This window comes from Stenotrophomonas sp. STEN008 (assembly GCF_056760435.1).
Genome location: NZ_JBRRET010000009.1, coordinates 56,897 through 114,567, shown reverse-complemented (window position 1 = coordinate 114,567; position 57,671 = coordinate 56,897). Strand labels below are relative to the sequence as shown.

Annotated in this window: 49 protein-coding genes and 1 tRNA gene (2 of these 50 running past the window's edge); 12 read left to right on the top strand and 38 right to left on the bottom strand. The window is 66.8% G+C overall.

The features are described 5' to 3' along the window. The 5 genes from ACVOME_RS07115 to ACVOME_RS07095 form a co-directional block, all read right to left on the bottom strand. Window positions 1–1,170, bottom strand: the 5' portion of a protein-coding gene (locus tag ACVOME_RS07115) for an AGE family epimerase/isomerase (protein WP_481504893.1). The gene continues 57 nt to the left of window position 1, outside the view; 1,170 of the gene's 1,227 nt are visible here — the first part of the coding sequence; the start codon lies at window positions 1,168–1,170; its stop codon lies off the left edge, out of view. After that, entirely contained in the window at window positions 1,167–2,162 is a 996-nt protein-coding gene (locus tag ACVOME_RS07110) for a carbohydrate kinase family protein (protein WP_481504892.1), read from the bottom strand. The genes ACVOME_RS07115 and ACVOME_RS07110 overlap by 4 nt, the downstream gene beginning before the upstream one ends. A gap of 7 nt (window positions 2,163–2,169) precedes the next feature. Next, the gene (gene fucP, locus ACVOME_RS07105) at window positions 2,170–3,483 is read right to left on the bottom strand and encodes an L-fucose:H+ symporter permease (protein WP_053516708.1); all 1,314 of its coding nucleotides are present in this window, start codon (window positions 3,481–3,483) and stop codon (window positions 2,170–2,172) included. 59 nt (window positions 3,484–3,542) lie between these two features. After that, a complete protein-coding gene (locus ACVOME_RS07100) occupies window positions 3,543–4,595 on the bottom strand; it encodes a LacI family DNA-binding transcriptional regulator (RefSeq protein ID WP_053516709.1) in 1,053 nt (350 codons plus the stop codon). Window positions 4,596–4,691: 96 nt separating this feature from the next. Then, window positions 4,692–7,157 carry a GH92 family glycosyl hydrolase gene (locus tag ACVOME_RS07095; protein ID WP_481504891.1) on the bottom strand — a complete coding sequence of 822 codons (2,466 nt, stop codon included), beginning with the start codon at window positions 7,155–7,157 and terminating at the stop codon, window positions 4,692–4,694. 530 nt (window positions 7,158–7,687) lie between these two features. On the opposite strand from ACVOME_RS07095, the gene ACVOME_RS07090 reads away from it, so the two are divergent. Together ACVOME_RS07090 and ACVOME_RS07085 are read left to right on the top strand one after the other, a co-directional pair. After that, window positions 7,688–10,762 (top strand): TonB-dependent receptor, encoded by a 3,075-nt coding sequence (locus ACVOME_RS07090; RefSeq protein WP_481504890.1) that lies wholly within the window; start codon window positions 7,688–7,690, stop codon window positions 10,760–10,762. 157 nt (window positions 10,763–10,919) lie between these two features. After that, entirely contained in the window at window positions 10,920–11,114 is a 195-nt protein-coding gene (locus ACVOME_RS07085) for a heavy-metal-associated domain-containing protein (protein WP_053516712.1), read from the top strand. Between the two features lie 88 nt (window positions 11,115–11,202). Here ACVOME_RS07085 and cueR read toward each other — a convergent pair whose 3' ends face one another. From cueR to hisS, 17 genes are all read right to left on the bottom strand, one after another. Then, on the bottom strand, window positions 11,203–11,640 hold the full coding sequence (cueR, locus tag ACVOME_RS07080; RefSeq protein WP_065182695.1) for a Cu(I)-responsive transcriptional regulator: 438 nt from the start codon (window positions 11,638–11,640) through the stop codon (window positions 11,203–11,205). A 13-nt stretch (window positions 11,641–11,653) separates the two neighbouring features. Next, on the bottom strand, window positions 11,654–14,146 hold the full coding sequence (locus ACVOME_RS07075; protein WP_065182696.1) for a heavy metal translocating P-type ATPase: 2,493 nt from the start codon (window positions 14,144–14,146) through the stop codon (window positions 11,654–11,656). A gap of 151 nt (window positions 14,147–14,297) precedes the next feature. Beyond that, window positions 14,298–17,255 carry a TonB-dependent receptor plug domain-containing protein gene (locus ACVOME_RS07070; RefSeq protein WP_478452684.1) on the bottom strand — a complete coding sequence of 986 codons (2,958 nt, stop codon included), beginning with the start codon at window positions 17,253–17,255 and terminating at the stop codon, window positions 14,298–14,300. A gap of 296 nt (window positions 17,256–17,551) precedes the next feature. Then, a complete protein-coding gene (locus ACVOME_RS07065; RefSeq protein WP_481504889.1) occupies window positions 17,552–18,292 on the bottom strand; it encodes a copper homeostasis protein CutC in 741 nt (246 codons plus the stop codon). Then, window positions 18,289–19,287 (bottom strand): glycosylasparaginase, encoded by a 999-nt coding sequence (locus ACVOME_RS07060; protein ID WP_053516718.1) that lies wholly within the window; start codon window positions 19,285–19,287, stop codon window positions 18,289–18,291. The genes ACVOME_RS07065 and ACVOME_RS07060 overlap by 4 nt, the downstream gene beginning before the upstream one ends. 50 nt (window positions 19,288–19,337) lie before the next feature. Beyond that, complete coding sequence (locus ACVOME_RS07055; RefSeq protein WP_197600508.1) at window positions 19,338–20,360, bottom strand: glucokinase; 1,023 nt, start codon at window positions 20,358–20,360, stop codon at window positions 19,338–19,340. A gap of 157 nt (window positions 20,361–20,517) precedes the next feature. Continuing rightward, the gene (locus ACVOME_RS07050) at window positions 20,518–22,107 is read right to left on the bottom strand and encodes a calcineurin-like phosphoesterase C-terminal domain-containing protein (RefSeq protein ID WP_481504888.1); all 1,590 of its coding nucleotides are present in this window, start codon (window positions 22,105–22,107) and stop codon (window positions 20,518–20,520) included. 124 nt (window positions 22,108–22,231) lie between these two features. Next, complete coding sequence (hisIE, locus tag ACVOME_RS07045; RefSeq protein WP_461289056.1) at window positions 22,232–22,852, bottom strand: bifunctional phosphoribosyl-AMP cyclohydrolase/phosphoribosyl-ATP diphosphatase HisIE; 621 nt, start codon at window positions 22,850–22,852, stop codon at window positions 22,232–22,234. Continuing rightward, window positions 22,842–23,618, bottom strand: coding sequence for an imidazole glycerol phosphate synthase subunit HisF (gene hisF, locus ACVOME_RS07040; protein WP_481504887.1), 777 nt, complete (start codon window positions 23,616–23,618; stop codon window positions 22,842–22,844). The genes hisIE and hisF overlap by 11 nt, the downstream gene beginning before the upstream one ends. Beyond that, window positions 23,612–24,346, bottom strand: coding sequence for a 1-(5-phosphoribosyl)-5-[(5-phosphoribosylamino)methylideneamino]imidazole-4-carboxamide isomerase (gene hisA / locus ACVOME_RS07035; protein WP_053516723.1), 735 nt, complete (start codon window positions 24,344–24,346; stop codon window positions 23,612–23,614). The genes hisF and hisA overlap by 7 nt, the downstream gene beginning before the upstream one ends. After that, complete coding sequence (hisH, locus tag ACVOME_RS07030; RefSeq protein ID WP_053516724.1) at window positions 24,343–24,945, bottom strand: imidazole glycerol phosphate synthase subunit HisH; 603 nt, start codon at window positions 24,943–24,945, stop codon at window positions 24,343–24,345. Before hisH ends, hisA begins: the two co-directional genes overlap by 4 nt. Further along, window positions 24,942–26,015, bottom strand: a complete 1,074-nt coding sequence (gene hisB / locus ACVOME_RS07025; RefSeq protein ID WP_053516725.1) for a bifunctional histidinol-phosphatase/imidazoleglycerol-phosphate dehydratase HisB — start codon at window positions 26,013–26,015, stop codon at window positions 24,942–24,944. The genes hisH and hisB overlap by 4 nt, the downstream gene beginning before the upstream one ends. Next, window positions 26,012–27,106 (bottom strand): histidinol-phosphate transaminase, encoded by a 1,095-nt coding sequence (hisC, locus tag ACVOME_RS07020; protein WP_481504886.1) that lies wholly within the window; start codon window positions 27,104–27,106, stop codon window positions 26,012–26,014. The genes hisB and hisC overlap by 4 nt, the downstream gene beginning before the upstream one ends. After that, window positions 27,103–28,398: a histidinol dehydrogenase gene (hisD, locus tag ACVOME_RS07015; protein ID WP_065175580.1), complete on the bottom strand. Its 1,296-nt coding sequence runs from the start codon at window positions 28,396–28,398 to the stop codon at window positions 27,103–27,105. Before hisD ends, hisC begins: the two co-directional genes overlap by 4 nt. Beyond that, on the bottom strand, window positions 28,395–29,306 hold the full coding sequence (hisG, locus tag ACVOME_RS07010) for an ATP phosphoribosyltransferase (protein ID WP_053516728.1): 912 nt from the start codon (window positions 29,304–29,306) through the stop codon (window positions 28,395–28,397). The genes hisD and hisG overlap by 4 nt, the downstream gene beginning before the upstream one ends. Before the next feature lie 33 nt (window positions 29,307–29,339). Then, entirely contained in the window at window positions 29,340–29,648 is a 309-nt protein-coding gene (locus tag ACVOME_RS07005; RefSeq protein WP_074901503.1) for a YerC/YecD family TrpR-related protein, read from the bottom strand. A gap of 188 nt (window positions 29,649–29,836) precedes the next feature. Continuing rightward, entirely contained in the window at window positions 29,837–31,234 is a 1,398-nt protein-coding gene (hisS, locus tag ACVOME_RS07000; RefSeq protein WP_053516730.1) for a histidine--tRNA ligase, read from the bottom strand. Window positions 31,235–31,372: 138 nt separating this feature from the next. Between hisS and ACVOME_RS06995 the strand changes: the two genes are divergently transcribed. Further along, window positions 31,373–32,125 carry a Crp/Fnr family transcriptional regulator gene (locus ACVOME_RS06995; RefSeq protein ID WP_053516731.1) on the top strand — a complete coding sequence of 251 codons (753 nt, stop codon included), beginning with the start codon at window positions 31,373–31,375 and terminating at the stop codon, window positions 32,123–32,125. Between the two features lie 91 nt (window positions 32,126–32,216). Here the strand turns inward: ACVOME_RS06995 and thrC are convergent, their stop codons facing one another. The 5 genes from thrC to ACVOME_RS06970 form a co-directional block, all read right to left on the bottom strand. Continuing rightward, a complete protein-coding gene (gene thrC / locus ACVOME_RS06990; RefSeq protein WP_065182706.1) occupies window positions 32,217–33,503 on the bottom strand; it encodes a threonine synthase in 1,287 nt (428 codons plus the stop codon). Between the two features lie 29 nt (window positions 33,504–33,532). Next, the gene (locus tag ACVOME_RS06985) at window positions 33,533–34,447 is read right to left on the bottom strand and encodes a homoserine kinase (RefSeq protein ID WP_065175578.1); all 915 of its coding nucleotides are present in this window, start codon (window positions 34,445–34,447) and stop codon (window positions 33,533–33,535) included. After that, window positions 34,444–36,948, bottom strand: a complete 2,505-nt coding sequence (gene thrA / locus ACVOME_RS06980) for a bifunctional aspartate kinase/homoserine dehydrogenase I (protein WP_481504885.1) — start codon at window positions 36,946–36,948, stop codon at window positions 34,444–34,446. Before thrA ends, ACVOME_RS06985 begins: the two co-directional genes overlap by 4 nt. A gap of 357 nt (window positions 36,949–37,305) precedes the next feature. After that, window positions 37,306–38,256, bottom strand: coding sequence for a DMT family transporter (locus tag ACVOME_RS06975; protein WP_481504884.1), 951 nt, complete (start codon window positions 38,254–38,256; stop codon window positions 37,306–37,308). A gap of 126 nt (window positions 38,257–38,382) precedes the next feature. Beyond that, complete coding sequence (locus ACVOME_RS06970; protein WP_053516737.1) at window positions 38,383–39,078, bottom strand: helix-turn-helix transcriptional regulator; 696 nt, start codon at window positions 39,076–39,078, stop codon at window positions 38,383–38,385. Window positions 39,079–39,158: 80 nt separating this feature from the next. Here ACVOME_RS06970 and ACVOME_RS06965 point away from each other — a divergent pair, with 80 nt between their 5' ends. Continuing rightward, entirely contained in the window at window positions 39,159–39,932 is a 774-nt protein-coding gene (locus ACVOME_RS06965; protein WP_065175574.1) for a DUF6491 family protein, read from the top strand. Here the strand turns inward: ACVOME_RS06965 and ACVOME_RS06960 are convergent. From ACVOME_RS06960 to ACVOME_RS06935, 6 genes are all read right to left on the bottom strand, one after another. Continuing rightward, window positions 39,929–40,981: a linear amide C-N hydrolase gene (locus ACVOME_RS06960; protein WP_481504883.1), complete on the bottom strand. Its 1,053-nt coding sequence runs from the start codon at window positions 40,979–40,981 to the stop codon at window positions 39,929–39,931. The two genes, ACVOME_RS06965 and ACVOME_RS06960, sit on opposite strands and share 4 nt — an antisense overlap. An 83-nt stretch (window positions 40,982–41,064) precedes the next feature. After that, the gene (locus ACVOME_RS06955) at window positions 41,065–41,493 is read right to left on the bottom strand and encodes a BLUF domain-containing protein (protein WP_065182710.1); all 429 of its coding nucleotides are present in this window, start codon (window positions 41,491–41,493) and stop codon (window positions 41,065–41,067) included. Window positions 41,494–41,582: 89 nt separating this feature from the next. Beyond that, entirely contained in the window at window positions 41,583–42,710 is a 1,128-nt protein-coding gene (locus ACVOME_RS06950; protein ID WP_053516742.1) for a hybrid sensor histidine kinase/response regulator, read from the bottom strand. After that, entirely contained in the window at window positions 42,707–43,282 is a 576-nt protein-coding gene (locus ACVOME_RS06945) for a chemotaxis protein CheB (RefSeq protein ID WP_053516743.1), read from the bottom strand. Before ACVOME_RS06945 ends, ACVOME_RS06950 begins: the two co-directional genes overlap by 4 nt. Continuing rightward, window positions 43,282–44,106, bottom strand: coding sequence for a CheR family methyltransferase (locus ACVOME_RS06940; RefSeq protein WP_481504882.1), 825 nt, complete (start codon window positions 44,104–44,106; stop codon window positions 43,282–43,284). Before ACVOME_RS06940 ends, ACVOME_RS06945 begins: the two co-directional genes overlap by 1 nt. After that, a complete protein-coding gene (locus tag ACVOME_RS06935; RefSeq protein WP_481504881.1) occupies window positions 44,103–47,204 on the bottom strand; it encodes a response regulator in 3,102 nt (1,033 codons plus the stop codon). Before ACVOME_RS06935 ends, ACVOME_RS06940 begins: the two co-directional genes overlap by 4 nt. A gap of 152 nt (window positions 47,205–47,356) precedes the next feature. Here ACVOME_RS06935 and ACVOME_RS06930 point away from each other — a divergent pair, with 152 nt between their 5' ends. Beyond that, window positions 47,357–48,511, top strand: a complete 1,155-nt coding sequence (locus ACVOME_RS06930) for a two-component system sensor histidine kinase NtrB (protein ID WP_111186547.1) — start codon at window positions 47,357–47,359, stop codon at window positions 48,509–48,511. Further along, the gene (locus ACVOME_RS06925) at window positions 48,508–48,867 is read left to right on the top strand and encodes a response regulator (protein ID WP_481504880.1); all 360 of its coding nucleotides are present in this window, start codon (window positions 48,508–48,510) and stop codon (window positions 48,865–48,867) included. Before ACVOME_RS06930 ends, ACVOME_RS06925 begins: the two co-directional genes overlap by 4 nt. A 15-nt stretch (window positions 48,868–48,882) precedes the next feature. Here ACVOME_RS06925 and ACVOME_RS06920 read toward each other — a convergent pair whose 3' ends face one another. The 3 genes from ACVOME_RS06920 to ACVOME_RS06910 all read right to left on the bottom strand — a co-directional run bounded on the left by ACVOME_RS06920 (window position 48,883) and on the right by ACVOME_RS06910 (window position 50,295). Continuing rightward, window positions 48,883–49,017, bottom strand: a complete 135-nt coding sequence (locus ACVOME_RS06920) for a hypothetical protein (RefSeq protein WP_258012811.1) — start codon at window positions 49,015–49,017, stop codon at window positions 48,883–48,885. A gap of 132 nt (window positions 49,018–49,149) precedes the next feature. After that, window positions 49,150–49,332: a hypothetical protein gene (locus ACVOME_RS06915; protein ID WP_053516755.1), complete on the bottom strand. Its 183-nt coding sequence runs from the start codon at window positions 49,330–49,332 to the stop codon at window positions 49,150–49,152. Between the two features lie 886 nt (window positions 49,333–50,218). After that, window positions 50,219–50,295, bottom strand: a tRNA-Arg gene (locus tag ACVOME_RS06910). A gap of 109 nt (window positions 50,296–50,404) precedes the next feature. Here ACVOME_RS06910 and ACVOME_RS06905 point away from each other — a divergent pair. From ACVOME_RS06905 to ACVOME_RS06880, 6 genes are all read left to right on the top strand, one after another. Further along, the gene (locus ACVOME_RS06905) at window positions 50,405–51,007 is read left to right on the top strand and encodes a phosphatase PAP2 family protein (RefSeq protein ID WP_481504879.1); all 603 of its coding nucleotides are present in this window, start codon (window positions 50,405–50,407) and stop codon (window positions 51,005–51,007) included. A gap of 77 nt (window positions 51,008–51,084) precedes the next feature. Continuing rightward, window positions 51,085–51,417, top strand: a complete 333-nt coding sequence (locus tag ACVOME_RS06900) for a hypothetical protein (RefSeq protein ID WP_053516758.1) — start codon at window positions 51,085–51,087, stop codon at window positions 51,415–51,417. Window positions 51,418–51,500: 83 nt separating this feature from the next. After that, complete coding sequence (locus ACVOME_RS06895) at window positions 51,501–52,601, top strand: polysaccharide biosynthesis/export family protein (protein WP_180875995.1); 1,101 nt, start codon at window positions 51,501–51,503, stop codon at window positions 52,599–52,601. Window positions 52,602–52,665: 64 nt separating this feature from the next. Then, entirely contained in the window at window positions 52,666–53,292 is a 627-nt protein-coding gene (locus ACVOME_RS06890; protein WP_164152426.1) for a YjbF family lipoprotein, read from the top strand. 77 nt (window positions 53,293–53,369) lie between these two features. Next, window positions 53,370–54,050 (top strand): capsule biosynthesis GfcC family protein, encoded by a 681-nt coding sequence (locus tag ACVOME_RS06885; RefSeq protein WP_053516761.1) that lies wholly within the window; start codon window positions 53,370–53,372, stop codon window positions 54,048–54,050. Next, window positions 54,050–56,239 carry a YjbH domain-containing protein gene (locus ACVOME_RS06880; RefSeq protein WP_065182715.1) on the top strand — a complete coding sequence of 730 codons (2,190 nt, stop codon included), beginning with the start codon at window positions 54,050–54,052 and terminating at the stop codon, window positions 56,237–56,239. The genes ACVOME_RS06885 and ACVOME_RS06880 overlap by 1 nt, the downstream gene beginning before the upstream one ends. A gap of 27 nt (window positions 56,240–56,266) precedes the next feature. Here ACVOME_RS06880 and ACVOME_RS06875 read toward each other — a convergent pair whose 3' ends face one another. Both ACVOME_RS06875 and ACVOME_RS06870 read right to left on the bottom strand, forming a co-directional pair. Further along, on the bottom strand, window positions 56,267–56,701 hold the full coding sequence (locus ACVOME_RS06875) for a low molecular weight protein-tyrosine-phosphatase (RefSeq protein ID WP_053516763.1): 435 nt from the start codon (window positions 56,699–56,701) through the stop codon (window positions 56,267–56,269). Between the two features lie 149 nt (window positions 56,702–56,850). Continuing rightward, window positions 56,851–57,671, bottom strand: the 3' portion of a protein-coding gene (locus ACVOME_RS06870) for an undecaprenyl-phosphate glucose phosphotransferase (protein WP_428992351.1). Its footprint extends 529 nt past the window's final position; only the last 821 of its 1,350 coding nucleotides appear in the window; its start codon lies beyond the right edge, outside the window; the stop codon is at window positions 56,851–56,853.

Below are 57,671 nucleotides of genomic sequence, written 5' to 3'. Positions count from 1 at the left end.
GCCTGCGGGGCTCTTTTCATCGCTGTACTTGCGGTTGTCTGCATCGAGGATGCGGAACCAGGCGCCGTAGCGGTGATCGACGAAGTGCTCCCAGGAATAGGCCCAGATGCGGTCGTACCACTGCCAGTAGCGGTCATCACCGGTGCGCGCAGCCATCAGCGCAGCGGTTGCCAGGGTTTCGGCCTGTACCCAGAAGTACTTGTCGTCGTCGCAGACGAAGCTGTCGCCGCCGATCGGCGCGCCGTCCATGCCCGGCTGCCGCCGTGACTGCGGCGCGAAACCGTAGTACAGGCCACCACGGGCCTCGTCCCAGCTGCGCTCCACGGCCACGTCGAACAGATGACGCGCCGTGGGTACCAGCCAGTCGGCCTGCACGTGCCGATCCAGGATCAGCAGCAGTTTGGCCCACTCCGTCTGGTGGCCCGGCTGGAAACCCCAGGGACGGAACAGATGCTTGGGGTCGTCCAGGTTGTAGTTCCAGTCGATCTCCCAGCTGGAATCGTAGTGCTCCCATACCAGGCCACCGGCCTTGGCTGCCTGGCGACGGGTCATGTTGTCGGCCAGCTGCAGGGCACGTTCCACATAGCGCTGTTCGCCACTGGCCTCGAACGCAGCCAGCATGGCCTCGCACATGTGCATGTTGGCGTTCTGTCCACGGTAACCGGTGAAGTTCCACTGGCCGTCCGCCTCGTCCCGGTACAGACCGTGCTGCGGCTCCCAGAAGCGCGCCTCCAGCAGCTGCCAGGTCTCATCCATCCACGCGCGGGCCTGCTCGATGCCGGCCTTCAACGCGCAGCTGTAGGCCAGCAGGACGAACGCCACGCCATAGCAGTGATTCATGTCGTCCTCGACCTGGCCATCGCGCAGGGTCCAGGCATAGCCACCGGTGGCCGGATTGCGGTGCACCTCACGCAGATAGCGCACGCCATGCTCGACGGCCTCGCGGTACTCGGCCTTGCCGAACTCGCGATAGGCCATCGCGTAGTTGAAGACGAAACGGGTGCTGCTTACCAGATGGCGATGGCTGGCATCGTAGACGCTGCCGTCGTCACGGAAATAATGGAAGAAACCACCGGCCGGATCGATGCAGCGCGGATGATAGAACGCCAGGGTATCGGCGATATGCGCGCGCAGGAACGCGGGCGAACGGAAGTCGGGCGAGGTGCTCATGCGGTAATGTCCTGTGCCTGCAGCAGCTGCTGCACTTCGTCGAGCGAGGGCATCGCGGCGAACGCGCCCTTGCGGGTAACGGCCAGCGCGCCGACCGCGGCACCGAAGCGCAGCGTGGCGTCGATGGCCTGCGGGTCCTGGCAGAACGCGCTGAATCCCGCGCCTGCGCCACCCCGCTCCAGCAGTCCCACCAGCACGCCTCCCACGAAGGCATCACCGGCTGCGGTGGTATCGACAGCCGCGACCTGGAAGCTGGTCACCGTGCCCTGCGCCTGGCGGGTGTACCAGCACAGCGTGGCCGCACCATCGGTCACGATCACCCAGCGAGCCTGCGCCGCCAGCAGCCGCTGCAGCACCGCGTCCTCGCCGCCGTCGCCCAGGGGCGCCGCCAGGTAGTCCAGTTCTTCGCGCGACAGCTTGACCAGGTCCGCGCGTTCGAGCGCCTGCCACAGGCGCGGCGACGGATCGACATCGGCCGGCCACAGCGCCGGCCGCAGGTTGAGGTCGAGACTGACCACAGCCCCGGCAGCGCGCGCGCGCTCCATGCCCGCGAAGGTTGCGTCCGCGATCGCCGCCTCGGTCAGGCTGTTGGAGCAGACGTGGAAGCACTGCGCACTGTCGAAGCAGGCGGCCTGGAAATCACTGTCGCGGAACAGCAGATCGGCCGCCGGCGGGCGGTAGAAGCTGAAGCTGCGCTCCCCCTCTGCATCGAGAGCGACGAACGCCAGCGCGGTCTTGGCGGCATCGGTGCGGACGATGTAGTCGGTACCGACACCGTGCTCGGCCAGGCTTTCGGCCAGGAAGTCGCCGAACATGTCGCGGCCCAGCATGCCGACGAACTGGGTCTTCGCGCCCAGCCGCGCGGCAGCCACCGCGACGTTGGCCGGTGCCCCGCCGGCGTATTGCAGGAACGCGCGCGGCGTGTCCGCATTGGCCGGCGGCTGCGCCAGTAGATCGATCAAAATTTCGCCGAAGCAGACAATCGCACCCATTCCGGACTCAGCCTCCCTGCGTTGCGGAGGCCGGCGTACGTGCGCCGACCAGTCCGTAGAAAATGATGTAGACGTAGCACAGCAGCGGCAGGATGAAGCTGGCCTGCACCCCGATGTGGTCGGCCAGCACGCCCTGCAGGTACGGCACCACGGCGCCGCCGACGATGGCCATGATCAGCAGGCTCGAGCCCTTGTTGGTCAGCGGCCCCAGGCGCTCGATGCTGAGCGCGAAGATGGTGGGGAACATGATCGAGTTGAACAGGCCGATCGCCACCACCGAGTACAGCGCGACACTGCCGGCGCTGGCCATGGTCAGCGCCAGCAGGCCGACGTTGACCAGTGCGAAGATCGCCAGCAGGCGGCTCGGCGAGAAGCGTGCCAGCAGCGCCGAGCCGGCAAAGCGGCCGACCATCGCCATCGTCCAGTAGGCGGAAACGTAGTGTGTGGCCTCCTGCTCGCTGAATCCGCCGATGTCGGGCATCGACAGGTAGTTCACCAGGAAGCTGCCGATCGACACTTCCGCACCGACATAGAAGAAGATGCCAAGCACGCCCAGCAGCAGATGACGCTGGCGCAGCGCATCCAGATAGCTGTGGTGATGCCCCTGGTCGGCCTGTTCGGTCGCATCGCTCAGCGCCGGCAGGCGGAACAGGAACACGAACAACGCCAGCAGCACCAGCGCCACCGCGAGGCCCACATACGGGCCCTGCACGGCCTGCGCCTCGGCAGCACGATAGGCCAGCTGTTCGGCGGCCGGCATCGCCGCCATTTCATCGGCGCTCTTGACCGTATTGGAAAGAATCAGCATGCCGCCGAAGATCGGCGCGATCGCCGTACCCAGCGAGTTCAACGCCTGCGCCAGGGTCAGCCGGCTGGAGCTGGTCTGCTCCGGGCCCAGCAGCGCCACATAGGGATTGGCCGCCACCTGCAGCACGGTGATGCCGGTGGCGAGCACGAACAATGCACCCAGGAAGGCGCCGTAGATCCGCAGTTCGGCCGCCGGCCAGAAGCCCAGCGCGCCCACACCTGCAATCAGCAGGCCGGCCACGATGCCCTTCTTGTAGCCGAGAGCCGCGACCAGGCGGCCAGCGGGCAGCGACATCAGGAAGTACGTACCGAAGAAGGTGAACTGCACCAGCATCGCCCGCGCGTAGTTCAGCTCGAACACCGCCTTCAGGTGTGGAATCAGGATGTCGTTGAGGCAGGTCAGGAAGCCCCACATGAAGAAGATGGTGGTCACCACGGCCAGGGCCTTGCCGTTGGTGACGGCCGGTGCGTTGCCCGGGGAACCCGACGGACGGGGCGTTGCTGAGATCGGCATGCGGAACGCGCCTCGTTGCGCGGAATCGTTGTTGCGTGGAAGGAGTAACGGCAGTGAAATCAGGTCGGCCGGGCGGCACTGCTTTCGCGGATCCGCAGCTGCACCGGAGCCACCGTGCGCCGTGGCGGCGCATCCGGTTCGTCCAGGCGCTGCAGCAGCAGTGCCGCCGCCTGCCGGCCACGCTCGCGCGGGTCGGCGGTCAGCGTCGTCAACGGTGGCACCGCCACCGAAGCCTCGGAAATATCGTCGAAGCCGGTGACAGCGAAATCGCCGCCCGGCCGGATGCCGCGCGAGTTCAGGCCCAGCATCAGCCCCAGCGCGACGGTGTCGTTGTAGCAGACCGCTGCGCTCGGCCGATGGCCATCGGCGAACAGTTCGTCGGTGCGTGCAGCCGCCTCCAGCCGGTTCGGCGCCGATTCGATCATCCAGCCGGGTGGCAGCGACAGTCCAGCCTCAGCCAGCGCCTGCTGGAAGCCGGCACGGCGCTGGTGGCAGGAACTGGACGCCGCGTGGCCGCCGAAGAAGGCGATATGGCGATGGCCGCGCTCGATCAGGTGGCGGGTGGCCAGATAGGCCCCATGCTGGTTGTCCAGCGTCAGGAAGTCCCAATCGGCCCCGTCCAGCTCACGGTTGAACAGCAGGACGTTGGCATTGGCTCCCAGTGCCTGGCGCAGCTGCGTGGCATCGCTGCCTTCGGCCGGCGACAGGATCAGCCCCGCCGGGGTGTGTTCCATCAGCGTGGACAGCACCGCCTGCTGGCGTTCCGGCGACTCGCCGGTGCTGCCCAGCAGGGTCACGTAGCCACGCCCACCCAGCGCCTCGTCGACGCCGGAGGCGAATTCGGCGAAGAATGGATTGGACAGGTCGTTGATCACCAGTGCGATGCTCGAGGACGTGCGCCGCCGCAGGTTGGCTGCTGCGCGGTTGTAGACATAGCGCTGGCGCCGCAGCTCGGCCTCGACCTTGGCCCGGGTATCGACGTTGACCAGCGGACTGCCGCGCAGCACCAGCGACACGGTCGCCCGCGATACGCCGATGGCGCGCGCGATGTCGGTCACCGTCACTGCCTTGCCGGCGCGTTTGCTGGAAGTGCTGCTGCCGTTGTCGTTCATCGTATTCCCGGGCTCCGCTGAGGGCTCAAGCCTAATGGATCGCGGCCGTCTCGTGCCGTGCCGTTCGCTGGGTCGCCGCGAACGGCACAGCCCCGATCAACGCAGCTGGCTGCCAGGTGCCGCGCACCAGGACACCGGCAGATCCTTCACCGCCGTGCCCCACCCCTGGGTCGGCGCCTGCGCGTCGAGGGCGAAGTGCAGGCGCGGGCCCTGCTGCAGGCGCTCCCAGTCCAGCCAGACCGGGGCATGCACCTGGCCATCGACCTGCACGCCCTGCACGTACTGCAGGCGGCGGCCGTCCGCCCCCGGGGCATTGATGCGCAGGGTGCGGCCATTGCCCATGTCGACCTCGACCCGGGCAAAGCGCGGCGTATGCAGCAGGAACTGGCCACTGCCCGGTACTGCCGGGTACATGCCGATCGCACTGAACAGGTACCACGCCGACATCGTTCCAAGATCGTCGTTGCCGGTCACGCCATTGGGCGCATTGGTGAACAGCTGCTGCGCGGCCCGCACCACCGCGGCGGTCTTCCACGGCTGGCCGATCAGGGTGTAGAGCCACGGCGCGTGCAGATCGGGTTCGTTGTTCGGGTTGTAGCGGAACTGGTTGTAGTAGCTGTAGGGTCCGACCACCCATTCGCGCCGCGCGGCATTGAGCGGGTCGGCCTGCAGTGCATCCATCGCGAAGAAGGCATCGAGCCGGCGCCCGGCCTGCTCACGACCGTCCATCGCCTCGACCAGCCCCGGCATGTCCTGCTGCGCCAGCCACTGGTACTGCCACGCGGTGCCTTCATGGAAGCCGTGGTGGGAACGTGGGCTGTAGTGCCCGTCGGCCGGGGTGTACCACTGCCCGTCCTCGGTGCGAGGCCGCGGGAAGCCGCTGAAGCCGGTCTCGGCGTCGCGGACCTGCGGGTCCCACACCTTGCGCCAGTTGCGGCCGCGCTCTCGCAGCGTCGCCGCATCCCGGGCGTGACCCAGGCCATCGGCCATCTGCGAAAGCGCGCAGTCGGCCAGTGCATATTCCAGAGTGGCCGAGCCGCCGTGATGCGGATCGACGTCCATGCCCTTGGACGGGAACGCACGGTCGTAGACCACGTAGCCCTTGTCCAGATAGGTCGGATTGCCCGACCGGCCCGCATGACGGGAATTCAACGGCGGGGTGCCGAACGCATTGCGGCGCAGCGCATCCCACGCCTGCGATTCACGGCCCTTGAACGCACCGAAACGCCACAGGTCGACCATGAACGGGGTCACCGGATCGCCGGTCATGATGTTCGTCTCAAAGTTGGCGTAACCCCAGCGTGGCAGCCAGCCCCCCTGCTCGTCGATCGCCAGCAGCGTGCGGCCGATGTCACGCGCCACATCGGGGCGGGTCAGCGCCAGCCATTGGTTCTGTGCACGGTAGGTATCCCACAGCGAGAAGTACTCGTAGTAGGTCCAGCCATCCGCGCGATGGATGCCATCGTCGTAGCCGCGGTAGCGGCCGTCGGCATCGCTGCCGGTCAGCGGCTGCAGCAGCGCGTGGTAGGCGGCGCTGTAGAACACCGTGCGGTCATCAGCACTGCCGCCCTGCACGCGCACCCGGCCCAGCTCCTCGCGCCACGCCTGCTGCGACAGCGCGCGCATGCGGTCGAACCCCATCAGCGCTCCGCCCTGCATGCCCTCGGTGCGCAGGTTGGTGCGCGCGCCTTCGGCATCGACGTGCGAAATCGCGCTCACCGCCGTGACCGACTGCCCCTTGGCCAGGTCGAAGCTCAACCAGGCACCGTTCGGCTTCTGCTCGCCTTCCATGCTGTGGCGCGCCCCCGGCAGGCCACCGGCCTCGCCCCAGGTACCATGCGCCTTGAACGGGCGATCGAACTCGATGCGGAACCACGTCGTGTACTGGTGGCCACCGCAGAAACTCTTGGTGACCAGCTTGCCCTCGACCACGCGGTCGCCGACCACGTCGATCACGCTGCCGATCACCGAATGGCGTTCATTCGCCTGGCCGACATTCACCAGCACGTGGCCATCGCCGCTTCGCTGGCTGAAGGTGTAGCGCTCGGCGGCGGCACGGGTGCGCGCGGTCGCCTCGGCATCGATGCCACCGTAGCTGGTCAGGCGCACCTTGTAGTAGCCGGCCTGGCCGATTTCGCCGTCATGCGTGTACGACGCGGCATAGGTCTTGTGGTTGAAGCTCTTGGCGTCGGCGGTGTCGAAATCGCCACCGGGACCGATGCTGCCGGTCACGGGCAGGACCGAGACCTGGCCGCCCTGCTCCCAGCACCCGGCACCGGACAGGAAGGAGTGGCCGAAGCCACGGATCTTCTCGTCGTCGTAGCGCCACCCCGAATAGTGGCTGCCGATGGGGCTGACCTGGATCAGGCCGAAGGGTGCCGAGGCGCCCGGGAACGTATTGCCATCGTCCTTGCTGCCGATGAAGGTGTTCACCTCGCGCTCGAGTGCGGCCGGGGCGGCCTGCAGCAGCATCGGCGACATCGCCAGTGCGAGCAGCCAGGCCAATCGCGTCAACGGGCGCGGCGTCGAGGGGACAGCGGGAGCGGACGGCACTGGGCGCATGTCGGGTTCCTGTGGTCGATGGTGCGGTGGCAGACGGCTGGAGCCTGCAACGCCTTCCGCTGAGCGCTGCCTGCCGGCAGCCTGCTCCCCGTGGAATGGCGCGAGACCCGCGCAACCGTGAATTTAGATCGATTCAAGTAGAGCATGGCGATTCGCGCCAATGCATTCTGCGCCGCAGCATACGTCCCGCCGCGCGGCCTCCTGGCCGGCCTGCCGGGGAATCGCGCGAGAAAACGTTTCCAGCCGATTCAGAAAAACGTCATGCCCCCGCCATGGCAATACCATATTGCGCAGCAGCATGCGCCGACGGGCAACCCATGCTAAAAAACGCCCGCCCATCGCTTAGATCGATCCAAGACGACGTTGCGGTGGCCGGGAGTTTGGGGAAGCAGCGACAGGACGGGCCGGCACAGACACAGGATGCAGTTGCAACTGCGTAGCGACCGCACCGGCATCACCACAGATTAGATCGATTCAAGTCATCCGCACCACGTCACACGTCAGCGGATCAATCCAGGAGAGAGGGAGAGATGGGAATGAGTCACTCAAAACGCATGCATGGCCAGGACGCGCTGTCGCTGGCCATCGCGCTGGCATTGGCCGCCGCCGTCCTGCCGGCGGGCGCCGCCGCGCAGCAGGCCACCACCGGCACGCCCGACGCCACCACGCTGGACAGCGTCCAGGTCACCGGCTACCGCTACGCCATCGAAAAGAGCCTTGAGCAGAAGCGCGACGCCAACGCCGTGGTCGAAGTAATCACGGCCGAAGACGTCGGCAAGTTCCCCGACAAGAACGTGGCCGACGCGCTGCAGCGCGTACCGGGCGTGGTCATCACCCGCGACGGCGGCGAAGGCAAGACGGTCAGCGTGCGCGGCCTCGCTGCAGACCTTACGCTGACCCAGTTGAACGGCAACTACGTCGCCACCTCCGAGACCAACGACGAGGCGACCCGCTCTTTCAACTACACCCTTCTGCCGTCCAACATGCTGTCCAGCGCCGAGCTGTTCAAATCGCCGGAAGCGCGCATCGATGAAGGCGGCATCGGCGGCACGGTCATCCTGCACACCCGGCGCCCTCTGGACATGGAGTCCAACTCGGGCTTCGTCACCCTCGAAGGCACCTCGTCGGATACCAGTCACGACATCGATCCGCAGGCCTCCGCACTGTACTCGTGGCACAGCAAGGACGAGCGTTTCGGCGTGCTGGTCGGCGTGACCCAGCAGAAGCGCACCAGCCGCACCATGGAAGTCACCACCGAGAACTATCAGTGGTACGGCACCGATACCGATGCGCGCGACGTGCATGGCAACCCCATGCTGCAGGACGGCATCGAGTACTGGTGGGGCAACTCCGGCTTCAACAACCAGAACGGTCGCAACTACACCGACTTCTTCATGCCGACCTCGGTCAATTTCGCGGTGAAGGAGGAAACGCGCGAGCGCAAGGGCGGGCAGCTGACCTTCCAGTTCAAGCCGGTCGACAACGTGACCATGACGGCCAACTACTTCCGCTTCGAGCTGGAGGGCAACTACGCCCAGCACATGCTGAAGGTGCCGGAGTGGAGCATGGCCCGCTTCAATGGTGACGGCAACTGGGCCGGCGGCCGCATGCTCAACGGGCTGGACTTCGATCCCAGCGGCACCGTCGTCACCGGCGCGCAGTTCGAGAAGCTGGCCGGCAAGACCTATTACTGCAATGAAGCCGAGGCCGAAGCGGCCGGGCTCGAGCCGGGGGGCTGGGGCCCCGATGACTGCACCATTCCGACCCCGCAGCTCACCGGCGGCTACAGCCGCGAAAAGGCGCTCTCGCAGACCGCCGACCTCAGCATCGACTGGGATATCAGCCCGCTGTGGAAGGCGTCGTTCACCGGCGGCCGCACCTGGTCCGAAGGCGGTCCCTCGATGAACTTCCGCATGTCGGCCAAACCGCGTCGGCAGACCAATGGCGTGTGGGAATCGTCCAGCAGCACCTCCTGGGACCTGACCGGCACGCCGTCGGGCACCTTCGCTCCCGACCTGCAGCAGCAGCTCATGGCCGGCATCGCCGAGATCGACACCGGTTCGACCGACTCGTCCTGGAAGCAGACCGAGATCAAGCAGAACTATTTCCAGGCCGATGTCACCAAGCTGTTCGAATCCGGCTGGCTGGACTCGATCCAGTTCGGTGCCAAGTATCGTGACGGCACGGTGCACCGCAACACCGGCAATACCTACTGGGTGTGCCAGGGCCGAGACCCGTCGGACTACGACAACAACCGCTACCAGAGCGGCTGCGACCCTACGGCCAATATCGCCCAGCCCGGCTTCTTCCTGTCCAACCCGATCAGCAACATCCCCGGCGGCTTCAATACCAACGTGTTCCCGGGCATCAACTATCCGGCCTACATCGATTACCTGAACAAGACCTACGGCGGTTCGCACAACCGTGTCGAGGACGACTTCATCTACAACGTCAACGAGAAGATCTACTCGGGCTACTTCCAGGCCAACTTCCGCACCGAGCGGGTGCGCGGCAACGTGGGCGTGCGCGTGGTGCGCACCAAGCAGCTGGCGCAGTCCACCGATTCGATCGAGCGTTTCGACGACTACTTCCTCGACAACGCCGCAGGCGCACCGATGGCGTGCTCCGACCCGGCCGCGGCGGCCTACCCGAACTACAGCTGCGAGAGCGGTTTCGTGCGCCTGCCCTACAACCTGGCACAGAGCAAGAGTTTCGAGCTGCTGGGCGTGAACCGCACCTACACCGACGTCCTGCCGAGCTTCAACATCGCCTGGGACATCACCGATACCCTGCTGCTGCGCGGCGCCGCCTCCAAGGTCATCGCACGCCCCGGCTACACCGAGATCGGCGCTCCGGGCAGCCTGCGCTACTACAGCGAGGAGTACGTCAATGACCGCCGCGTGGCCGGCGGTGCACCGACCCCGGGCTGGACCGGCGACGGCAGCAACAAGCAGCTTGAACCCTTCGAGGCCACCCAGTTCGACCTCGGCCTGGAGTGGTACTTCCAGCCTGGCGCGGTGGCCGGCGTGGGCCTGTTCCGCAAGAACGTGGACAACTTCACCGTGCCTGTCGTGCGCGACATGCAGATGCAGGTCGGTGGCGAAACCGTGACCGTGCAGGACTACGAGACCCGTGCCAACGGCCAGGACGGTGTGTCGCAGGGCGTGGAGCTGTACGGCCAGTACACCTTCGATTTCGGCGTCGGCGTGCAGGCGAACTACACCTACAACGACACCAACCTGGCCTCGATCGTGCTGGATGGGCAGAACATCGGCTCGTCGCCGCTGGTCGGCAGCGCCAAGAACCAGGCCAACGTGACGGTGTTCTACGAGAACGACACGTTCCTTGCCCGCGCCTCGTACAACCGTCGCGGCCAGGTGGTCGGCGGACTGAACAACGGCATGACGGTCTACACCGAGCCGTACGACCAGCTTGATCTCAACGTGGCCTACAACCTCACCCCGGAGTGGACCCTGACCGCGTCGGTGATCAACGCCACCAAGTCCGAGCAGCGCGTGCATCTGGGCAATGACACCAAGGCCCGCCTGATCTCCAATACCTACGCGGGCCGCCAGCTGTACTTCGGCGCGACCTGGAAGTTCTAAGGCAGTCGCCCCGCCCGGCGCGGGGACATTCCTCCACGGCAGCCACGCTGGTACAGGTGGCTGCCGTTTTTCATGGGCACCGCGGAGGCATCACTTGACCCTGCCATCGTTGGAAGGTGCACACTGGCTGCATTCCCCGGAACCGAAGGAGCTACAGATGGACTTCCATGTTGACGGCATGACCTGCGGCGGATGCGCGCGCAGCGTGACCCGCGCGATCCAGAGCGTTGATCCGCAGGCCCGCGTGGTCGCCGATCCGCCGACAGGCCGCGTGCAGGTGCAGACCACGGCCAGCGAAGCGGAGATCTTCGCCGCTGTGAAGGACGCAGGCTTCCCGCCGCGCACCGCCTGATCGCCCGGCTCCGGGCGATGCTCACGTCGTTCTGAAGGAGCCACAGCACTCCCGCCGCGCAGGTGCGAAGACCCCTGCGCCCCGCGGCTCAGCTCCGGCGCGCCTGCCGCCGCGCCGCGACTGGCTCCGCGCCTTCCTCGCCCTCCTCCAGCCGCTGCAGGATCGGACACTCCGGCCGCTCGTCGCCCGCACAGCAGCTGATCAGCGACTTCAGCGTATCGGCCATCTGCCGCATGTGGTCGATGCGCTGCTCGAGATCATCGATGTGCTGCTCGGCCAGGCGCTTGACGTCGGCGCTGTGGCGCGAGGTATCGTTCCACAGACCCAGCAGATCCGTGATCTCGGCGACCGAGAATCCCAGGTCCCGCGCGCGGCGTATGAACCGCAGTCGATGCACGTCGGCGTGCGAATAGGCCCGGTAGCCGGATGCCGTACGGTCGGCAGCAGGAATCAGCCCGATCTGCTCGTAGTAGCGGATCATCTTCGCCGAAACGCTCGATGCCTTCGCGGCCTCACCGATGTTCAAGACAGTCTCCTTTTCAGTGGCTGGCGGCGTCGGCCATTGGCGCCCGGAAGCGACGCAGGCGCAGTGCATTGCCCAGCACGAACACGCTGGACAGTGCCATCGCACCGGCGGCGAATACCGGCGACAGCAGGATGCCGAAAGCCGGATACAGCACGCCGGCGGCCACCGGAATCAGAGCGGTGTTGTAGGCGAAGGCCCAGAACAGATTCTGCCGGATGTTGCCAAGGGTGGCCCTGGACAGCGCGATGGCATTGGGCACGCCCAGCAGACTGCCGGACATCAGCACTACATCGGCCGATTCCACCGCCACATCGGTACCGGTGCCGATGGCCAGGCCCACATCCGCCTCCGCCAGCGCCGGCGCATCGTTGATGCCGTCGCCGACGAAGGCCACGTGACCATGCGCAGCCTTGAGGCGTCGCACCGCCTCCACCTTGCCTTCGGGCAGCACTTCGGCCACGACCTCGTCGATGCCCAGCTGGCGTGCGATCGCCTGTGCGGTGCGCGCATTGTCGCCGGTGATCATCGCCACCTTCAGTCCCAGCGCATGCAGTGCGGTGATGGCGGCCGGCGTGCTCGTCCTGATCGGGTCGGACACTGCGATCACCGCTGCCAGCCGGCCATCGAAGGCGGCGTACAGCGGCGACTTTCCTTCACCTCCCAGACGCTGCACCAGCGCGGCAACGCCATCGATATCAACGCCCTGCGTTCGCATGAACCGGTCGGCCCCGACTTCAATGCGGCTTCCCTGCACGATCGCACGCACCCCCATGCCGGTGACCGATTCGAACTCCTGCAGGGCCGGCACGGAGATGCCCTCCTCCTCGGCGGCCATCACGATCGCGCGTGCGATCGGATGCTCCGAGCGCGATTCAACGGCCGCGACCGCGCCCAGCACCGCCGCTCGCGCAAAACCGTTGCTCAGCTCCAGATCGGTCAATCGCGGGCGGCCCTCGGTCAGGGTTCCGGTCTTGTCCACCGCCACCACCCGCGCATCCTTCAGCAACTGCAGTGCCTCGCCCTTGCGGAACAGCACGCCCATCTCCGCGCCCCGCCCGGTGCCGACCATGATCGAGGTCGGCGTTGCCAGCCCCATCGCACAGGGGCACGCAATGATCAGCACGGCCACGGCATTGACCAGGGCGAAGGTAAGCGCCGGGGACGGCCCGAGCAGCAGCCACGCCACGAAGGTGGCCAACGCGGCCAGCATCACCGCAGGCACGAACCACAGCGTGACCCTGTCGACCACGGCCTGGATCGGCAGTTTCGACCCCTGTGCCTGTTCAACCAGGCGGATGATCTGCGCAAGCACGGTCTGCGCACCTACCGCCGTGGCACGCACGGTCAGTGCTCCCTGCTGGTTGACCGTACCACCGACCACGGCCGCGCCCGATGCCTTTTCAACCGGAACCGGCTCACCGCTGATCATCGACTCATCGACGAAGCTGCGCCCCTCGACCACCTCGCCATCCACCGGGACGCGTTCGCCGGGACGTATTTCCACGAGGTCGTCACTGACCACCTCGCCCACCGGGACGTCGACCACCCGACCATCGCGTACTACGTGGGCGACCTTGGCCTGGAGCTTGACCAGCCGCTTGATGGCTTCCGACGTACGGCCCTTGGCACGCGCCTCGAGAAAGCGGCCCAGCAGGATCAGCGCGACGATCACCGCCGCAGCTTCGTAATAGACGTTCACCGTGCCGGGCGGCAGCAGCCGCGGTGCGAAGGTCGCGATCACCGAGTAGCCGAACGCCGCCGCGGTGCCCACCGCGACCAGCGAGTTCATGTCCGGTGCCAAACGCAGCAGTGCCGGAATGCCCTTCTGGTAGAAGCGCCGGCCGGGAATCACGAGAACCAGCGTGGTCAGCACGAACTGCACATACCAGCTGGCCTGCAACCCGATGGTCGACATCACCCAGTGGTGCATGCCCGGGATCAGATGCGATCCCATCTCCAGTATGAACACCGGCAGGGCCAGCACGCTGGCCAGTATCAGCGCGTGTTTGAGTTCAGCACGCTCGGCGTCCTTCTTCTCCCCGCCGTCATCGGCCTGCGCGCTGCCATCGAGAAGACGAGCGCCGTAGCCCGCCCTGTCGATCGCCGCCAGCAGCGCCTCCACGTCTGCTGCGCCGCGAACGGTGGCACGCTCGGTGGCCAGGTTGACGCTCGCCGCGCTCACGCCCGGCACGGCCAGCAGTGCGCGTTCGACCCGGCCCACGCAGGACGCGCAGGTCATGCCCTCCACGGCCAGCTCCACGGTCGTGGCCGCAACCTCATAGCCGGCCTTGTGCACCGCCTGGATCAAGGCGGCGCGGTCCACCGGCCCCGACGGACGGATATCGGCACGTTCCGTGGCCAGGTTCACCGAGACGCTGCCGACCCCCTCCACCTTGGCCAGCGCGGCCTCGACCCGGCCTACGCAGCTCGCGCAGGTCATGCCTTCGATGGGCAGGCTGATCGGATCAGGCACGGAAGCGGCGGTGTTGGCGTGCGACAGGCTCATGACTGGATTCCCGGGTTCCTTCTGGACCGGAACAGGCTAAACCTTGCCATCGTGGGAAGGTCAAATCCAGCCTGTCCTGTCCGGCGGCCCAGCGGTCAGTTCATCCGCGGGGCATGGATCCACCGGTCGAGGGTGGATCCATGGCGCGGGCTCAGAACGTGAACACGTATTCCAGCGCGAACTCGCGGCCGACCGCACCGAGCAACCGGGTCGGCGCGAAATCGTAGTCCAGCTTGTAGGGATCCTTGTGGTTCCAGCTGGCCGAGTTGAAGACGTTGTTGACGTACACATTGACCTTGGCGCGTTCAGTCACCTGATAGCCCACATTGACGTTCCAGGTGATGAACGGTCCAACCCGGCCGTAGTAGCGCGCCGTGCGCTGGCCGGCGTTCGGATTCGGATTCGGCGAACCGTCGGGACGCGTGGCAGGTTCCAGGCAGTCCAGCGAAGGACTGTCGCTGGGTACGTAGCCATCGGCGAACGGCAGGCAGCCGCCGGGATTGTCCAGGCGGTCGGTGCCCCAGTGGTAACGCACGCCCGGCACCGAGCCGATGCGGTCGGCGTACACATTCGCGTTCCAGTGACCACGCTGCCAGGCCAGGCTCGCTCGCAGCTTGCTGCGCAGGTCGCGGTCACGGCGCTGCGGATTCGGATCCGCGGCATAGCGCTGCTCCTTGGTCGACAGCTGGTTGGTGTAGTTCACGCCGAACTGGAAGCTTCCCCATGCCGCGCTGTCCCACCGGTAACGCGCGGTCAGGTCGATACCGCGGACCTCCCGGCTGGCCAGGTTGAACGGCCCCCGCTCGATCGACACCAGGCGGCCATTGCTGTCGCGGTTCACGCGCGCGAGGATGCCGGCGCAGTAGTCCGCACCGGCCGGATTGGCCCACGGCGTGCCGTCGATGTTCAGTCCCGTGCGGCAGCCCGCTTCGCTGGCCAGCACCTCGTCGGCGCCGACATCGACGATCATGTCCTCCAGCTTGATGGCCCAGTAGTCGGCACTGATCGAAAGATTGGACATCACATCCCAGACGAATCCGACCGTCCATGAATCCCCCGTTTCCGAGCGCAGCAGCGGAGTACCGCGACGATTCACGTCGAACGTGTACCAGACATCGGTATTGCCCACTCCACAGTTGTTGACCAGATAGGCACCGCTTTCGATGCAACGCAGGCGGTCATAGGTCTGCACCTCGGAACTGCTGGGCTGCCCCAGCAGGTAGTGCATGTCAGGCGCGTGGAAGCTGGTGGCGTAGGAACCGCGTACCAGCAGCGACTCCACCGGCCGCCATTCCAGACCGACATTCCAGGTGGTCTCCTTCTGGCTGCCGATCTCCAGCGCCTCTACATTGGCGTCGGCCTTGTAACTGCCGTAACGGTCATAGCGTGCCGCCGCGGTGGCGATCACGCTGTCCAGCAGTGGAATCTTGAACTCCACGCCCGCCGAGTAGCGCGTGCGCTCGCCGCCACCGCGATCAACGTTCTGCAGGTCGAAATCGATGCCGGCGCGAGGGTCGGGAGCGAGGTGATATCCCTGTTGCGCCACCTCGGCCACCGCCGCGAACGAAACAGGCCCCGCCCAGCCCTGGAACAACTCACCGGTGATGTCCGCCGACGCCTGGTTGACCCAGGAAGACGCACGGTTCTTCGCCACCGTACCCATCTGCCAGTACTGGTCCGGCGTGAGCGGGTTCCACCAGCGTGCTTCGTCCAGTGCGTAGATCGCTTCACCATCCGCCGTCGTACCCAGGCGCGGGCCGAGGAAGAAGTCATAGGACTTCTGCTCGTCCACTACATTCTGCCGCTCTTCCACGCGGTAGTAGGAACGGCCGATGGTGGCACTCCAGTCGAAGCGGTCCGCCAGGCGCCCGCGCAGGCCTGCACTCCAGTCCCAGGACAGCTCCCGGTTGGTGTTGCGAAGGGTGTCCAGGCCGCCCACTTCGTTGGGCGTGAACTGGCGCACGCCCAGGATCGCGCGGTTGCGGTTGGCATCCCAGTAGTAGCCGTTGTCATCATCGATGAGCGTCACGCTGGGCGGATTGGTCCCCCAGATCGCCTCCGACCGGTACACCGCCAGGTTGGTCCAGCCCTGCAGGTCGCTGTCGAAATCGAACGTGGCATACAGATTGCCGGACACATTCTCGGCACCACCGGTCAGCAGCCAGTTGGCATAGTCGGCCGTCATGCCACACAACTGCCCGGTATTGGTGATCGTATCGGTGTTGTAGTTGTAGACCAGTCGATCGGCGGTGTAGTACTCGCCGTCGAACTTCTCGCAGGTGCCGGTCGGCGGCGCCAGTCGCTGGCCGGTACCCGGGTCGATCAGGGCCAGGCCGGCGGTAGGACGGAAACCGACCTTGCGCTGTTCCATGTTCCAGGAGGGGCGCGGCGCATCATCGGCATCATCCATCTGCGGCCGGTTACGGCCGAACAGCGGATCGCGCTTGGTGTACTGCAGCGCGTAGGTCACGCTCCAGTTGTCTCCGGTCCTGCCACCCGCCCACGACAGATCCCAGGTATCGCGACCACCTTCAGTGGAGGTGCCGCCGCGCACGCGCACTTCGTCGCCGTCGTAGTGGGTCTTCAGGATGACGTTGACCACGCCTGCAATGGCATCCGAGCCGTAGATCGCAGAGGCGCCGCCGGTCAGGACCTCGATGCGCTCCACCGCAGCGGCGGGAATGTTGCCGTAGTTGGAGAAATTGGTCTCCCCGCCATAGGGCAACGGGTAGTCGGCCACGCGACGGCCATTGACCAGCAGCAGTGAGCGGTTGGGGCCCATCCCGCGCAGATTCAGGCCGCTGGCGTTGGGCGTGTGCGAGCCCCACTGCGACGCCGCCTCCACGGTGCCGGTGGCTTCGGTCAATGTCTTCAGCGCATCGTACACGCTGACAAAGCCTTCCTTCTGGATCTGCTGCGCGGTGATCACGTTGACGGGAGCTGGGCCTTCGACGCTGGCACGCTTGATGCGCGAGCCAGTGACGGTGACCGCGTCGAGATCCTTGGTGGACGAACCTGAGACTTCCTGTGCATTGGCAGCCAGCGGAAGCAGGGCCAGGACCAGGGCCTGGGACAGCAGGTGACGACGATTGCGGACGAACTGAGCCATGTGGTCACTCTCGGAGGGTGTGGTCGCACGGATGGGTGGTGGCGCGGCACTACGGAAGATCCAGGTGCCGGACTCGGTTCAAGCCGATTCCGACGCCCCCCTGTGGATCGATCCAAACTAAAGCACGGCTGAACCGGAGAGAGCATTCCGCGGCGCAACACGCCGCTGCGGATCCGCTGCCATCCCCGCTTGAAAAGTCGATGAATCAGTGGCTTGCGCAGGTTGGCCGCCGCAGGCCGGAGATGAACTGATGACACGCGAGCGGCAGACCCGCGCGGAACCGACTTCGCCCGGTATCAGGACAGATCGCCGTCCAGCGCCCGCCGCAGCCCCGCCACGATTGCGGCATCGGTCTGATCCCAGTGCGGGTCCAGCCCGCGCAGTGCCGGGTTGTGGAACTGCATGGCCGAGTGCCGGCGGCTCTTGGCCGACGCGTGCAGCTCAACGCAGCCGCTGTGCCGCGCCACCGCAGCGATGTTGGCCGGGTTCAGGCCGGCACCTGCCATCACGCTGATGCGCCCCGCCGCCCGGGCGACCAGGCCTTCCAGCACGTCGACACCGGCAGCCGCGCTGGCCTGTCCCCCGGACGTCAATACACGGCTGCACCCCAGAGCGATCACCTGCTCCAACGCCGCCGGAAGGTCACGCGCGGCGTCGAAGGCACGGTGGAACGTCACCTGCAGCGGACCCGCCGCCTGGATGAGCACGCGGCATAGGGGCAGATCGATATCGCCCTGCCGGTCCAACGCACCGATCACCACGCCATCGCAGCCCAGCGCACGGCACTGTGCGATATCGCGCAGCATCAGCTCGGCCTCCAGGGCGTCGTAGTGAAAATCGCCCGGCCGCGGCCGCACCAGCACGAACAGCGGAATCGACAGGCGTTCGCGGGCCATGGCGATGCTGGCGAACGACGGTGTGGTGCCGCCCTCGGCAAGGTTGTCGAACAGTTCGATGCGGTCGGCACCACCGGCCTGCGCGGCCAACGCCGAAGCCAGCGAGTTGCTGGCGATCTCCAGGGTGAGCCGCGTGCTCACGCCTGTGTGCTCGTGTAGATCGACGGTGAGTCGCGCAGGTCGTCCTGGCGCTGCGCATCGCAGACGGCATAGACGAAACCGCGATGCAGCGCATAGGCGCCCACCTCGCCCTGCTTGTTCATGGCCAGGAAGCACACCTGCAGGGTCCTGCTTGCCTCGGGACGCTTGCGTACCACGCGGTCGATCGCCTCACGGCAGGCCTGGGCGGGCGTTCGACCCTGGCGCATCAGCTCGACCACCAGGAACGAGGCCGCATTGCGGATCATCTCTTCGCCCACGCCCGATGCGGTGGCGGCACCGACCTCGTTGTCGACGTACAGGCCGGCGCCGATGATCGGACTGTCGCCGACCCGGCCGTGCAGTTTCCAGGCCATGCCGCTGGTGGTGCAGGCACCGGCGAGATGGCCCCGGGCATCCAGCGCCAGCATGCCGATGGTGTCGTGGTTGTCGCTGTTGCCGGGAAGGCCACGTCGCTCGGCGTTGATCTGGGGCTGGTACTTCTCGGTCTTCAACCACTCGCGCCAGGCCGCTTCGGCCTGCGGCGTCAGCAGACGCCTGCGCTCGAAGCCCTGCTGCACGGCGAACTGCTGCGCCCCTTCACCCACCAGCAACACGTGCGGGCTGTTTTCCATCACTTTGCGGGCCACCGACACCGGGTGCGGGATGTCGACCAGCGCGGCCACCGCACCGCAGCGGCCATCGCCGTCCATGATGCTCGCGTCCAGGCTCAGCACGCCGTCCCGATCCGGATTGCCGCAATGGCCCACGGTGGGATTGCACAGCTCGCTCTCGGCCCAGCGTGCGCCGGCCTCCACTGCGTCCAGGGCACTGCCGCCCTGCGCCAGGACCTTCCATGCCGCCTGGTTGGCCGGCACACCGAAGTCCCAGGTCGAGACCACCTTCGCTCCGCCCTGCACACGTGCCTGTACGCCCGGCAGGGCGGCCATGCCTGCCGCCAGCGCTCCGGCCTGCAGGAACTGCCTGCGATCCACCATGTTGCCTCCCAGTCTGCAACGTGTCGCCGGCCCGATGCCGGCAGCACCGATCAATCGTGTACGGGGTACCGCGCCGCGTGCCAGACGGCGGCGCCCAGCACGCCCAGTTGGCCATGTTCCACCCGCCATACCGGCACCTGCCGCAGCACGTCGGCCAGCACGCCCTTGTTGAGGAAGCGCTCGCGGAAGCGGCCATCGGCAAGGAAATCCTGCACGTGGGTGGAAATGCCGCCCGCCAGGTACACCGAGCGGGCCCCCACGGCGATGGCGGCATCGCCGGCCAGGCTGCCCAGCCAGGCGCAGAACACCTGCAGCGTCTCCACTGCAAGTGCGTCTTCGCCGCTGCGTGCGGCGCCGATCAGCGCTTCGGTGCTGGACCACACCGGAGTGACGCCACGCAGCTCGCACAGGCACGGATACAGATTCATCAGACCGCTGCCGGACAGCACACGCTCGTTGTCCACATGTGGCCACCGCTGCAGCAGCCTGCCCAGCACCTCCAGCTCCAGCGCGTTGCCGGCCCCCAGGGCAGCGTGGCCGATCTCGCTGGGCAGCACCGGACGCCCGCCATCGGCGAAGCGCAGCGCCGCGCCCAGGCCGGTACCGGCCCCCAGCACCAGCGCCGGGAACGCCATCGCCGGGTCGGCATCGCCGTTCAATGGAACCAGGGTGTCGGCCTGCAGGTAGGGAATGGCCAGTGCCACCGCCTCGAAATCATTGATCAGCTGCAGATCGCCCAGACCGGACTGTGCGCGGGTGGCGGACAACGACACCGTCCACGGCAGATTGGCATTGATCAGCACATCGCCATCGAGCAGGCCGGCGATGGCGACCACCGCCGACCGCACCGGCAGTGCGAGGCTCCGGGTGAAGTCGGCCAGAATCGCCGCCAGGCTGGAATGATCGGCACACGCGTAGGTGCGATGACGTCCAAGCCGTGGCGCCTGCCCGGGCAGCGTTTCAGCCAGCGCCAGACGGGCAAAGGTACCGCCGACATCGGCGACGACCAGGCTTCGCGGAAGACCGCCGCGGGGGGAGTCGGTGGAAACCGGGGGCACTGCTGCGATGGTCACTCTGGCCTGCTTGAATCGATTGAATCGCACCGATTCTCAGGCATCAGGGTCGCTTTGCCTAGCGCGGCGCCGCGCCGGCATGCCGGCCCTGCCAGGGCCTTGTCCGCAGCGCCCGGGTGGCGGCAGCCCGGACGCAGCGCGCGGCGGCACCTGCAGATCAGGGCTCTGCGGTCTGCAGACTATAACGGGTGGTGGCGGTGAATACCGCACCATCCGGCTGGGTCGAACGCACGTCGATCCTGTGGTCGCCCACGGCCAGGTGGGTGGGCAGCGCGCCGCGCCACAGATGCGGCGAAGCGGTGGCCTCCGGCGAGCGATCGTAACCGCGCAGCACGCTGGACAGGTCGTCCGCCGCATTCTCCACCAGCAGCCGCGGGTCGGGCTGGCGGACCTGCTTCATCGGCTGCCATGCCCCACCGTCCACGCGGTACTCGACCACGCTCGCGTCCTCACCCATGTACACGTTGGCGTAAACGCCCCACGCCGGATACGCGCCCTGGCGCAGCACCTTCGGCGCATGCAGGCCGATCTGTTCGCTGGCTGGCGCGCCGGCCACACGATACTGCAGGCGATAGCTGCCGTTGCCAGCCACATCCAGCAACGCGTAGCCCTTTGGCGTGCCGTCGCTCATGGTGCTGTCCGGCACACCGGCAGCATCCTTCACACCGGACCAGAACGCGCCGCAGTTGGCACCGACGTTGTACTCGTGCAGCGGTTTTTCGCCGTGCCAGCCCTCGGCCTTGCCATGGTAGACATGCTGCTGGGTGTGGCTGTGGCCGCTCAGGACCAGCACGTTGCGGAAGTCCTTGAGCAGGTCGAACAGGCGCTGCCGGTCGGCGTGCCGGAAGCTCTCACGACCCGGCGCTGCATCGAACAGCGGAATGTGCATGCCCAGCACCAGCAGGCGGTCGCGATGCAGACCCTTGACGTAGGCGGCAAGGAACGCGAACTGATCCTCGCGCAGGCCACCGACGTAGCTCGGCCTCGCCTTCGGGTCGTACACCACATCATCGAGGAACACGAAGCTGGCACCGCCCTCCTCCACGGCGTACGTGTCCGGGCCGTAGACGTTGCGCCAGCTGTCCAGCGAATGCTCGTCGACGGCGGCATCGAAATCGAGATCGTGGTTGCCCGGCACATGGAACCACGGCACGCCCAGCTGCGTGGTGACCTTGTTGATGGCCGGATACAGCGTCAGGTCATCATTGACGATATCGCCGAGCGTCGTGCCAAGCCGCGCCCGGGTCTGGCCGACCAGCGGCGCCACGATGGACTGCTGGTAGTAGCCGATGTCCTTGAGGCTTGCGGTCTGTGAATCAGTGAACACCAGCATCTGGAAACCACGCCGGTTGTCATGACGATCCGTCTGCAGCGCGAAGTCCCAGTTGCGGGTGGCGTCGCCGGTTGCGGCGATGCCACCGTACTTCAGTGCAGGCGAGCCGTTGGGCTGGAAATGACGCCAGAATGACGGGAGCCCGTCGCTCGCCTTCGGGAACGCGTACGCATCCGGCTTGATCACGAACACCGTCTGGCCCTCGCGCACGGGCAGGCTGTAGCTGCCATCGGCTGCGGTCTTCACGATGCGCTCGCCGTTGGACACCTGCACCCCGGCCAGGCCCGGGTCGGTCGCACCACGGCCGGGCCTGCCGTCGCGTTCCAGGTAGACCTTGCCGCTGACAACCGCATCCGCAGCCCAGGCCGGCGAGGTCAGCAACAGGCAGCACAGCCACGCAGCGGGCGATTTCATGGGCAATCCGGCAAAGAAGAAGACTACCTATTGTAGAGCGGAGCCATGGCTGTCTGCCGCCCGGATGCAGCCGGGCCGGCGCCGGCGCCGAAAGCGCGTGCGGACCGCAGGCCACATGCAGCCATCAACGATGGCGCATTTCCAGCACCCGCCGGGCGTCGTCAAGCGACAGGCCGCGTGCGCGCAGCAGCACCAGCAGGTGGTACAGCAGGTCCGAAGCCTCGCCCAGCAGCGCCGCGTCATCCTGTGCGACCGCGGCCAGAGCGGTTTCCACGCCCTCCTCGCCCACCTTCTGCGCGATACGGCGGATGCCGTCCTCGAACAGGCGGGTGGTGTAACTGCCGGGTGGACGCTGGGCTTCACGCAGGGCCACCAGTTGCCCCAGCCCGCCCAGGAAATCCTTCGGCGCCTGGTCGAAGCAGCTCTCCGCACCGGTGTGGCAGGTCGGTCCTGCCGGGCGGGCCAGCACCAGCAGCGTATCGGCATCGCAGTCCACGCTGATGGACTGCACCGCCAGCACGTTGCCGGACTGCTCGCCCTTGGTCCACAGGCGCTGCCTGCTGCGGCTGTAGAAGGTCATGTGCCCGACGGCAAGCGTCGCGGCCAGCGACTCCGCGCTGACGTAACCCAGCATCAGCACCTGCAGGGTATCGGCGTCCTGCACCACCGCGGGCAGCAGGCCGTCCCCCTTGCTCCAGTCCAGCCCCTGCAGGGCCTCCAGCGACGGTCGCACCTCAATAGACATCCCGTACCTCGATCTGCTGTTTGCGCAGGTAGCGCTTCAGGTCTGCAATGGCGATGGCGCCGCTGTGGAACACGCTGGCGGCCAGCGCACCATCCACGTCGGCGCGGTCGAAGGCCTCGGCGAAATGCTCCATCGTGCCCGCACCGCCGGACGCGATCAGCGGCACCTGGCACAACGCACGCGCCTGCTGCAGCTGGGCCACATCGTAGCCGCGGCGCACCCCATCGCTGTCCATGCAGTTCAGCACGATCTCGCCTGCGCCGCGGCGCTGTGCCTCGACGATCCAATCCAGCGTCCGTATGGGTACCGCTCGGGTCTTGTCCGGGTCGCCGCTGAAGCGGCGCACCCGCCATTCGCCATCGGCCTCGCGCACCGAGTCGACGCCGACCACCACGCACTGCACGCCGAACTCGGCAGCCAGCTCGTCGATCAGTGCGGGACGGCCCAGTGCCGGCGAATTGATCGAGATCTTGTCGGCACCGGCAAACAGCACCCGCCGTGCGGTTTCCACGCTGTCGATGCCACCGGCTACGCAGAACGGGATATCGATCAGCCGTGCGATGCGCTCGACCCAGGCCACATCGACCGAACGCGCCTCGGGGCTGGCGCCGATGTCGTAGAACACCAGCTCATCGGCCCCCTGGTCGCGGTAACGCTGCGCCAGCTCGGCGATATCCCCCATGTCCACGTGGTCACGGAAGCGCACCCCCTTGACCACCCGTCCTTCGCGCACGTCCAGGCAGGGAATGATGCGGCGACTCAGCATGCCAGCGCCTCCGCCAGGTCCATGCGCTGTTCCAGCAGCGCCTTGCCAAGGATGGCGCCGCCACAGCCGGCAGCACGCGCATCGGCCACGTCGGCCACATCGCGGATGCCACCGGAGGCCTGCACCTGCACGCCCGGCAGCAGCGACACCAGGTGCTGGTACAGGCCGATGTTCGGCCCGGCCAGCATGCCGTCGCGGGCGATATCGGTACACAACAGGTGGCGCATGCCCGCCCGTGCATACCGCAGCGCAAGGTCATCCAGGGTCACGCCCGCGTTCTCGGTCCAGCCATGCACCGGCAACTGCCACTGGCCCTGAGGGTCCTGGCGTGCATCCAGCGCGATGGTGATGTGATCGGCACCGAACGCCTGCAGCCAGCCGACCACTTCATCGGGCCTGCGCACTGCCAGCGACCCTACCACCACCCGGCTCGCGCCCGCATCGAGAATGCGCGCCACATCATCACGCCCACGCACACCGCCGCCGGTCTGCACCTGCAACGTCGTCTGCGTGCGAACCGCCGCCAGCAGCGGGGCCAGCGTGTAGCCACCGGCACGCGCTGCGTCCAGATCGACCAGGTGCATCCAACGCGCGCCCTGCGCGGCGAATGCCTGCGCGCGCGGCAGGGGATCGTCGCCGTAGTGCGTTTCCTGCGCGTAATCGCCCTGCCGCAGCCGCACCACACGGCCTTCGCGGATATCCAGTGCGGGGTAGACGGTGAAACTCATGCAGCGGTGCCCTCGAGGAAGTTGCGCAACATCAGCGATCCGGTATCGCCGGAGCGTTCGGGATGGAACTGCGCACCGAAGTAGCGCCCCTGCTCCACCACGGCAGTGAACAGGCCGCCGTGATCGCAGGCGGCCACCGTGTGGCTGTTCAATGGCGCCGCATAGCTGTGCACGAAGTAGGCGCTTGCACGATCAGGCACATCGCGCAGCAGCAGCGAGGACCGCAGTGGCAGCAGGCGGTTCCAGCCCATGTGCGGCACGCGGATGCCGCACGCCGGTACCAGCTTGCGCACCACCCCGGGAATCAGGCCGAGCGCTTCCACGCCGGCTTCTTCCGAGCGCTCGAACAGCAGCTGCATGCCCAGGCAGATGCCCATCAACGGCACCTCGATCCGTCGCAACGGCTCCACCAGTCCCTGCGCGTGCAGGCGCTGCATGCCCGGCCCTGCCGCACCGACGCCGGGCAGGATCACCCGCCGTGCGCCCGCCAGCCCCTCTGCGTCGCGTACCAGGCGCACACTGGCGCCCAGCCGTTCCAACGCATAGCGTACGGAACCCAGATTGGCACCGCCGGCATCGATCAGCGCGACTTCGCTCACAGGGCCCCCTTGGTCGAGGGCAGCGCCGTACCCTGGCGCGCCAGCGCCGGGCGCAGCGCGCGGGCCAGCGCCTTGAAACAGGCCTCCACCTTGTGGTGGTCATTGTCGCCACGCACCTGCAGATTGAGATTCAATCCACCTGCATCGCACAGCGAGCGGAAGAAATGCGGCACCAGTTCGGTCGGCATGTCGCCAACGCGCTCACGCTTGAACTCGCCCTCGAAGACGAAATAGGGCCGGCCACTGAAGTCCAGCGCTGCGCTGGCCAGGGTCTCGTCCATCGGCAGGGTGAACCCGTAGCGGCCGATGCCGCGCTTGTCACCCAAGGCTTCGCGCAGCGCCTGGCCCAGCGCCAGCCCTGTGTCCTCGATGGTGTGATGCTCGTCGATGTGCAGGTCGCCCTCGGCGCGGATGTCCAGCGCAAAACCACCGTGCTTGCCGATCTGTTCCAGCATGTGGTCGAAGAACGGCAACCCGGTGCGGATGTTGGCGTCACCGGCGCGATCCAGATCCAGCTCGACGCGTATCTTCGTTTCCTTCGTGTTGCGCTGGACCACGGCCGTGCGCGGCGCATCGGCCAGTGCGTGGGCGATGCCCGGCCAGTCCCAGTCACCGCCGAACTGCTCCGTGCGCAACTGGAAGCCACGGATGTTGAGGTTGTCGGCGAACTGCAGGTCGGTGATGCGGTCGCCGACCATCGCCGAGCGTGCCCAATCGATGCTGCGGTCCTGCAGGTAGGCCGTCATCAGGCCGATGCCGGGCTTGCGGGTCGGGGCATTGTCCTGTGGCCAGCTGCAGTCGATCAGCACATCACGAAACACGATGCCCTGGCTTTCGAAGATCTGCAGCATCAGATCGTTCGGTCCATCGAAGCTGGCGCGCGGATAGCCCTCGCTGCCGAGCCCATCCTGGTTGGTGACGATGACGAACTGGTAGCCGGCATCACGCAGCTTCAGCAGTGCCGGAATCACCTGCGGCACGAAGCGCAGCTTCTCGTAGGCGTCGATCTGGAAGTCGGAAGGTTCCTCGATGAGGGTACCGTCGCGGTCGATGAACAGGATCGGGGTCATGCAACGGCCCTCCGGGCCGACAGGGCCGCAAGCACGCGGTCATTCTCTTCGGGGCTGCCGATGCTGATCCGCAGCGCATCGTCCAGCTGCGGGGCTGCACGCTGGTCGCGCACCACCACGCCGGCCGCCAGCAACGCATCGAACGCGCCCTGGGCATCGGCAAAGCGCACCAGCAGGTAGTTGCCTGCGGACGCATGGACCTGGCGTACGCCAGGCAGGCCCTGCAGCGCAGTACGCAGGCGCTCGCGTTCGGTGATCACGGTGGCCACGCGCTCGCGTGTGCGTGCCAGCGCTCCCGGCTGCAGCGCCTGCACCGCCAGTTCCGCGCACGGCGTCGGCACCGGATACGGTGCCTGGCAGCGACGCAGCACCGCGATCAGTTCCGCTGCGGCGATCAACGTTCCGATCCGTGCGGCCGCCAGCGCATGGGCCTTTGAAAGCGTACGCAGCACTGCCACATTGGCGTGCGTGGCAAGCAGGGAGGTCGCCGAAGGACGCTGCGCGTACTCGACATAGGCTTCATCGACCACGACCAGCGCCCGACCGCGCAAGGCTTCGGCCACACGCTCGATGTCGGCCAGGGCGATATCGCTGCCGGCCGGGTTGGAGGGCGCACACAGAAACACCAGCTTCGCATTGCGCGCTCTGGCCGATTCGATCACCGCATCCAGGTCAGCGCGCAGGCCGTCGGCGGCATCGACCAGAGGCACCTCGATCAGAGGCGCGCCCTGCAGCCGTGCACAGACCGCATACATGCCGAACACCGGCGGCGTGACCAGCACACCATCGCGCCCCGGCACGCACAGCGCGCGCACCAGCAGGTCGATGGCTTCATCGCTGCCGCGCCCGACCAGCACCTGTTTCGGCTGCACGCCATACAGCGAAGCCAGTCCATCGCGCAACGCCTGTGGCTGGGGCTCTGGATAGCGCCGGCTGCGGCCCTCGGCGTCCGCGGGGTTGGCCCAGGCCGATTCGTTGGCGTTCAGCCAGACATCGCCCTGCACTGCCGCACTGCGCGCCGAGCTGTAACCTGCAAAGGCCTGCAGGTCGGGGCGCACCAGCGCCAGTACCTCGTCGATCCCGGCATTCATGCAGCCACCTCCATGCGCAGGGCAACGGCGCGCTCGTGCGCGTCCAGCCCTTCGGCGCTGGCAAGGGTGCGCGCGCAGCCGCCGATCGCCGCCAACCCGGCGGCGCTGGCACTCTGCACGCTGATGAAGTTCTGGAAGCTGGCCACGCTGACACCACTGTACGCACGTGCGGCGCCTGCGGTGGGCAGCACATGGTTGGTACCACTGCAGTAGTCGCCCAATGCCTCGGGGGTGTAATCACCCAGGAACACCGAGCCTGCAGCCTGCACCCGATCAAGCCAGCCGCGTGGTTCGCGCAGGGCCAGGATCAGGTGCTCAGGGGCGTAGCGGTTGCTGATCGCGAAGGCATCGGCCAGCGTGTCGACCAGGATCAGGCGCGACGCCGAAAGCGCCTGGCGGGCGATATCCTGCCGCGGCAGCAGCGCGACCTGGCGTTCCACTTCGGCCTCGACCGCGGCCAGCATCGCGGCATCATCGGTCAGCAGCAGCACCTGCGAATCGGGGCCGTGTTCGGCCTGCGACAGCAGATCGGCAGCCACAAACGCCGGATTGGCACCGGCATCGGCAATCACCAGAACTTCCGACGGCCCTGCAGGCATGTCGATCGCCGCTGCACCGTTCTGCGCGACCTGCTGCTTGGCTTCGGTGACGAAGCTGTTGCCGGGCCCGAACAGTTTGTCGCAGGCCGGAACGCTGGCGGTGCCATAGGCCATCGCAGCGATCGCCTGCGCGCCGCCCAGCTTGAAAACGCGTTGCACGCCGGTCAGCCGGGCAGCCACCAGCACCGCCGGATCGGCGCTGCCGTCGGCGCGCGGGGGTGTGCACAGCACCACCTGCGGGCACCCGGCCAGCTGCGCCGGCACGCCCAGCATCAACGCCGTGGACGGCAACGGTGCGCTGCCGGCCGGCACATACAGGCCGACCCGGCCGATCGGCCGCAGCATGCGTTCACAGACCACGCCCGGCGCGGTCTCCACCGCATAGCCCTGGCCCATGCCTGCGCTGTGGAAGCGCGCGATGCGCCCGGCCGCTTCCACCATGGCCTGGCGCAGATCGCCTGGCACCGCCGCTTCGGCAGTCGCGAATTCGGCGTCAGACACTTCAAAAGACGGCAGTTGCACACCGTCAAAGCGTGCGGTGATCACACGCAGCGCCTCGTCGCCCTGCGCGCGCACCTGCGCGATCAGGGTCGCGACCGCATCGCGCGTCTGCTGGGCCACGGCCTGCACCGGACGGGTCAGTGCCGCGCTGCGCGCAGCCTCATCAAGTTGCGACCAGATCAGACGATTCATGCCAGCGACCGCTCCACGCTCAACACCATCAGGCCCTGCGCGCCCGCACGCTCAAGCTCTTCCATGCGCTGCCAGCTCAGTGGTCCGGGGCACATGGTCTGCAGCCGCAGCGTGCCGCCGTCAGCCGGCAGGCGCTCCAGCGGCCCGGCATCGGCCAGCAGCTGGGCCAGGGCATCAACACGGTCTTCGCTGGCGCGGAACATCAGCAGCTTGCGGTCCTGCTTCTGTACCACGCCATCGAGACGGCGCAGCAGCATGGCGCGCAGGCCCGCTCGAGCGTCATCGGGCACGCGCACCGCACCGGCCAGCACCGCCTCGCTGTCCAGCAGGTTGTGCACCGGCACAAGCTGGTTGGCACGCAGGGTGGCACCGCTCGACACCAGATCGCAGATCAGGTCGGCCGTGCCCAGCCGTGGGGCGATCTCAACCGAACCGGACAGCTCCACCACCTGCGCGTCCACGCCCTGCTCAACCAGCCATGCCTTGAGGATGGCGGGATAGCTGGTGGCGATGCGCATGCCGGCCAGCTGCGCCGGCCCCTGCCATTGCCAGTCCTCCGGCACCGCCAGCATCAGCCGGCACTGGCCGAAACCCAGCCCCCGCAGGGCCTGATAGGCATCCGGCAGGCCGATCTGGCGACGCGCGGCGGCCTGCTCGTCCAGTTCGTTGCGACCGACGATGCCCAGGTCGCAGACACCGTCGGCAATCAGGCCAGGAATGTCGTCGTCGCGCACCAGCAGCAGGTCCACCGGCAACGATTCTCCGTAGCAGAACAGCTTGTCGCGGCTTTCGCGCCAACTCAGGCCGCAGGCACTGAGCAGGTTGCGGGCGGGCTCGGCAAGCCGCCCGCTCTTCTGGATGGCGATACGCAGCCGGTCTCGTGCCGGGGCTGCCTGGGTTGCACTCATGGGAAGGTCTCGAAGTTCGGTACGGGGCGCGGATCAGCGCGAGGCCAGACGGTCGATGGCGGCGGCATAGCCTCGATGGCCATGCTCGAGCGAGCGCGCCACCCGCCCGGTGGTGGTCACGCTGACCCCGGTGCGCTCGTGGATCTCGCGGTATGGCACCCCCTGCTGCAGCAGCGGCACCACTTTCCAGCGGTCGGCCATGGCCTCCAGCTCGGCCGGAGTACACAGGTCACGCAGGAAAGCCATGACCTGCTCCGGCTCACGCAGGGCCGCGAACGCCTGGGCCAGGGCTTCCAGATCGGCCTGGGGGTCTTTGGCGGCGATGTCGGGGCGGGCTTTCACGGGGCGGATCTCTTGCATCAATGTAATAGCGCGCTAGTACATTAGCGCATTCTTGCGCAGTGCGTCAAACCACCCCATCGCCTCCACCCGAGCATTCAGGTTCCGGAAACGAAAAACGCCCGCCAGAGGCGGGCGTCATCCAGGTCAGCGCCGCCCCACCGGGAGAGCGGCGGCACGGCAATGTCAGTTCACACCATCACCTTCGACTGTTCCAGTTCCACCTGCAGGGTGCTGGCCAGCTCCTCGCGGGATACCTCGAACTGCTGCTCGCGGAGCAGATCCTTCACCGCCACCACCCCGCGCGCCAGTTCGTCCTCGCCGGCGAGCGCCACGAAGCGGATGCCCGCCTTGGCCGCGTACTGGAACTGCTTGCCGATCTTCTTCGGCTCCATCTGCACTTCGGTGTTGATGCCACCGGCCCGCAGGCGGCGGGCGATATCCAGTGACTGCGCCATGCCCTGCTCGTCCATCAGCGCCACCAGCGCCTGCACGCTGCTGGCCTCGATTCCGTCGATCAGGCCCGCCTCACGCAGCTGCCAGAACAGGCGCGACAGGCCGATCGAAATGCCGACGCCGGGCAGCTTCGACTTGCTGTAGTGGCTGGCCAGGTCTTCATAGCGGCCGCCGGAGCAGATCGAACCGATCTGCGGGTGGTCGGTCAGCGTGGTCTCATAGACGGTGCCGGTGTAGTAATCCAGGCCACGGGCGATGGAGAAGTTGAGGCAGTAGGCACTCTCCGGCACACCCAGCGCCTGCACCAGCTGCAGCACTTCGCGCAGCTCTGCCACGCCGGCACGCAGCGTTTCCGAGGACCCCGCAGCGTCCTCCAGCGCCGAAAGCTGGGCCAGCGCATCGGCATGCCCCTGCGAACGCACGGCCACGAATGCCAGGATCTTCTCGACCTGTCCGGCCGGAATGCCGAACCCGTCGCCCACCAGCGTCTCGCGCACGTAGTCGGCGCCCCGCTTGTCCAGCTTGTCCACTTCACGCAGCACCGCCAGCTGGCGCTCGCCCTCGGCCACGCCCAGGCTTTCGAAGAAGCCACGCATCAGCTTGCGGTTGTTCAACTGGATGCTGAAGTCTCCGATGCGCAGCTCCGAGAACACCGCGTGGATCACCGCCAGCACTTCGGCGTCGTACCGCACGCTCAGGCTGTCCTTGCCGATCACGTCGATGTCGCACTGGTAGAACTCGCGGAAACGGCCGCGCTGGGCACGCTCACCACGGTACACCCGCTGCATCTGGTAGCGCCGGAACGGGAACGTCAGTTCGTGCTCATGCTCAGCCACATAGCGCGCCAGCGGCACGGTCAGGTCGAAGCGCAGGGCCATTTCCGGAAGCGAGCGGTCACCCGACTCGGCGGCATTGGCCAGCGCACCGGTGGACTGCACGAAGTACACCTGGCGCTCGGTCTCGCCACCGGACTTGGTCAGCAGCACATCGGACAGCTCGAACACCGGCGTCTCCACCGGCAGGAACCCGAAGCGCTCGTAGTTGCGGCGGATGACGTCCAGCATGCGCTGGAACGCAATCTGCTCGCGCGGCAGCAGCTCAAGGGTGCCGGGCGGGGTACGGGGCTTGATCACGGGAGCAACTCCTGCTGGAACGGGACGTGGGAGGGGGCGACATTCTAGCGCCCTGGAGCGCGCGGCCGCCTGACGCAGGGTCGAACAGCCGCTTGAAGTATCATAAGGCCCTCCCCGCCCGCGATACGCCCACGCACCATGTCCCGGCCTTCCGGCGCCCCGTCCGCCAACAACGACACCGCCGGGCAGTCCTGCTCCACGCTGGACTGCCTGCACTGCTCGGTCCGCCACCTGGCGGTGTGTTCGGCGCTGTCTCCTGACGAAGTGCAGGCACTTGAACAGGTGACCGTCTCGCAGGCGGTGACGATGGGCAGCACCCTCGCCCGCACCGGCGAAGAGCGCCAGCATGTCTATACATTGACCGCCGGCGCACTGCGCCTGGTGCGGACGCTGGCCGACGGCCGCCGCCAGATCAATGGCTTCGTGCTGCCGGGCGACTACCTGGGCCTGAGCGGCAGCGACCATCACCGCTACGACATCGAGGCGATCGCTGACAGCCGGGTCTGCCGCGTCGCGCTGCCGCAGATGAAGGCGCTGCGCGGGCGTTATCCGCACCTGGAGCGCAAGCTGCTGCAACGCGCCTGCCAGGAGCTGGACGCTGCGCAGGATGCGGCCCTCGCCCTGGCGCGGCTGCAGCCCGCGGAAAAGCTGGCTGACTTCCTGCTGCGCCTGGCCGCGCGCGAGGCGCGACTGGGCGGCGACGGCCTGCGCGTCTCGCTGCCGATGGGGCGCGGCGACATCGCCGACCACCTCGGCCTGACCATGGAGACAGTCAGCCGCACCTTCACCAAGCTGCGTCAGCAGGCGCTGATCGCGCTGCCGCACCTGAACGTCGTGGAGATCCTCGACGAGGACGGGCTGCGCCAGCTGGCGGGCGACGTCCAGGGTTGAGCGTCGCGCCACGACCTGCGCCTGGTGGTACCGGCCGCCCCACCCTGCCCCTTGCTTCAGACGACACCGCGCCATGCCCGGCACCTGTGCGTCAGCGCAGCAGCACCTCGCGCAGCGCCGCATAGTCGGCAGCCAGCGGTTCCGCATGCGCGGGACGCTGCAGCAGCGCCGCCAGCGCCGGAGGCACCGGCACTGCTTCGCCGATCAATGGCTCCACCACCGCCTCGAACTTGGCCGGGTGCGCGGTTGCCACCACCGCCCAGTCGCCCTTCGCCCCGCCCGCGCGGAGGTCCTTCAGCACCTTCACTGCCGTCGCGGTATGCGGGCAGAACAGCTCGCCCCCGCTGGCGTGCGCACTGGCGATGGTGGCGCGGATGGTCACATCATCCACCGCGAAAGCACGGAAGGCTGCGCGCAGTTCGGCATCGTCGCCGTCGTACAGCCAGCGCAGGCGCTCGAAGTTGCTCGGCGCGCCCACATCCATCGCATTGGCAACCGTGGCGACACTGGCCTGTGGCTGATACGCGCCGCCCTCGAAGTACTTCGGCAGCACATCATTGGCATTGGTGGCCAGCACGATCTGGCCGATGGGAACCCCCAGCGTGCGTGCCAGCACCGCAGCCATCGCGTTGCCCAGGTTGCCGGTCGGCACCACCAGGTTTAGCCGGCGCCGATGCTGCCCATGATGGACGAGTGCCGCATGCGCGTAGTAGCTCATCTGTGGCAGAAGACGCCCTAGGCTGATGCTGTTGGCCGAACTCAGCGGCACGTCCGCCTGCAACGCCCGATCGGCCAGCGCCTGCTTGACCATGGCCTGGCAGTCGTCGAACGAACCCGCCACGCGCAGCGCCTGGATGTTGTCGCCGAAGCAGCCGAGCTGGTGCGCCTGGCGCGGCGATACCCGGCCATCCGGATACAGCACCACCACGCGCACGCCCGGTTGGCGATGGAAGGCCGCCGCCACGGCGGCACCGGTATCACCGGACGTGGCAACGACGATCGTCAGGTCGCGTCCCTTGCCCGCCTGCAGCCTCGACAGCGCGCCTGCCAGGAAACGTGCGCCGATGTCCTTGAAGGCCGCAGTGGGACCATGGAACAGCTCGAGGACGTAGTCGCCACCGCCAAGCGGACGCAACGGCACCGGAAAATCGAACGCCTCACGGCAGATCGAAGGCAGCGCCTCCTGCAGCGCGTCGCCGTCGAAGAAGGGTGCCAGCAGATCGGCGGCGGTTTCGGCGAGGGTCTCGCCCTGCTGCACATGATGCGGCGCAGGCAAGGCGCTGGGCACATACAGCCCCCCATCGGGGGCGAGGCCGGCGGCGATGGCGGCACTCAGGCCTACGGCCGGCGACTGGCCGCGGGTGGAAACGAATTGCATGGGATCGGCATCCAGTGAGAGGAAAGAAGTCAGCACAGTCGTGCTCCCGCCGCGTCCAACGGCGAGACCCACGCGTCACTGTCGAAGCCCGCAGCCGCAAATGCCGCGCGGACCTGCCCTGCGGCAGCCTGCGCCTGCACCGCATCTTCGAACCAGGCGAACACGCTGGGACCGGCACCGGATATACCCGCGCCCATCGCGCCCGCCGACAGCGCGGCGTCACGCGCTGCCTCGAATCCCGCGATCAGGCCGGCACGTCGTGGCTCGATCAGCACATCGCGCAAGCCTGCGCGCACCAGCGTGGCATCGCCGCGATGACAGCCACTGAGGACCAGGGCCAGATTCGCGCTCTGGGCGACAAACTCGCGCAGCGCGTAACTGCCCTGCAGCGCCTGCCGTGCCCTGCGCGTTTCCAGCACGGCATGCGGATGCACCAGCAGGCTGTGCCAGCACGCAGGCACCGGCACCGACACCACCCTGTCGGCGGTGCACAGCGCCAGCCCGCCCGCCAGCAACGGTCCGACGTTGTCGCCATGGCGACCGCCGCTGGCCACCGCTTCGCCGTCGAGCGCGTGCGGATACAGGGCGGCGCGTGGCAGCGGCGCATCCAGCAGCGCGTTGGCTGCAACCAGTGCCGCGACGCAGGATGCTGCTGAGCCACCCATGCCGGAGCCGAACGGAATGCCCTTGTCGATCTCCAGCTCGAACCCGTAGCCCAGGCCCAGGCCCTCGCGCAGTGACAGCAGTGCCGCGCCAGCCGTGTTGCCCGCTGCCTCCAGTGGAAGCTCGACCGCACTGCCACGGATCGCCGCGATACGCACCACAGGCTCATCGATGCGGCGCACGCTGACCGTGTCGCCGATACCGGCGATGGCATGGCCCAGAATGTCGAACCCCACTGCCACATTGGCCACTGATGCCGGTGCGAATGCACGTGCGATCACAGGCGCGCCCCTTCACCGGCCGCCACCCGCAGCAGGTCGGCAAACACGCCTGCAGCCGTGACCTCCGGTCCCGCGCCGGGCCCCTGCACCACCAGCGGATTCTCACAGTAGCGGCGGGTACGGAACTGCACCACGTTGTCGGTCAGGCGCAGGTTGGCGAACGCGTGTGCCGCCGGCAGCTCGTGCAGACCCACCGACGCGCCGTCCGCGTCAAGCCTGGCCACATAGCGCAGCACTGCGCCGCGCTCGCGCGCGTCCTGCAGGCGTTGCTGCAGTGATGCATCAGACTCGCCCACGCGGGCCATGAAGTCCTCGACGCTGCCTTCGCGAAGCAGCGCCGGCACCAGGCTTTCCACCTGCACCTGTTCAAGACTGAGTGCGTGGCCGGCCTCGCGCGCCAGGATCACCAGCTTGCGCGCGACATCCACGCCCGACAGGTCATCGCGGGGATCCGGCTCGGTGTAGCCCATCGAACGCGCCTGCGCCACCAGCGAGGAGAACGGCTGGCTGCCGTCGAAGCGGTTGAACAGCCAGGCCAGCGTGCCCGAGAAAATGCCTTCGATGGCCAGCACCTCGTCGCCGGTATCGACCAGGTCGCGCAGCGTGGTGATCACCGGCAGGCCGGCGCCCACCGTCGCCTCATAGCGGAAGCGCGCGCCGCTGGCAGCCGCCGCCGCACGGATCCGCTGGTAGCGCGACAGCGGGCCGGCGCCTGCCTGTTTGTTCGGGGTGACCACATGGATGCCCGCGGCCAGCCAATCGGCATAGCGCTCGGCGACCTCGCTGCTGCCACTGCAGTCGATCACCACCGCATGCGGCAGGTGCGCGGCCAGCAGGTGCTCAGTGAAGCGGTCGAGATCGCTGGCCTCACCGCCCGCCTGCAGCGCCTGCCGCCAGTCGGCATGCAGACCATCGGCCTCCAGCCGCATCCGCGAACGCGATGCCAGTGCACGCAGGCGCAGATCGACATTGGCCTTGGCCAGCAGCTGCGGGCGCGCCGCCAGCAACTGATCCAGCAGCGCGGCACCGACGTTGCCCGGCCCGATCACGCCCACCGCGAACGTCTGCGGCGACAACCAGAATCCGGCGTGGGCGGCGCGCAGCGCGCGCGTCGCGTCAGCGCTGTCCACGGCCACCGAGATGTTGCGCTCGGAGGAACCCTGGGCGATCGCCAGGATATTGACCTGCGCCCGGCCGAGCGCCTCGAACAGGCGCGCAGCCACACCGGGCTGGCCCGCCATGCCATCGCCCACCGCCGCCAGCACGCTGACCCCTTCGTGGACCTGTACGCGCTGCACCTGGCCGACCGACAGTTCATGGGCAAAGGCCTGCAGCAACGCTCCGCGGCCACGGCCCGCTTCGGCAGCCCGCACCACGCAGCAGATCGAGTGCTCCGAAGAACCCTGCGAGATCATCACCACCGACACCTGCGCCTGGCGCAACGCTGCGAATACGCGCTCGGCGGTGCCAGGCACGCCGATCAGGCCGGTCCCCTCGAGATTCAGCAGGGCCAGGTCGGGACTCAGCGTGAGCCCCTTCACCGGTCCGCGCGGCGAGCGCTCGGCGCTGATGCGCGTACCCGGGTGGGTCGGCTGGAAGGTGTTGCGGATGAAGATCGGCAGCCCGAGCCGGATCGCCGGCGACATCGTCTGCGGGTGCACCACTTTCGCGCCGAAGTACGCCAGCTCGCAGGCTTCGTCGTAGCTCAGCGACTCCAGCTGCACCGCCTCCGGCACCAGTCGCGGGTCGGCCGACAGCACACCATCGACATCGGTCCAGATGTGCAGCTCGTCGGCATTGAACAGCGCGGCGAAGATCGCGCCGGAGTAGTCACTGCCGTTGCGGCCAAGCGTGGTGATGCGGTCGTTGCGGTCCCGGGCGACGAACCCGGTGGCGACCACGCGCGTCTGCGGATGCTGCAGGCGCCATTTCGCCAGACGGTCGGCGCTGGCTTCCCAGTCCACATCCACGCCCAGCTCGCCGTGGCCGACCACGAGCACGTCGCGTGCATCAAGGACGGCGCAGTCCTCGCCGCATGCGCGCAGGTACGTACCCAGCAGCTGCGCGGAGAACACCTCTCCCAGGCCCTGCACGCGGTCGAGCACTTCACGCGGCAGCTCCCCGATTACGGTCAGCGCGGCCAGCACTTCGGACAGCTGCTCGAAACGCGCGTCGATCCACTCCACGGTGTCGCCCACCTGTTCGCCGAGCAGGGCCACCGCAGCCCCACGATGGCGGGCACGCAACGCATGCCAGGCCTCGCGCCACCCCTCGTCTCCCCGCGCCGCAAGCTGGGCCAGTTCAATCAACGCATCGGTGACGCCCTTCATGGCCGAGACAACGGTGACCTGCTGCGATTCGGGGCGGGCCCGCAGCAGGCTGCCGACATGGCGGTAGCGCTCGGCGTCGGCCACCGAAGTGCCGCCGAACTTGTGCACGACCGTGGACGGCGCGGCCAGCTCGGCCGGGGCAACAGGAGGGGGGAGAACGTGGGAAGACATGCAGACCTCGGCAGGAGGCCCCGTCGCATGCAGGTGTCGAGTTTCCCCGCCACCTGGATGGTGCGGGGCCGTGGTTTTCGGGAGTTACACGAAGACGACGGGCCGCACCAGGGCAGTGGTGACGGTGGTGGTGGTAATGGTGGTGATGGCGGCCGGTGCAGTCGGACGCCCCGCGATAGCGGGTGCAATCAGACTGACGGTGGCGGCATCAAGGACCATGACGGACAGAAAACACTGTTCAGCCCGCTGCTGTCAAGTGCTGCAGCGCAAAAACTCCCTGCGCCGATCATCTGCCAACGTGCCGTCATTTGGTTGCAACTGAGACAAAGCAGCGATCGTCGACTCTGAGATGGCCATTCAGCCGGCATGTTCGGCGATCGCGCGTGGCGCGCGGTGAGCGCGCGCGCACAGCATCACTCCCGCCACCAGGAACACGATCGCCAGTGCCTCCAGCACGGTTGGCCAGCGCTGCTGCCAGGCAAATGCGTACAGCAGCGCGAACAGGGTTTCGAACACGATCATCTGCCCGGTCAAAGTCAGCGGCAGCAGACGGCTGGCACGGTTCCAGAATGCGTTGCCCACGATCGACGCCACGACCGCGACACCTGCGCTGATGGCCCAGAATGCGCCCCATTGTGCGGCCGTATGGCTGCCGGCGGACCCGGCGAAGGCCATCGGTACCAGCAGCAGGGACAACCCGCCGGTGGTGACACCCGTCAGCAACGACCAGTCATGGCTGGACAGATCCGGGCGCCGCGCCAGCCAGCGGCTGTTGCCGATCGAGTACAACGCCCACGAGAACAGTGCACCGAAGGCACACAGCAGGCCGATCAGGCGCTGCCGCCAGGGCGTCGCCAGGTGTTCGGACATCAGCGCCTCCCACCCGACCAGGGCCACGCCGAGCACGCACAGCGCCAAGGCGGGCAACAGCTGCTTCAGGGGAACCGCCCCCTGCTCGCGCACGCCCACCAGGGTCACCACGACCGGAATCAGGCCGACGATCAGCGAGGCCGCAGCGCCACCGGCCCACTGCACGGCCGTGGCCAGCAGCAGGAAGTACACCAGGTTGCCCGCCAGGCTCAGCCACAGCAGGCCGTACCATTCCGCGCGCCCCAGCCTCGGCGCCAGCCGCATCCAGCGCGGCAGCAGCAGGATCACGGCGATGAGGCCATAGACCAGATAACGGCCGGCAGACAGCTGCAGGGCATTGAACGTGTGCAGCACGGCGGGGGCCAGGAACACCACGCCCCACAGCGCGCCCGCGGCTACGCCATTGGCGATGCCCAGGACCATCGGATTGTTGCGCATTGCGGATTCTTCGGGGGAGAAGAGGCCGCGCAGTGTAGCCGCCCACCGGACGACCTCTCTTGACCCAGGCTATTGCTGTCCCGGCAGCGCCGGACGCACTCGGCGGCGTTCCCGCAGCGCCATGGATCAGAGGCTGCCCCGCCGCCAGGCCGCAGGGGTTACGCCGCTCTCCCGGCGCAGCGCTCGGGTCAATGCGCTCTGTTCGGAATACCCCGCGGCCAGCGCAATCTCGCTGATCGGCAGCGCACTGGTCCGCAGCTGGTGCTTGGCCCAGCGCAGGCGGCAGGCACTGACCCAGGCCTGCGGACTCAAGCCGAATTCGCGCTGGAACAACGCATGCAGCCGGCTTTCGCTGACGCCGACGAATGCCGCCATGCGCGCGACCGGCCAGGGCTGCCCCGGGTCGGCCTGTACCGCCGTGCACAGCCCCTGCATGCGCGCGCCACTGCCTGCCGGTGCAAACACCCTCAGCAAGGCAGGCAGCAGCAACGGCAGCGGCTGCCCCTGCCGCACCTCGGCCAGCCCCTGGCGCAGGGCCAGCGGCAGATGCAGCCACCGCTGCCTGCACAGGTGCTCCTGCGTGTCGTCGTCCAGAACATCCGGACCGCAATCAACGATCACGAAACCGTTCGGACCCTCCGCCATCTGGTCATGCGCCTCGCCGGCGGCCACGAATGCGCCCTGCAGAAGGTCCAGCCGGCCGCCCCGCCCTTCCAGCTCGAACTGCAGCTCGCCCTGCAGTGGCAGCACCCATTGCGCGTAGTCGTGGCGATCCAGGCCGGTGGCCTGGCCATAGTGCCGGAGGTGGAAAATGGCGCCCATTCGGCAAGTCTGCGCGCCTGACACCGGCGGTGCAATTGACTGCTATAGTCGGGCCGTCTATCCAGCAAGGAGTGCAGGTCATGGCATATCGACAGGTTTCCCTGGCTCTGGCCGCGAGCATCGGCCTGTCCCTTTCCGTCACCGCCAGCGGGCAGGAACGCCGGGCGCCGGCACCGCACTGCCTCGACGCCGTGGGCGTGCAGGAGGTGGAGCAGGCCTCGCCGCGCTCGATCGCCGTCCGCGCCGCGTCCGGCCAGGCCTACCGGATCGACTTCAGCGAAGACTGCCCGAACGTGCGTGCGGCCACCTCCCTGAAGCTGGAAGCGCCGGCAGGCTGGGCCTGCGGCCGCCCCAGCGAACGCGTTGTCGTGGACGGGCACAGCTGCGCGGTCAGCGCGGTCAGTCCAGTGCAGAACCGCGACTACGCCACTGTCGCCCGTGACAGTGACCGCCTGAGCACCGCGACCCTGCCTGCGGTGACCATCAGCGAGCGGCGCGAGCAGCGCCGCAGCTTCGGCGGATCGCCCTCCTACTGTTTCGCAACCCGCAACGTCCGTGCCTGGTCCTCCGATCAGCAGGGGCTGCTGGTGGAGACCAATCCACGCCGCAATGGCGGCCACCGCTACTACCGCGTCGAACTGGGCGGCAGTTGCCGCCAGCTGGACCGCGCGCCTCAGGTCAGCTTCCAGTCCGGGCTGCAGAACGGCCTGATCTGCGGCAATCCCGGCGATCGCATCCTCAGTGCCGAGTTCGAGCCCGGCGACGAGCGCGGCCTGGGGCCGCTGCCGCTGTACACCCGCGGCAGCTGCCAGATCCAGGCGGTCTACCCGGCCGCGACCCAGGCGTCGAACTAGCTCCCGACACCGAGGAAGGTGAACGGTGCGCTGGGAACGAAATGCTCCAGCGCATCGCCGGAGAAGGTGTTGCGCTGGTCCTTGCCCAGGTCCAGCTTGAGCACCTTGCCACCGAAGTCGATCCTGTTGAGGTCCACCCAGAACGTATTCGGCGTCATCGCGGACTCGAAGAAGTACAGGCGTCGCTTGTGGTCGGCCACGGTGCGCCAACGCGTGGACGAGATATTGGGCTCGCCCGGCGTGGTGATTCCGTACGGCACCGAGACATTGCGGATCACACTGAACACACTGGCCAGTGCCACCACGGGGTCTTCCGCCTTGGGAATCGCATTGATGTAGAACGACGCGCGTGCAAAACGGTCGGCCGATCGGTTGGTGCCCGGCAGCATCACCGTGCCGCCGATCTGCTGCCAGTAGCTGTTGAGCGCAAGCTGATGCTCGAAGATGGGCGAATTCGTCATCACCTGGTAGCGGCGATCATGATGGATGACCTGACGGCCACCGATGTATTCCACGATCGCGCTGTCGCCGCTGGCATCGGACAGAGAGAGATGCAGGGTCGCCTGCCGGTCCTCGCCGGGCACCTTGTCGGTGACGATGGAGTACGGCTCGCGCTGCAGCGCCGCCACGGCCTCTGCGACTGTCGCGAAATTATCCAGCAAGTACTGCGCCCACAATGAAATGGCCAGGCCGGGCTTGCTGCCGCGCTGCTGCGGATACTCCGATTCCACCAGCCATAGCAGATTGGCGACCAGCCCCTTCTCGTTCATGCCATCGGTGGTCGACACGTCGTAGCCGGTGGCCACCACACTGCCGTACCGTGCAGTCCATGCCAACGACTTCGGCCCGGCCTCGCCGGTCCGTGCAATTCCGCGCGGCAACACGTACAGGTTGGTCGCCACATCGACCTTCCAGTCCATCGACCGCGCCGTGATCACATCGCCGTTGTCACCCAGATAGACCGCACGTGTGCAGGCCAAGGCAGGCATTGCAGCGCCTGCCAGGGCCGCCACCAGCAGCGCGGCCCCTGTGAGTTTCATCCGTACCATGTTGCCCCCTTCCATGCCCTGGAGGTCCAATCTCAGCGCATGCAGGGTGAGACAGCGGTGAAGCCCGGCGCCCCTGCCGCGACTCAGCCGGCGTGGAGCGCCGGCTGCACGATATCGGCGAGCAGGTCCACCGCCGTCGGCGCCGCGCGGTCGCCCTGCAGCGCACGGCTGAATCCGGCCCAGTCGCCCACCGTGAGTCCATGCAGCATGGACGCCTCCACCTGCAGGACACGCATCGCCCAATAGGGAAACTGGCGCTGGCCAAGCCTGCTGCGCGCCAGCTCGACGATGTCGGCATGGCTGCCGGCCTGCAGGATGCGCTCATACACCGAATCAATGCCATCCGGCGGCCCTTCGATGTACTGCAGGAAGCGCCCGCCATCATGCAGCAGCACCCCGGTCACGCCAGCCAGCTTGTTGAAACGGGCGGCGTCGTCCACCAGCGCCTGCAGGCGATCTGCGGAAAGATCCGGCAGCGCCTGGCTGACGTAGGCGATGGCTCGCAATGGCATAGCGCTTCCCTGGCAAGATGTGCAGCCACGGTAGCAGTTGCGGATGAGCCCGTCATAACGCTGCGCCCCGCTTGCTGAAGAATTCAGGTTCAGGCCATGTCCGGTCCACCGCACCGCCGCGGCAGTGCTGCCTCCAGCACGACCTGCCCTGCGTCGTTGCGCGCGGTCAATCGACCGCCGTGAGCGCGCACGAACTGATCGACGATGTACAGCCCCAGGCCGAGGCCCTTGCTCTGGTGGAAGCTGGCCTTGAAGGGCTCGAACAGCCGCGGCAGCAGCGCCGCGTCGATGTGGCCGGCATTGCTGACCCGCAACACCACCCGCTGCGGGTCACGCCCGTCCAGTTGGACATGCGCTTCGCCGGCATGCGTCAGTGCGTTGCCGATCAGGTTCGATGCGACCTGCCCCAACCGGTCCATGTCGCCCTGCAGGACGGTATCGCCCTGCGCCTGGAAGCGGATCCGCTCGAGTCCGTGGGCACTGCCCGCCTCCGCAATGACCGCGCGGGCCAGGGCGTCGAGGTCGCAGGTCGTGGTCTGCAATCGCAGGCCGCCGCTGCGGATGCGCGAGAAGTCCAGCAGCTGCTCGACCATCCGTGCCATGCGCAGCGTGCTTGCTTCCAGGTGCTGCAATGTCTGCTGTGCAGCGGAATTGCCCGCAGGCAGTTCCAGGCTGAGCTTGTCCGCGCAGAGCAGGATGGCTGACAGCGGCGTCCGCAGGTCGTGGGTAAGCACCGCGGCCATGGTCTCGTTCAACTTCAGCGCGCGCTCCAGGGCTTCGTTGCGCACCTTCAGCAGCTGCCGCTGCTGGTACAGCTCGATGAACACATTGACCTTTCCGAGGATCACCTGCGGCGCCACCGGCTTGTGCAGGAAATCCACCGCGCCGGTTTCGTATCCCTTGAACGCGCGCACCGGATCATCCGGCGACGCGGTGAGGAAGATGATCGGCACGTCGCGGCTGCGCAGCGAGCCCCGCATCAGTTCCGCCAGCGTGAAGCCGTCGATCTCGGGCATGTGCACATCCAGCAGCGCCAGCGCCACCTCGTGCTCGAGCAGCAGTTCGAGCGCCTGGGCGCCGGAGCTGGCCAGCAGCAGGTTGACGCCCTCGCGCTGCAGCAGTGCCTGCATCGCCACCAGGTTCTGTGCAACGTCATCGACGATCAACAGGTTGACCGGGGCCTGGGCCTGCGCAGGGTCCGGTGGCAACAGGTTCATGAAAACAACTCCTTCAAGCGGCGACACATCAGTTCAAGGGGCAGCACCGCATCGGCGCCGGCATGCTGCAGGGCCGAGGCCGGCATCATCGAAGCTTCGGCCTCTTCGGGGCATTGCAGCCAGGCGCGACCTCCCGCCTCGCGCACTGCCGCCACGCCCTCGGAGCCATCACTGCTGGCGCCGGTCAGCAGCAGTGCCAGCACGCGCGGACCAAACACCGCCGCGGCCGATTCAAACAGGGGGTCGATGGCCGGACGCGAATACAGCACAGGGGGATCGATCGACAGGGCAACCGAGGACCGGTCTTCCACCAGCAGGTGATAGTCCGGCGGCGCAAACGTCACCGTACCGCGCTCTATCGGCTGCTTGTCCTCCGCCTCGCGCACCGGCACCGCGCAATGCGGCGCCAGCACCTCGACGATGCGGCTGTTGCGGTCACGGGGCACATGCAGAACCACCAGCACCGGCACCGACAGGCCCGCCGGCAGCGCCTGCACGATGGCCTGCAGGGCAGCGACCCCGCCAGCGGATGCACCGACCACCATCACCTCCGGCAGACCGGCGTCATTCATCAGGCGACCTTCCGGTACAGCCGATGTTCGCGCGAACACACGTCGAACGCGTCGTGATGGCAACCGAACTGCAGCGACTCCTTGCTGCCCAGGCCGAGGAAGCCACGATGCACGAGCGCTTCCCGGAACAACCCCACGGCCCGGTCCTGCAGGTCCCGGTTGAAATAGATCAGCACATTCCGGCACGACACCAGGTGCACCTCGGAGAACACCGTGTCCGTCGCCAGGCTGTGGTCGGCGAACATGATGTTGCGTCGCAGGTGACGGTCGAACACGGCCCCGTCATACGCCGTCGAATAGTAGTCCGACAACGACGCCCTGCCCCCCGCCGCCAGATAATTGCGGCTGAACTGCGCCAGGCGATCGATCGGGTATGCGCCGGCCTCGGCGGTCACCAGGGCCCCGGGATTGATATCGGTGGCATAGACGATGCTGCGCTCCAGCAGCCCTTCTTCGTGCAGCAGCACCGCCAACGACCACACCTCCTCGCCCGTGCTGCAGCCCGCCACCCACAGCTTCACCGAAGGATAGGTGCGCAGCACCGGCACCACCTGCTCGCGCAGGGTGCGGAAATATGCCGGGTCCCGGAACATTTCCGAGACCTGCACGGTGAAGAACTGCATCGCCTGCGTGAAAAGCTCCGGCTCGTGGAGCAGGCGATGCTGCAGGTCCGACAGCTTCTGGCACTCGTAGCGCTGCATGGCCTGACGCATGCGCCGTCGCAGCGACGACACCGCGTAGCTGCGGAAGTCGTAGTGGTAGCGCTGATAGATCGCCTCCAGCAGCACCTTCAGCTCCAGGTCGAACAAGGCCTGCTCGTTCATTGACGCGAGCACCACACCCGGCACAGCGAAACCAGCTTGTCGACATCGATCGGCTTGGCGATGTAGTCGTTGGCGCCGGCCTGCAGGCAACGCTCGCGGTCATCGGGCATGGCCTTTGCGGTCAACGCGATGATCGGGAGATCCTGCAGGTGGCGCTGCGCACGGATCTCGCGCATCGCCGTCAGACCATCCTTCTCCGGCATCATGATGTCCATCAGCACCAGGTCCACCTCGCGCTGCGCCAGCCGATCGACCGCCTCCTGGCCGTTGCGCGCGATCTCGAGGTTGACACCCAGCGGCTCGAGCACGCTCGACAGCGCGAAGATGTTGCGCACATCATCCTCGGCCAGCAGTACGGTGCGCCCATCAAGGATGGTGTCGCGCCGGCGCGCCTCGCGCAGCAGGCGCTGCTGATCGGTGGGCAGGCTCGCCTCCACGCTGTGCAGGAACAGGGTGACCTCGTCCAGCAGGCGCTCGGGAGAGCGCGCACCCTTGATGATGATGCTCTTGGAATAACGACGCAGCCGTTGTTCTTCCTCGCGGCTGAGCGCACGTCCGGTGTAGACGATCACCGGCGGGAAGCCGACGTCATCATTGCCGGCCATGTGTTCAAGCAGGTCGTAACCGCTGCCGTCCGGCAGGGAAAGATCCATCACCATGCAGTCGAACGTGACACTGCTGAGCTGCTCCAGCGCTGCGGCCAGTGTGCCGACGGCGACGATCTGCAGTTGATCACGCCCCAGCAGCAGCTCCAGGTTGCGCCTCAGCTCGCTGTCATCCTCGACGATCAGCAGGCGCCTGACATCGCGTTGGCTGGTCTGCTCGAGCTGCTCGATGGCCGCCGCCAGCCGCTCGCGCGTGGTCGGCTTGATCGCATAGCCGATCGCGCCCAGCTCACGGGCCACTTGGCTGCGGTCCATCGCCGAGACCACGTGCACGGGGATGTGCCGCGTGTCCGGGTTGCGCTTCAGACGCTCCAGCACGCTCAGACCTGACACGTCGGGCAGGCCGATGTCGAGCAGGATGCCGTTCGGCCGTAGTTCGGCAGCCAGCGCCAGCGCCTCCTCTGCCGTGCCGGCAACCACGCAGTCGAAGTCCAGTTCATGCGCCAGCACCACCAGCGCTTCGGCGAATGCCACGTCGTCCTCCACCGCCAGGATCAGGCGTCCCATGCGCTGCCGCCGGCCACGATCATCTGGAACGTGTGTGGCAGCTGCGGGCGGGGGCGCAGGCGCAGTGGGCGCCATCTGTGCAACCACCGGACGCGCTGCCGGAGTGGCCACGTGGGCGGGCTCCGCTCCCGGCTCCGGCGCGGACACGGGGGCGCCCTGCAGCGGAAGCTCCAGCACGAAGCAGCTGCCACGCCCCGGTTCGCTGTCCACCTGGATTTCACCGCCCATGCGGGCAGCCAGGTCGCGCGAGATCGACAGGCCCAACCCGGTGCCGCCATAGCGCCGGCGGGTACTGCCATCAGCCTGGCGGAAAGCCTCGAAGATCACCTGCAACTGCTCGCGCGCGATGCCGATGCCCGTATCACAGACCTCGAAGCGGATGCGGCCACTGCCGCCGGGACGCACCTGCAGGCTGACCTTGCCGTGCTCGGTGAACTTCAGTGCATTGGCCAGAAGGTTCTTCAGAATCTGCTGCAGGCGCTGGCTGTCCACCACCAGCTGACCCGGCGCCAGCGCATCGGCGCTGATCTCCAGGGCAAGCCCCTTCTGCCGCGCGATCGGATCGAAGGTCTCGCGCAGCCGCTGCAGCGCGCTGTCGACCGCGACCACTTCATCGCTCAGTTCGACATGCCCGGCTTCGATGCGCGACAGGTCGAGAATGTCATTGATCAGCGCCAGCAGATCGTTGTTCGACGACAGGATTGCCCGTGCGTACTTCACCTGCTCTTCGGTGAGCGTACCGTCCTTGTTGTCGGCCAGCAGCTTGGCCAGGATCAACGAGCTGTTCAGCGGCGTACGCAGCTCGTGCGACATGTTGGCCAGGAACTCGGACTTGTAGCGCGACGTCGCCGCCAGCTCGTTGCTGTTGCGCACCAGCTGGCTCTGCGCAACCAGCAGGGCCTGCTTCTGCGCCTCCAGCTCGTGCGTGCGCTCCTCAAGCTGTACGTTGCTCTGCTCCAGTTCGGCCTGCTGCTGTTCCAGATGGGTCTGCGACTGCAGCAGGCTGCGGCTCTGCTCTTCCAGCTCCTCGTTGGCCACGCGCAGTTCTTCCTGCTGGGCCTGCAGCTCCTCTCCCTGGCGCTGCGACTCCTCCAGCAGCACGACCAGCTGCGCGCGCAGCAGCGACGCCCGCAGGGCCATGCCGATGGTGTCGCCACAGCGCTCCAGCAGTTCGCGGTCCAGATCACGCTGTTCGCCGACGCTGGATCGACCCAGCTCGACGATGCCGACCACGGCACCGTCACTGGTGATCGGTGCAAGGATCCGCTCACGCACCGGAACCCGCCCCAGGCTGCTCTGGAGTTCAAGTACCGAGGCCTCATCGCCCTGCAGGTGGCGGGTGCGCAGGTCGCGCGCGACCTGTCCGGCCAGCCCCTCCTGCAGTGCCAGCGACGCCGGCATGCCGGCCGGCAACGCCAGTCCGCCCGTCAATTGCAGGCGGCCGCCCTCAAGCCGGTACACGGCGCCGACATCGGCCTGCAGCTGCGAGGCCAGGCTGGTCGCCGCCGCCTCGGCGATCTGCTCCGGCCCCAGGTCTCCCCGCAGGCTCATGGCCACGGCGTTCTCCGCCTCCTGCAGCCACAGGGCGCGCATGGCCTGCCGGCGCGCCTGGATGGCGCGGGACACGATCAGCGCGATCATCAGGAAGGCCGCACCGCCGATGGTGCGATTCACCAGCGAGAACGCCGAATTCGTGCTTGCCGGGGCAATGTGATAGCCCACCATCAGCAGCGCGCAGGCCAGCACCGCGACCACGAACGGTGCGCGTGCACTCCGCTGGAACACCGTCACGCCAACGGCCAGGAAGTAGGCCAGCCACACCGCATAACCCAGAGGCACGACAAGTTCCAACGCGATGGTTGCGGCCAGCAATGCGGCGGCAGTCATCCATATCCAGCGGTCGCGCGAGGTTGCACCGGGACGCATACGGGGCGATTCCAGAAGGCAAAGAAGTGCGTGATGGTACCCCGTGTCGTATTCAGCCGCATACGACCAATGGCACGGGCAATCCCTGCACACATCCTTCACACTGCAGTGCCTAGCTTTCCGGCCCTCACAGGGGTAATGCTCATTTCCACGTGGACGCACCCGCTTCTACGAGGTCCGCTCTGACGGACACTTCCCAACAGCTGCGCCTGCTGATAGACAGCGTGCGGGACCATGCGCTGTATCTGCTCGATCCCGAGGGCATCGTCTGCAGCTGGAACCCCGGGGCCGAACGCATCAAGGGGTATGCAGCCGACGAGGTCATCGGCACCCACTTCGGACGCTTCTACCTGCCTGCAGACCGCGAAGCCGGCGAGCCGCAGCGCCTGCTCCGGCTGGCCGCGCAGCAGGGTCATTGCTCCGCCGAAGGCTGGCGCGTCCGGCGCGACGGTGCCTCGTTCCGCGCCAGCATCGTGATCGAGCCGGTCCTGGAGAACGGCGAGCTGCTCGGCTACGTCAAGATCACCCGCGACATCACCGAACAGTGGCAGGCGCAGCGCCTGCTGCGTGACGCACAGCGTGCACTCCGGCAGACCCAGCAGTTCGAGACGGTCGGCCGGCTGAGTCGTGGGCTCTCGCATGAATTCAATAATCTGTTGACCACCATCGGCAACGCACTGGATCTGCTGGCGCTGCGCGTGGGCAGTGATCCGCGGGCCCACGAACTGCTTTCCACTGCACAGACCGCGACCGACCGCGGCGCATTGTTGACCCGCCAGTTGCTTGCCTTCAGCACCGGGCAGACCCTGATCCGTGAACCGGTGGACGTCAACGAACTGATCGTCGAGTCCTTGCCGGGCCTGCGGCGCGCGCATGCCTCGGGTACACTGCTGGGCACGGAACTGGCTCACGATCTGCCGCCGGTGTGCACCGACGCGCTGCAGCTGCAGACCGCCCTGGCGAACCTGGTCGCGAACGCTGTCGAAGCCACGGCCGATGGCGGCCACGTGCTGATCGCCACCGCACTGGAGCATCGCCTTGATCCGGATGGAGAGGCTGGCCAGCAGCGCCGATACGTGACGGTGAGCGTGCGTGACCAGGGGCGTGGCATGCCCGTCGATGTGGCGGAACGCGCGACAGAGCCTTTCTTCACCACCAAGGACATCGGCAAAGGCAGCGGACTGGGCCTGAGCCAGGTGTTCGGATTCACCACCCAGAGCGGCGGCTTCGTCGATGTCTCCACCACGCCAGGCGTCGGCACCACAGTCAGCCTGCTGTTACCCGCACTAGAGGAACCCGCCCCATGACCGATGATCCGATCCGCGTGCTGATGGTGGAGGACCAGACCGACCTGCGCGAAATGATAGGGCTGGCCCTGCGCGATTTCGGCATCGACGTGTCGACCACGGCCGACGGTCATGAAGCAGTGGCCCTGCTGCGCGGCGATACCCGCTTCGACGTGGTGTTCAGCGACGTCAGCATGCCCAATGGCATGTCCGGCATTGAACTGAGCGAACACGTCGCGCGCGACCAGCCGCACGCCCGCATGATCCTCTCCTCCGGCTATGCGCGTTCGCAGCTGCCTCCCCTGCCCGAACAGGTCGAGTTCCTGCCCAAACCCTATCGGCTGCGGCAACTGGTGGAGCTGCTCAGGCAGGACTGAGCCTCGCCAAGTGCGTCAGGGGAGTTTTTCCCTGTCCGCACGCCTGCTGCGGCCCCTGCGCCGACGGTGAACCCGGCTGCAGATTTCAAGAATTCCGAGCACGCAGGCGAACACCGCGGCCACTTTGCCAAGGGCGATCAGCAGGTGCATGGCGACTCCCGTCTGGACCGAAGGCGTGCAGGTGGCCGGGTACCCCTCCCGGCATTGGGGGCCACTGTAGGCCCGGCAAACCCATGCAGCCCGCAGACTGCTATGCGTTTCCGGCAAGAATCACCCGCGGACTCAGTCATCCAGAGAGTCGGCCTCGCCCGGTTTCCGGCTGATCCGTGATCTTCGCCAGCCGCCGTGGGAACGGAAGTAGCCGGTATCCCCGCTGACGGTATAGCGCAGCGCTGCCCACGCGGCGGCGACCAGGGAGGCCTGCCAGCCCCGCGCCTTGCGGAAGGCGTACTGGAAACGCCCCATCACCCGGCCGCCGGGGGGATGATCGGGAAGGCGGGGCGGCGTGCGCGTCCAGGGAAGACGGCATGGCCCACCCGGCAGCACAGGGGGACGGCGCCCGGTCCGACGCCAACGGACGTCACGGCATTGCGATTCATTCGGATCCTGCTGGTCATGGGGGAAGCGCTGCGCACGGCAGGCTCAAGGCCTGCCACGAGTCCCCCTGCCGACCCGTCACGCTGCAGTGAAACTGGGCGCTGAGCAGTTAGCCTTGTGTGAAAACGGCTTGCTTACCTGACTGGATGTTCAGGCTCCCCGCCCCTCTCGCGAACCCTCGGCCCTCACCAGAACGAAATAAGGGCTGTCAAGAACGAGAGTCTTAACAGTTCATGCTGTATGGTCACTGCATTCGGCTTCTCTTCGGCGCGAAATTCCTCGCCTCCGTGTCCAGCCCCTGACCGGCAAGACACATGACCACTCCTGTTGCATTCCGGATCCTGCGGATCCGCCCTTTGCTGCGCCTGGATGCCACCATCGAACGGCTGGATTCCGTGCAGGCCAAGTGCAAGTCATGTGGGGACGAATCACGGATGTCGCATGGGTGCGGGCTCACCGATGTGCACGGGGGTGTGCAACTGAGGTGTCCCGCCTGCGGCTCGATCGATGTCTTGACGGCGGCGGATGCCTGGGGCCACTGGGTGCAGCAGATCAGGCACGATCGAATACTCGCACTCGCTGGCCTGTTGCCAGAGGACCTGGATCGCCCCTAGGTGAGCCTGGCGGAAGGCAGACCAGGCCGCCGCACGCCCTTTTCCAACGCACTGTGGCGGGTGGCAAGCACGCCGCAGCGAAGACAGCACGCCGCAAGCAGAAGCGGTACCCGCCTGATCATCTGCGGGCAATTGACCGATGGTGACCCCGGCCCGATTCGAACGGGCGACCTTCCCCTTAGGAGGGGGACGCTCTATCCAGCTGAGCTACGGGGCCTTGCGCAAGCGGTAAAGCATACCGCGTCCAGCTGAATGGACCAAGCCACCGACGATCGCCGCGCCATCGGCGGCAGGTATGCTGGCCGCCCCCACATCAGTCCCACCGGATGTCCGAGTTCTGGCTTTTCCTCTCCAATTTGGGCGACAGCCGCTGGCTGCTGCCCATGGCCATGGTGCTGCTGCTGGCATTGCCGCGAAGCGAATCGTCCTTGAGGCGACGCTGGGCCGTCGCCATCGCCGTGACCGCCGGGCTGACAGTGGCGTCGAAGCTGGCGTTCATGGGTTGGGGGATCGGCATCCGACGCCTGGACTTCACCGGCATTTCCGGGCACGCCGCGATGTCCAGCGTGGTGTACCCGGTGGCTCTATGGCTGACGGTGAGCACTGGCGAACGCAGGGACCTTCGCTGGTTCGCTGCAGGCTCTCTGCTGGCCGGTGCAATCGGGTATTCGCGACTGCCTATTCAGGCGCATTCGACATCGGAGGTCATCTCCGGCCTGGCTCTGGGCCTGGCTGCAAGCTGCGCGGTGCTGGGGAGATCGGTCGCCCACTCGCGGCCGAAAGTCCGGGTGCTGTTGCTGGCCTGCGTGACGGGGCTGGTGGTTCCGGCGGCCATTTCGGATCTTCGGACACACGATCTCATCAGGGACGCCGCCAAGCTGCTGTCGGGGCGAAGCAGCACGCATGAGCGGCATGACCTCGGGAACTGAACCCGGCGCTTGACACTGCGGGCCTTCCGCCGCAAGATTGGGGTGAAATTTTCCCTAACGGAGTAGGTGCCTCTCCCATGTTCAAGAAGACGATCGCCGTTCTGGCCCTGGCGGCATTCTCCGCCTCCCCGATGATGGCCTTCGCGCAGGACGCGCAGGCAACCACTGACGCCGAGACCCCGGCTGCCGAAGTGACCGCCGGCGCTGAAGCCGCTGGCTATTCGAACGCTGCCATTTTTGGCACCACTGTAGTCGGCATTGCAGCCGCAGCTGTGGCTTACAGCATCGGTGGCGACAGCAGCAGCGGCAGCGACGACAATGGTGGCGGCGAACCCGGTGGTCCGGGTCCGGGCGGCCCAGGCACCGGCGGTACGGGTGGCACTGGCGGGACCGGCGGCACCGGCGGCTGATTCGCCCTGCTGTTCGAGCAAGCCCTCGCCGGGCAATGCACGGCGGGGGTTTTTTATGCCTGTCGGAAACCCACCACATGAACATGAAGCCTCTCCGTATTCTCGCCACTGCACTCACTGTGCTGGCCGTTTCCGGCTGCGCATTCGCGCCAGGTCAGCACCTGCGCCGAAGTGATGTCACTTCGCAGAGCAGCGACGATGGCCGACTGGAAATCGTCACCATCACCTCCAAGCTGATCGCCCAGGAGCATGCAGCTCGCAACGAACAGACGCTTCCTGCCGAGCTTTTCGATTACCAGCCTTCCCCTTACCAGGTCGGCATCGGTGACATCCTCTACGTGACGGTCTGGGATCACCCTGAACTCACCGTACCCGCCGGCTCCCAACAACAGGGCGCGCTCGCCGGTCGTCTGGTGCAGAGCGATGGCACGCTGTTCTACCCCTACATCGGGAAGGTCAAGGCGGCGGGCAAGACCCCGTCTGAGATCCGTGAGGAAATCAGCCGGCGACTCGCGCAGTACGTGGAATCGCCGCAGGTGGATGTGTCGGTCCTCAACTACGGCAGCCAGCGGGTGTGGGTCACCGGCGCGGCCGAGCGGTCCTCGCCCGTCCCACTGGGTACCTCGCCGCTTACCCTGACCGATGCCATCAGCCAGGCCGGACTGAACGCGGCCCAGGCGGATCTTTCCGGCATCCAGTTCAGCCGCGACGGAGTGAGCTACACCATCAACCTTGAAAGTCTGGCCAAGGAACATGGTGGGCGCCAGCTGTTCCTGAAGGATGGCGATTCAATTTATATCCCCTATCTGGATCGCAAGGAGGTCTTCGTCGTTGGCGAGGTCAACCTGCCAGGCGCGTACAGCTTCCGGACTGGCGACGTCACATTGAACCAGGCGCTCGGTCGTGCACGCGGGCTGCTGCAGCAGACGGCCAATGGCAATGCGGTGTACGTCATCCGCGGCAGCACCGATCTGCAGCAGGAGCCTTCGGTGATCTATCAGCTGGAAGCACGCTCACCAACAGCATTTGCCGTTGGCAGCCAGTTCAAGCTGCAGCCCGGGGACGTGGTGTTTGTCGGCGCCGCAGGTGTGAGCCGCTGGAACCGCTTCGTCAACCAGCTGCTGCCCTTCACCAATATCCTCTACACGGCCGCGCGCACCGGAACCGAAGTCAGGGACAACTGACATGGCGCGCACGGGAGCAGCCTCGGTGCGTTCATTCCGACGCACTTCAGGCCGTCTATTGCGCATGGCGTTGATCGCCGTGGCGCTCGTGCTTGCCGGTTGCACCACCGGCAGCCGGGCAACGGCGGACAGCTTCCGGCTGTTGCTGCACAAGCCCGTTGAGGTCAGCCCCGCTACCGTGGCGGCAAATCGCTTCCCGCAGGTGCTGGTCGAGACACGTGACCTGACCGCGGTGGCCGTTCTTGGCTACGTTGATGGTGGCCGGCAGCAGTGGTACGCCGGCACGCATGCCGTGATCGAGCTGGACGGCAACGGCGTGCTGCTGGGCTCAAGCGGGCTGGGACGTCAGTTGCAGACGCGGATCATCGGCGCGTCCCCCTTCGACCGCCTGACGTCGTTAAGCGGACCGGCACAGGTGCAACGCCAATACGACTGGATGTCGTCGTATCAGCTCGGCGTTGTCGTCACCGGCACGCTGACACCCGGCGCCACCGAGGAGGTCAGGATTCTCGGCCGCACCCGCACCCTGCAGCGATTCGTCGAGCATCTCCAGGGCGGTGGAATGGACGCGCAGAACATCTACTGGGCGGACCCGGCGACCGGATTCATCTGGAAGAGCCGGCAGCATCTTGCCCCCGGGTACGTCGTGGAACTCACCCAGCTCAAGCCCTACCGTGCCCCGAAGGGATGACAGGCATGAACACTCGAATTCTCTGCCTGATGCTGTCGGCACTACCGTCACTGTGCTTGGCGCAGGCACCGTCTACCGTGCGCGTCGAGGGTGCGGTCGCCCATCCCGGTGACCAGGCCATCCAGCCGGAGCGGCGACTGGCCGATGTGGTCGTCCAGGCCCAGCCTGCGGCCGACGCCTATCTGCTCGGCAGCAGCTATCTTCGCCGCCAGGCGCTCGTTGAACAGGTCCGACTGCGTGCCGGAATCCTGCATGGCCTGACGCAGCTTCAGCTCAACGCGGATCCGGCCGTCGTCGAAACCGCGGCGGCCCTCCAGCAATGGGTGCAGGCGCACGCTGCAACCGGACGTGTACCGACGGTGATCTCGCCACGCCTGATGCAGGTGCAGCCGCAGAGCAATCCGGTGCTCATGGCCGGCGATCTCCTCCGCATTCCCGTGCGACCTGATCACATCACGGTCCTCGGCGCGGTGCGAACCAGCTGTACTGTCCGCCACTCCCCGCAGCGCGATGCGCGGGACTATCTGCGTGACTGCCCACCCAGCGCGGCCGCCGATCCCGACTCGCTCTATATCGTGCAACCCGATGGCCGGGTTCAGAAGCAGGGCATCGCGCTCTGGAACCGCGCGGATCCCCAGGCGGTCGCCCCTGGCGGTTCGATCTATGTTCCGCTGCGCGAATCGGTGCTGAAATCCATCGACCCGGCATTCAACAACGACGTTGCCACCTTCATCGCCACCCAGCCTGTCAGCCCGTAATGACCGACATTCCCCAGCGTGCACGCGTGCCGCGCCCAGCCCGCTTTGCGCTGACCGCGCTCGCCCTGTCACTGAGTGCCGCGTTGCAGGCGCAGGAAGCCCCTCCGCCGACCGCCAACGAATGGGGCGGCATCGGCCTCCTGCAGACACCGACGGCACGCATGGCGCCCGACGGCGACCTCAGCTTCACGGCCTCGCACAATTCCCCGTACAGCCGCTACAACCTCACGCTGCAACCGTTCCCCTGGCTTGAGAGCACGTTCCGCTACATCAACGTGTCCAACATCCGCTATGGTCCGAACATCGCGGGAGACCAGAACTACAAGGACAAATCGATCGACTTCAAGCTGCGGCTCTGGCAGGAGTCACGATGGCTGCCGGAGCTTGCCTTCGGTGTACGCGACCTCGGTGGTACCGGCTTCTTCTCCAGCGAATATCTGGTTGCCAGCAAGAATCTGGGGCCCATCGACGCCTCCATCGGCCTTGCGACCGGCTACATCGGCAACCGCGGCGATTTCGCCAATCCGCTGGGAGCGATCGACGATCGATTCAAGAATCGACGCCCCATCGCGGGCAGCAACATCAACGACGCCGGTCGCTTTGGTCTGGACAACATGTTCAAGGGCCCGGTCGGCGTCTTTGGCGGCATCACCTATCAGACACCGCTGGATTCGCTGCTGGTCAAGGTCGAGTACGACGGTAACGACTACCGCCGTGAGCCGCGCGGGAACAATCTGGAACAGCGCACCCCCATCAACGTGGGGCTGGTCTACGTCCCCAACCGCAACGTGGAACTCACCGCCGCGTGGGAACGCGGTGACGCGGCGATGTTCTCGCTGACCTGGCGCGGCAATCCCGGCCATGCCGTGTCTGCGCCCAAGCCTTTCGATCCCCCGCCACAACGGATCGTGCCTCGCGACCCGCAGGCAGCCGCGGTTGCGGCGACCGCAGCGCCCGACGCCGGCGCCACGACAGCAGAAGGCGGCCCGGACTGGGCTGCCATCAGCGCCGACCTCACCCGGAATGCAGGCTTCCGGGTCGAGCGCATCTCCCGTCGCGGCGATGAGCTCTACGTGGACGGCTACCAGAACCGATACCTCCACAACGCCAAGGGCCTGGGACGCGCCGGCCGCATCCTGGCCAATGCGACGGGCGATGAGTACGAGTGGTTCACGCTGCGGACAACGCGACTGGGAATGCCCATCGTGGACACGTCCGTCTCCCGCAGTGCCCTCGTGGGCTATCTGGATGGTCGGGTCAGCGAGGACGTGCTACGTCGCAGCACCGAGGTGCAGTCTCCCGACGACGTCACTCGCCAGACGTTGTATGAACCCAGGACACGCCCCTATGGCGGCGGCTTCAACATCGGCTACCGACAGAATCTCGGTGGCCCGGATGGTTTCATCCTTTACCAGATTGCCGCCAATTATTCCGGAAGCCTGTTCGTACGCCCCAACATGTGGCTTACAGGAACCGTCAGCGCCAACCTGATCAACAATTACGACAAGTTCAAGTACAACGCCCCAAGTCGACTCCCGCGCGTGCGCACCGATCTGCGCAGGTACATGGTGGACTCGGACGTGGTGTTGCCAAATCTGCAGTTCAATGTGGCTGGGCGCCTGGGCCGCGATCTCTATGGCATCGCGTACGCGGGTTATCTGGAGTGGATGTATGCCGGCGTAGGCGGTGAACTGCTGTATCGTCCCGGCGGTGAGCGATGGGCCGTCAGCGCGAACCTGAATCGCGTGCAGCAACGCGACTTCGATCAGCGCTGGGATCTGCGCGACTACAAGGTCACGACCGGGCACGCCACCTTCTACTACAGTTTCGACGCCCGCGAGCGCATCGTCGGCTCGCTGTCCGTCGGCCAGTATCTGGCCGGGGACAGGGGCGCAACCCTGGACGTCGCCCGCGTCTTCGACAATGGCGTCACGATGGGTGCCTATGCAACGAAGACCAACGTTTCCGCACGCGATTTCGGCGAAGGCAGCTTCGACAAGGGAATCTACATAAGCGTCCCGCTGGACGGATTCCTGCCACGGTCGACACGCGGACGAGCCGCGTTCAACTGGAATCCCCTGATCCGCGACGGTGGCGCGATGCTCAGCCGCAAATATTCGCTGTACAACATCACCGGCGATCGCGACGAGCGATTCTTCTACGACAACATCCGCTCGATCGACGATTGACCTGCTGCACGTTCGCCCGGTGAAGACCTACAGGTACCGCACCCAGCTTTCGATGCCTTCGGCCATCAATCTGTAGACATGCTCGAAAGCAGGACGCTGCTGGCGATAGGGATCGGGGATTTCCCGGTCCTGCTGCCACTTGCCCAGCAGGAAGGTCTTGCCCGACGCCTGCGGCGCAATCTCGGTGATGCGGTGAATGTGCTTACGCTCCATGGCCAGCACCAGATCGGCCGCCCCAAGGATCGCATCATCGATCTGGCGTGCGCGGTGAGCCAGCCCATCCATGCCCTGCTCCACCAGCAGCGCCTGGGCAGTGGCGTCGATACCATGCCCGACGAGTGCTCCCAGACCTGCGGAAGACACCTGGATGCCTCTGCCCTGAACCGCCCGTCGAAGCATCACTTCAGCCGAGGGACTGCGGCAGATATTGCCGACGCAAACAAAAAGTACGTTATTGAACACTGACCTGGATCCTGTGGCATTCCATGCAGGCCCCGCCGCGAAACGGGCGGAGCGCTGACAGCTGCACAGATTACCTTACAGCGCCGCTGCTGGCGAGAAAATAGCCATGCAATTCATGGAATTACGTCGCAGTTCGGAGTTCTGCAGGGTCAATAAGCCGACTTCTGCCCGAGAACCTTCAGCGCCGTCAACGCAATGATCCGCACATCCAGGGTCGGGCTCCAGCGACGGATGTAGTCGATGTCGTACTGCACGCGCTTCTTCATCGACCGCAGTTCCGGCGTCTCGCCCCGCAGCCCGTGCACCTGCGCCCAGCCGGTGATGCCCGGCTTGACGTAATGGCGGTGCATATAGCGTTCGATCACGCGTTCATAGTGATTGTTGTGCTGGATCGCATGCGGACGCGGGCCCACCACCGACATGCTGCCACCCAGCACGTTGAAGAACTGGGGCAGCTCATCCAGGCTGCTGCGCCGCAGGAAGGCACCGAACCGGGTCACCCGCGGGTCGCCCCGGGTCGCCTGCGTGATCTGCCCCGTCCCTTCCTCATGCACGCGCATGGAGCGGAACTTCAGCATCCAGAACTCCTTCCCGCCCAGACCGTGGCGGCGCTGGCGGAACAGGATCGGGCCGGGTGAACTGATCTTCACGCCGATCGCCAGCACCACGAAAAGCGGCGCCAGCAGGACGACCGCAACGCCGGCCACGAGGATGTCCTCGATGCGCTTGAACAGACGGAAGTTGTGGTCCACCAGGCCCTGGCGAACGCCGATCATCGGCACATCGCCCACCTGGTGCACGCCCGGGTTCAGTGCCCCCAGGCCCGTGGTATCGGGAATGAGGCGGATCGGCACCGGGAACCGCTCGATCTGCTTGAGCATGTCACGGATGGGCGCGGTATCCCCCAGCGGCAGGGACACCCAGACCTGGTCGAACTCCCCCCGGTGCGCATCCAGGTAGCGCGGCACAT

What these genes read in the sequence shown, in the direction of transcription:
- ACVOME_RS06960 (WP_481504883.1), bottom strand. Translation starts at nt 40,981, where the DNA reads ATGGTACGGATGAAACTCACAGGGGCCGCGCTGCTGGTGGCGGCCCTG.
- ACVOME_RS07110 (WP_481504892.1), bottom strand. Translation starts at nt 2,162, where the DNA reads ATGGGTGCGATTGTCTGCTTCGGCGAAATTTTGATCGATCTACTGGCG.
- thrA (WP_481504885.1), bottom strand. Translation starts at nt 36,948, where the DNA reads ATGTCTTCCCACGTTCTCCCCCCTCCTGTTGCCCCGGCCGAGCTGGCC.
- ACVOME_RS06895 (WP_180875995.1), top strand. Translation starts at nt 51,501, where the DNA reads ATGAAGCCTCTCCGTATTCTCGCCACTGCACTCACTGTGCTGGCCGTT.
- ACVOME_RS06955 (WP_065182710.1), bottom strand. Translation starts at nt 41,493, where the DNA reads ATGCCATTGCGAGCCATCGCCTACGTCAGCCAGGCGCTGCCGGATCTT.
- ACVOME_RS06995 (WP_053516731.1), top strand. Translation starts at nt 31,373, where the DNA reads ATGTCCCGGCCTTCCGGCGCCCCGTCCGCCAACAACGACACCGCCGGG.
- ACVOME_RS07090 (WP_481504890.1), top strand. Translation starts at nt 7,688, where the DNA reads ATGGGAATGAGTCACTCAAAACGCATGCATGGCCAGGACGCGCTGTCG.
- hisG (WP_053516728.1), bottom strand. Translation starts at nt 29,306, where the DNA reads ATGAGTGCAACCCAGGCAGCCCCGGCACGAGACCGGCTGCGTATCGCC.
- ACVOME_RS06970 (WP_053516737.1), bottom strand. Translation starts at nt 39,078, where the DNA reads ATGGGCGCCATTTTCCACCTCCGGCACTATGGCCAGGCCACCGGCCTG.
- ACVOME_RS06935 (WP_481504881.1), bottom strand. Translation starts at nt 47,204, where the DNA reads ATGCGTCCCGGTGCAACCTCGCGCGACCGCTGGATATGGATGACTGCC.
- ACVOME_RS07075 (WP_065182696.1), bottom strand. Translation starts at nt 14,146, where the DNA reads ATGAGCCTGTCGCACGCCAACACCGCCGCTTCCGTGCCTGATCCGATC.
- ACVOME_RS07060 (WP_053516718.1), bottom strand. Translation starts at nt 19,287, where the DNA reads ATGGTGGATCGCAGGCAGTTCCTGCAGGCCGGAGCGCTGGCGGCAGGC.
- ACVOME_RS06975 (WP_481504884.1), bottom strand. Translation starts at nt 38,256, where the DNA reads ATGCGCAACAATCCGATGGTCCTGGGCATCGCCAATGGCGTAGCCGCG.
- ACVOME_RS07085 (WP_053516712.1), top strand. Translation starts at nt 10,920, where the DNA reads ATGGACTTCCATGTTGACGGCATGACCTGCGGCGGATGCGCGCGCAGC.
- hisC (WP_481504886.1), bottom strand. Translation starts at nt 27,106, where the DNA reads ATGAATGCCGGGATCGACGAGGTACTGGCGCTGGTGCGCCCCGACCTG.
- ACVOME_RS06925 (WP_481504880.1), top strand. Translation starts at nt 48,508, where the DNA reads ATGACCGATGATCCGATCCGCGTGCTGATGGTGGAGGACCAGACCGAC.
- ACVOME_RS07095 (WP_481504891.1), bottom strand. Translation starts at nt 7,157, where the DNA reads ATGCGCCCAGTGCCGTCCGCTCCCGCTGTCCCCTCGACGCCGCGCCCG.
- hisA (WP_053516723.1), bottom strand. Translation starts at nt 24,346, where the DNA reads ATGAGTTTCACCGTCTACCCCGCACTGGATATCCGCGAAGGCCGTGTG.
- ACVOME_RS06945 (WP_053516743.1), bottom strand. Translation starts at nt 43,282, where the DNA reads ATGAATGACGCCGGTCTGCCGGAGGTGATGGTGGTCGGTGCATCCGCT.
- ACVOME_RS06950 (WP_053516742.1), bottom strand. Translation starts at nt 42,710, where the DNA reads ATGAACCTGTTGCCACCGGACCCTGCGCAGGCCCAGGCCCCGGTCAAC.
- ACVOME_RS06900 (WP_053516758.1), top strand. Translation starts at nt 51,085, where the DNA reads ATGTTCAAGAAGACGATCGCCGTTCTGGCCCTGGCGGCATTCTCCGCC.
- ACVOME_RS07050 (WP_481504888.1), bottom strand. Translation starts at nt 22,107, where the DNA reads ATGAAATCGCCCGCTGCGTGGCTGTGCTGCCTGTTGCTGACCTCGCCG.
- ACVOME_RS07070 (WP_478452684.1), bottom strand. Translation starts at nt 17,255, where the DNA reads ATGGCTCAGTTCGTCCGCAATCGTCGTCACCTGCTGTCCCAGGCCCTG.
- ACVOME_RS06880 (WP_065182715.1), top strand. Translation starts at nt 54,050, where the DNA reads ATGACCGACATTCCCCAGCGTGCACGCGTGCCGCGCCCAGCCCGCTTT.
- ACVOME_RS06905 (WP_481504879.1), top strand. Translation starts at nt 50,405, where the DNA reads ATGTCCGAGTTCTGGCTTTTCCTCTCCAATTTGGGCGACAGCCGCTGG.
- fucP (WP_053516708.1), bottom strand. Translation starts at nt 3,483, where the DNA reads ATGCCGATCTCAGCAACGCCCCGTCCGTCGGGTTCCCCGGGCAACGCA.
- hisB (WP_053516725.1), bottom strand. Translation starts at nt 26,015, where the DNA reads ATGACCCCGATCCTGTTCATCGACCGCGACGGTACCCTCATCGAGGAA.
- hisF (WP_481504887.1), bottom strand. Translation starts at nt 23,618, where the DNA reads ATGCTGAGTCGCCGCATCATTCCCTGCCTGGACGTGCGCGAAGGACGG.
- ACVOME_RS06915 (WP_053516755.1), bottom strand. Translation starts at nt 49,332, where the DNA reads ATGGGGCGTTTCCAGTACGCCTTCCGCAAGGCGCGGGGCTGGCAGGCC.
- ACVOME_RS06890 (WP_164152426.1), top strand. Translation starts at nt 52,666, where the DNA reads ATGGCGTTGATCGCCGTGGCGCTCGTGCTTGCCGGTTGCACCACCGGC.
- ACVOME_RS06940 (WP_481504882.1), bottom strand. Translation starts at nt 44,106, where the DNA reads ATGAACGAGCAGGCCTTGTTCGACCTGGAGCTGAAGGTGCTGCTGGAG.
- hisD (WP_065175580.1), bottom strand. Translation starts at nt 28,398, where the DNA reads ATGAATCGTCTGATCTGGTCGCAACTTGATGAGGCTGCGCGCAGCGCG.
- ACVOME_RS06920 (WP_258012811.1), bottom strand. Translation starts at nt 49,017, where the DNA reads ATGCACCTGCTGATCGCCCTTGGCAAAGTGGCCGCGGTGTTCGCCTGC.
- hisIE (WP_461289056.1), bottom strand. Translation starts at nt 22,852, where the DNA reads ATGTCTATTGAGGTGCGACCGTCGCTGGAGGCCCTGCAGGGGCTGGAC.
- thrC (WP_065182706.1), bottom strand. Translation starts at nt 33,503, where the DNA reads ATGCAATTCGTTTCCACCCGCGGCCAGTCGCCGGCCGTAGGCCTGAGT.
- ACVOME_RS07100 (WP_053516709.1), bottom strand. Translation starts at nt 4,595, where the DNA reads ATGAACGACAACGGCAGCAGCACTTCCAGCAAACGCGCCGGCAAGGCA.
- ACVOME_RS06965 (WP_065175574.1), top strand. Translation starts at nt 39,159, where the DNA reads ATGGCATATCGACAGGTTTCCCTGGCTCTGGCCGCGAGCATCGGCCTG.